Genomic DNA, 53,736 nt, shown 5'->3' with positions numbered 1-53,736 from the left:
CTGATGATCTGGAAACAGGTCATCCGCGGGCTGAGCGAGCCGAAGGGGTCCTGAAAGACGATCTGCATGTCGGCGCGCAGCCGGCGCAGCTTCTTGGTAGACCATTTGCGCAGGTCCTCGCCGCGGAAGGTCACCTCCCCTTCCGAGCCGATGAGCCGCATGATTGCCAGCGCCGCCGTGGTCTTGCCCGAGCCGCTTTCGCCGACGATGCCCAGGGTCTCGCCCGCGCGGATCGACAGGCTGGTGTCGTTGACGGCTTTCACATGGCCCACGGTGCGGCGCAGCAGGCCTTTCTGGATCGGAAACCAGACCTTGAGATTATCGGTGCGCAGCACCTCGGGCGCATCCTCGGCCACCGGGGCGGGCGCGCCCGTGGGCTCTGCGCCGAGCAGTTTGCGCGTGTAGGGGTGCTGCGGGTTGTCGAAAATCTCCGCCGTCGGGCCTTCCTCGGCGACCAGCCCCTTTTGCATGACGAAGACCCGGTCCGCGATGCGCCGCACGATGCCGAGGTCATGCGTGATGAACAAAAGCCCCATCCCCATCTCGTCCTTCAAATCCTTCAACAGGTCGAGGATCTGGGCCTGAATGGTCACGTCGAGCGCCGTCGTCGGCTCGTCCGCGATCAGGATGTCGGGCTTGTTGGCCAGCGCCATGGCGATCATCACGCGCTGCCGCTGCCCGCCCGAAAGCTGGTGCGGATAGGCGCCCATGCGGCTTTCCGCGTCGTTGATGCCGACCTGCTGAAGCAGCTCCAGCACCCGCGCCCGCGCCGCCTCTCCCTGCAGCCCCTGATGCAACGCCAGCGATTCCGCCAACTGCTTCTCGATCGTGTGCAGCGGGTTGAGCGAGGTCATCGGCTCTTGGAAGATGAAGGAGATGTCGTTGCCGCGCACGTCGCGCAACAGCTTGTCGTCGGCGCCGATCATCTGCTGGCCGTTGTAGGTGACCGACCCGCTCACCTCGGCACTTTCGCCCAGCAGCGACACGGTCGACAGCGCCGAGACCGACTTGCCCGAGCCGCTTTCGCCCACCAGCGCCACCGTCTCGCCGCGGTTGACGGCAAAGCTCACCCCGCGCACCGCCGGGATCAGCTGCCCGTCCTGCCGAAAGGAGACTTGCAGGTCTTTGACGTCCAACAATGCAGTCACGAGAAGGTCTTTCTGGGGTCGAATGCGTCGCGGATGCCCTCGAAGATGAAGACCAGAAGCGACAGCATGATGGCAAAGGTGAAGAAGGCCGAGAAGGCAAGCCATGGCGCTTGCAGGTTCTGCTTGGCCTGCAACGTCAATTCGCCCAGCGACGGCGCCGAGGACGGCAGGCCGAAGCCGAGGAAGTCGAGCGTCGCCAGCGTCGAGATCGTACCGGTGATGATAAACGGCAGCATGGTGAGCGTCGCCACCATGGCATTGGGCAGCATGTGCCGCAGCATGATGGTGCCATTGCGGACCCCAAGGGCGCGGGCGGCGCGGACATATTCAAGGTTACGGGCGCGCAGGAACTCGGCCCGCACCACGCCCACCAGCGCGGTCCATGAGAACAGCACCAGCAGGACCACCAGAAGCCAGAAGCTGCGCCCCAGAATGGCGAACATGATGATGATGACGTAAAGCGACGGGGTCGAGGACCAGATCTCGATGATGCGCTGGAAAATGAGATCGAGCCAGCCGCCAAAGAAGCCTTGCACAGCGCCCGCGAGGATACCGATGATCGAGGCCGCACCGGTGACGATCAGCGTGAACACCACCGAGAGCCGGAAGCCATGGATCACCCGTGCCATCACGTCGCGTTTGGTGCCGTCGGTCCCGAGCCAGTTCTGCCCGTTGGGCGGCAGGGGTGCGGCGCCGGGACGGTCCACGGCGGTGTCGAAGGAATAGGGGATGACCGGCCAAAGCGCCCAGCCCTTCTCAATCGCCTCGCCCTCAACCTCGCCATCCTCGGCGTCGATGATATAGCCCTCGGGGTCGTCGAAACAGTCCTCCAGCCCGCCGGTGGCGATGAGGCATTGCACCTCGGGATCGCGGTAGGCGGCCTCGGTCTGGAAATCGCCGCCGAAGGCGGTCTCGGGGTAGAAGTTGAAGATCGGCGTGTAATATTCGCCCCGGTAGCTGACAAGGATCGGCTTGTCGTTCGCCACGAACTCGGCCAGCAGCGAAATCCCGAACAAGATCGCGAAGATCCACAGCGACCAATAGGCGCGCCGGTTCGCGGTGAAATTGCGCCAGCGGCGCTGGTTCAGCGGAGAGAGTGCCATCAGCCTTCCCTCTTCTCGAAGTCGATGCGCGGGTCGACGAGCACATACATCAGGTCCGACAGGATGCCGACGACAAGGCCGATGAGGCCAAAGATGAAGAGCGTGCCGAAGACGATCGGATAGTCACGCGCCACCGCCGCCTCGAAGCCCAAACGCCCAAGGCCGTCGAGGCTAAAGATCGTTTCGATGATGATCGACCCGCCAAAGAAGACCGAAATGAAGACCGCCGGGAAACTGGCGATCACGATGAGCATCGCATTGCGGAAGACATGGCCATAGAGCACCTTGCGCTCGGACAGCCCCTTGGCACGGGCAGTGATGACATATTGCTTTTTGATCTCGTCCAGAAAGCTGTTCTTCGTGAGCAGCGTCAGCGTGGCAAAGGCCGAGATCGTGGAGGCCAGCACCGGCAGGGTGATGTGCCAGAAGTAATCGGCCACCTTGCCCAAGGGGCTGAGACTGTCGAAATTATCCGAGGTCAGGCCCCGCAACGGGAAGATCTGCCAGTAAGAGCCGCCGGCGAAGAGCACCAAGAGCAGGATGGCGAAAAGAAAGCCAGGGATCGCATAGGCCGCGATGATCGCGCCCGAGGTCCACGTGTCGAACCGCGACCCGTCGCGCACCGCCTTGCGGATGCCCAAGGGGATCGAGACCAAGTGTGCGATCAGCGTCGACCAGAGACCTAGCGTGATCGAGACCGGCAGCTTTTCCTTGATCAGGTCGATCACGCTGATGGCGCGGAAATAGCTCTCGCCAAAATCGAGCCGCATGTAGTTCCACAGCATGTGAAAGAACCGCTCCACCGGGGGTTTGTCGAAGCCGAATTCCTTCTCCAATTCCTCGATCAACTCGGGCGGCAAGCCGCGTGCGCCGACATAGGTGCTGTCGGACCCGCGGGCCATGGTATCGACACCGGCATCGTTGTTGCCCCCGGCGAAACCGCCAAAGACGTCACCGCCGCCCTGAATCCGGGCGATGGCCTGTTCCACCGGGCCACCGGGCACGAATTGCACCAGTGCGAAGTTGACCAGCATGATGCCGAACAACGTCGGGATCACCAGCAAAAGCCGTCTGAGGATATAGGCTCCCATTTGGTCGCCTTACCGCAAGGCGCCCGAGGCGCGCAACTGCTGGGCGGCCTCTTCGTCGTACCACCAGAAATCAAGGTACCCCAAAGCGTAGGGCGGGATCTCGGGGTGGTCATACTGGTCGTAATAGGCCACCCAGTAGCTGTCGTTGTACCACGTCGGGATCATGAAGAACTCGTGCCGCAGCGCGCGGTCGAGCGCCATAAGTGCTGCGTCTTCTTCCTCGGCTGTCTCCGCATTCAGAGAGGCGTCGATGATCGCGTCCACCAGCGGGCTGGCGAGGCCTGCCGGGTTGAAGAGCGAGAACTCAGCCGCCTCGGAGCCGTAGCGCTGTGCCAGACCGGTGCCGGTGCCGAGGAACGCCGCATAGGCGTCATAGATCATGTCGTAGTCGCGGTCGCGCTCGCGGGCGGTGTATTGCGAACTGTCGACCTTCTCGAGCCGGGCGTCGATGCCGATGGACGTGAGGTTACCAACGAAGTTCTCGATCACTGCCGAAATCGTCGGCGACCCGGCGGAGTTCATCAGGAAGTTCAGCCGCAGGGGCTCGCCTGTCTCGTTCACGCGCATCCCGTTCTGCACGGTCCAGCCGGCCTCTTCCAGCAGCTTGGAGGCGCGGCGCGCGTTGCGACGGTCCAACAGGCGCGCGGGGTCGGAGCTATGCGGCACCACGGCGGGCTCGGTCAGCAACGCGTCCGGCACCAGATCGCCGAAGCTCTCCAAAAGCGCCAGCTCGGCCCCCTCGGGCGCGCCCTGCGCCATCAGCGGCGTGTCCTGCGTGAAGGAGGCGCGGTGGTTGAACAGCCCGTATTGCAGCGACTCGTTGGTCCACTCGAAGTTGAACATCAGCGCCACGGCCTCGCGTACGCGGCGGTCCTGCAGCGTCTCGCGGCCCAAGTTGAAGATGATGCCCGAAGGCGTGGGCGGCGAGCCGTCGGGCAGTTCGGCCTTCACGATGGCACCCTCACTCACCTTGGAGAAGTCATAGCCCGTGGCCCATTTCTTGGAATCCCCCTCGGCGCGGAAGGTGTATTCGCCGGCCTTGAAGGCCTCGAAGGCCGAGGTGTCGTCGCTGAAGATCTCCAGCCGGATGCGGTCGAAGTTCATGCGGCCGCGGTTGATCGGGAGGTCCTTCCCCCAGTAATCCGGGTTGCGCTTCAGCACGATGCGCTTGGTCAGATCGACGCTCTCGACCATATAGGCGCCCGATCCGGGGGGCGGGTCCATCCAACTGTCCTTGAGGGTATTGCCGGTCTCCTCGAACCAATGTTTCGGCCATGCGGGCACGCCGCCCACGGTCTCGATCAGGCTGCGGCGCGAGATGCCGTCGGCGAAGTAGAACTTCACCGTGTGGTCATCCAACGCCTCGACCTTGGGAATGCGCTTGCGCACCGCGTCGGCGTAAGATTTCAACCCCTCGTCCAGCAGCAGGTTGTGCGAAAATACGATGTCATGCGCCGTCACCGGCGTGCTGTCCGAGAAACGCGCCTCGGGGCGCATGTGGAAGGTGACCCAGGATTTATCCTCGGGGTATTCGAGGCTCTCGCAGAGCAGGCAGTAGCTCTCGCCATAGACATCCGCCGGCAGCGGCTCGCCCGAGGGGGCCTCTCCCAACAAGCTCTCGAAACCGAAGATCGAGAACAGATGCGCGCGGCCCTTGCCGGAATAGGGGTTCATCGAATCCAGCGTGCCGACGAAGGGGATCGAGATCTCCCCGCCCTTGGGCGCATCCGGGTTCACATAGTCGAAATGCTCGAAATCCGCCGGATAGGTCAGGTCGCCGTAAAAGGAATAGCCGTGGCTTTTGATGATCTTCTGCTCCTGTGCCACGGCGGCACCGGCCAGCAAGGCCGCCACCATCAGCGTCAGCGTCGCGAGCCAGAGCGGCAGGTCATCAAAGACCGAAGGACGGGTCGCGGCGCGGGTCTGGGCACGGGGCATAGGTCACTCCTTAGCGTGGCGTAGTCCGGATAGGCGTCATCTAGGCTAACGCTGTGCGACGCCAAGATACAAGTTGCGAATATGTAAGGTTGCCCCGCACGGGCGGTCCACCGCAAAGCATGCCCCGCGGATTGGCGGTTTCCCCCGCCCCAGCTCGCGACAAAGTGTAGCCCGCTGCCCCTGTATCTTCGCGGCCCAGCCCGTTTCTCGCCCCAAAGTTAACAGATTCTTCACTCAGATTAACGATGCGTAAACTGGAGCTGAGCATGAGAACCTACCCGATTCCCTTTAACGAAGAAGCCCGTCTGCGCGCCGTTTTCGATGTGCCCGGCCTCACCGCCGAGAACGAAGCTCTGTTCGACACCATTTGCGAGGCCACCCGCCGCCTGCTTGACTGTCCGATCGCACATATCAGTGTCGTGGAGGCAGATACCCAATGGTACAAATCCGTGGTCGGCTACCCGCTGGAGCCGATGCCGAAAGATACCGGGTTTTGCAGCCATACAATCATGTCGGACGCGCCGCTGGTGGTTCCCGACCTCAGCAAAGACCCCCGGTTCGCGCGTCACCCCATGGTCGCCGAGGGCGGCCCCGAGGCGCGCTATTACTGCGGTGTGCCGCTGATCCTGTCGTCGGGCCACCGCTTCGGCAGCCTGTGCGCGCTGGACCTGCAATCGCATGAGGCTCCTTCTGAGAAGCAGATTGCCCTGTTGGAAGATATGGGCCGCATGGTGGTCGCGGCCCTTGAACGCTCCCAGCCAGACGCGTCCGAGCAAAAGGCCGACAACAGCGCCGAAGCCACTTTCCTGACGCTGGTGGGCCATGAACTCCGCACCCCGCTGACGGTTCTTTTCGGCAGTCTGCGCATGTTGGAGGCCAAGGCCGAACAGGGGGTCAATCCGCTCCTGATCCGCTCGGCCCGCCGGTCTGTCGACCATCTGAGCGCCCTGATCGAGACGATCATTTCCTACAGCAATGTCAGCACCGGCGAGCTGCGCCTGAACGAGCGGAAATGCAACCTGAGCGACCTTCTGCAATCGGTCTCCGCCCTGCATTTCGCCACCACGGATGCGACGCCCAAGACCATCACGCTCCGCGACAGTCTCCCGCTTGAGGAGATGCATATCGACGGCGACCAGATCGAATTGGCGGTGACGGCACTTGTGCTGAACTCCGTCCTGCATGGCGGCAGTGAGATCGCCTTGGAGACGTTCAAAGACGCCGAGGGCAATATCGAGATTTCGATCATCGACAACGGCTCATTCGATGAGCACGTCGATCTGGCCGAGCTTTACAAACCCTTCGTCGTCGGCGGCATGATGGAGCACCGCAGCACGAAGGGCGGGCTCGGCCTTGGCCTGCCGCTGACCCGCAAGCTGATCGAAATGCACGGTGGGGATTTCGAGGTGCATGTGGAAGCAGGCCAAAGCCGCGCCGTGATCCGCCTGCCCGCTTGGCGCTGCGACATCGGCGGGATTGCCGCCGCGAATGCCACCGCCCCGGTGATCGCCGCTCAGTAAAGTCGAAACGGGGCGCGTACTATGCCGCGCCCCGCATCCGATCACTGCCCGTCGACCATGCGGATCAGCGCGTTGATCTCATCCGCCAGCACCTCGGGGTGATCCTCCGGCGTGAAGTGTTTGCCCCCTTCGATCCGACGCAGGGGTGCATTAAGGTCTTTCGCCAACCGCTCGCCATATTCGATCTTTTGGAAGTCATCCGCAGCGCCCCAGACGATCCGCGCGGGGATGTTGAGGGTGGGCAGCTTGTCCGCGATGGCTTTCGTGTCTTCCACGTCCAGCGACTGCGCCTGCCGGACAAAGGCTTCGGCCTCTCCGTGCTGCGCGTAATGCGGGGCGTGGGCGTCAAAGGCAGCCTCGGCGGCGGCGTCGGTCTCATGCCCCTTCGAGAACATCATCTTCAGCAACTGGTGGAATGAGCCATCGGGCGCATGTTTCGCCACGCCGCCGGTCTTGGCCACCGCGCTGACCAGCGGAACGGGCCACGAATCATAGCTGATCGCATTGGTCAAAAGCAGCCCGCTGACCATCTCAGGGTGACGCACCGCCGCAATCTGCGCGACCCCGCCGCCGAGGTCATGCGCCGCGAGGATCGCGCGCGTGATGCCCAGATCGCGCATCCAAGCGACCAGATAGTCCGCCTGTTTGGCGACCGAGATATCGCGGCCCTCGCCCTGCGGGATCGAGGCCCCATAGCCCGGCATCTCCCAAGCGAGCACCCGACGGCCCGTAATCTTGGGCGCGACATCCCGCCAAAGCGCGGGACAGGTGGGAATGCCGTGAAGCAGGATGACAGGATCCCCCGCCCCCGTCTCTTCCCAACGCATTTCGATTCCATCGACCGTGGTTTTGTGGCTTTGCATGGCGCGTCTCCTTTCGGTGTGGACGTTTCATGGCCCAACACCTCCAGGGATAAGACGTTCCGCCCCGCCCAAACGCAGAAGCCGCCCCGGAGGGCGGCTTTCTCTCACGCGATGGCGCGGGATATCAGTTGGAAACGCTTTGCAGGTAAGCGATCACGTCGGCGCGGTCTTCGACCTTACGCAGACCGGCGAAGCCCATGGTGGTGCCGGGCGCGTAGCCTTTGGGGCTTTGCAGGAAGGCGCTCAGCTCTTCCGGGGTCCAATCGCCTTCGAGCGAGGTCAGAGCGCCGGAATAGCCGAAATCGCCAACCGAGGCGATATCGCGGCCAACGACACCGTCGAGGTGCGGACCAACAGCGTTGGACCCGTCGACCTTGTGGCAGGCGGCGCATTTGCGGAACACTTTCGACCCGCTGTCGGCATCGGCTTCGGCCATCACGGCAGCAAAATCGATCTCTTCGCCGCCATCGTCACCACCGGCGTCGGCCACTTCGATGACATAGGACGCTTCCCCATGTGCATCGGCGTGGTAAATCTCTTCACCCGCCCATTTGCCCAGCAGAAGTACCAACCAGGCGCCGAATACGCCGGCTGCGATTTTGGTCAGGGTCATTGTATCGAACATGCGTCAGGGTCCATCACTTGGTATTGGCACCATGGGCGGGCCATGGTTCTTGGCATCGTTGCCCGCGTATCTATTGCTTTCCCTTGGCGCAGGCAAGGTGTAGTTACCGCGACCAATTGCCCTTCTCCGCGCCTTTTGCAGCAGGATACGATCCATGACCGCCCAGACCACGCCGCGCATCGCCTTCCAAGGGGCCCTTGGCGCCTATAGTCACGAGGCCTGCCTTCAGGCCTGCCCCGACATGGAACCGGTGCCTTGCCAGTCGTTCGAAGGCGTTATCCGGGCCGTAAACGAGGGCCGCGCCGAGCTGGCCATGCTGCCGGTCGAGAATACGACCTATGGCCGGGTGGCCGACATTCACCGCCTGCTGCCGGAAAGCGGGCTGCATATCATCGGCGAAGCCTTCGTGCGGGTGCGCATCGCGCTGATGGCCCGCCCCGGCGTGGCACTGGACGACATCAAACATGTCCGCGCACATCTGGTGCTTTTGCCTCAGGCACGCAGCTTTTTGCAGCAACATGGCATCACCTCTGAACCCGCCGCCGATTCCGCCGGGGCCGCCGCCGAACTCGCCGCGACCGAGGGCAGCACCGATGGCGTTCTCGCAGGCGAGGTCGCGGCAGAGATCAACGGCCTCACCGTGCTGGCCCGCGATATTGAGGATATGGACCATAACACCACTCGCTTTTTGCTGATGGCGCCCAAGATTGACCTCTCGCGCCGGGCCGAGCGGATGCTGACCACCTTCGTCTTTGAGGTGCGCAACATTCCCGCCGCGCTTTACAAGGCGATGGGGGGCTTTGCGACCAATGGCGTCAACATGACCAAACTGGAAAGCTATATGGTCGGCGGCTCCTTCACCGCAACGCAGTTCTACGCCGATATCGAAGGCCATCCCGAAGACCCGGCGGTGAAACGCGCGCTGGATGAACTGGGGTATTTCACCAACAAGCTGGAAATTCTCGGCGCCTACCCCGCCCATCCCGGCCGGGGCGCGCCGACCGGGATGTGAGGTGAGGCGAGGCGCGCAGGCTCAGACCTTGACGCCGCTGGCGTAGCGTTCTTCCATCCCGCGGGCATATTCCGCCACGCGGTCTTTGTATTTCTGGGTCAGCGTGGTCTTGGCCAGTTTGAGCGATTGCACCCAAAGCCGCGCTGACAGGGTCAGCGGCTTGACCTCAAGCGCCACCAAGACACGCGTGCTGTTGCGCGACAAGGGCATCAATTCAAAGGACATCTGCCCCGCCAACCCCTGCGACATGCTGTCGATCACCATCTCGTTGGGCCGGTCGAAGGTCACCATCTCTAGCGTCAACTCGCGCCGCTTGCCGCGCAGGGGGAAGACCGCCTTCCATGTCATCCCGACGCCGGGCTGATGCAGGGCATCGGCGCGCTGCACCTCGGCCCCGCGCCGCATCGCCGCCCGCTCAAAGCTCTCAAAATCGCACAACATGTCAAAGACCGCCTCAATCGGCGCTTCGACGTCTTCTTTGGTGGAGAATTTCATTCGGTCCGTTCCAATTCTTCTGCTCGCATTTGCCACCCGCGCCGCTTTGTCCGGGCCCGTCAGCGCGGTGTGTCAGGTCAGTCTATCCGCAAGCCAGTTTTCCAGCAAGAAATGCGCGATGGCACCACGACGAGCGGGCAGAAGCCGCGGGTGGCTTGCGGCAAAGACCTCCATCATCTCTTCGCGGGTGACCCAAAGCGCGTCTTCGATCTCAACCGGGTCGATGGTCAACTCCCGGCTCAGCGCCTGCCCCGCACAGCCCAGCATGAGGGACGCCGGAAAGGGCCATGGCTGGCTGGAGAGGTAGCGCACCGCGCCGACCTGCACGCCCGCCTCCTCAAAGACCTCCCGCCGCACAGCGGCCTCTACCGTCTCTCCCGGTTCGACAAAGCCCGCCAACAGGGAATACATCCCCTCGGGCCAACCGGGGGAGCGCCCCATGAGGACCGAGTTGCCGTGGGTGATCAGCATGATGACCACCGGATCGGTGCGCGGGAAATGCGCGCCGCCACAGTCAGGGCAGACCCGTTGCCAGCCACCCTGTGCCAGATCGGTGGCGCTGCCGCAGCGCGCGCAATGGCGGTGGGTCTCGTGCCAGCCGAGGATCGCCTTGCCGCTGGCCGCCAGTTCGGCATCGCGCGGATCGAGCCATGTCATCACCCGCCGCAATTCGGCAAAGGCCATGTCATCGCCCAAAAGCGGATGGCGCTGTTCGGTGGGGTCAAGGAACGCGCCCAGTTGCGATTGATCCAGATCGGGGGGTTCCCAGCCGGAGATATCGACCGCAAAGCGCGGCGCCCCATCCTCGCGCCCCAGCAAGATCGCCGTGCCTTCGGCCTCTTGCAAGACGGGGTGATCCATCGCCAATCGCGCCAAAGCGGCGGGGCGTTCGGGCGCGATCAGCGGCTTGCCGCGCCAAAAGACCACCGCCCGCGCCGCCGGGTCGGCGCGCAATTGCGCCAAGGCTTCCGGATTGCCGCGTATCTCCCCCGCCCGATCAAGGGCCGAGCCTCCAAAGGTTACCGTCTCCGCGTGACGCATGGCGCTCTCCCGATACAGGCCCGATACAGGCTTTTGGCGTTTCGCCCAGCCATGCCACGGCGCATGAGAGATTGGCAATCCCAAGCCCCCTTGCCAGATCGGTTGAAATCTGGTCATATCAAAACATCTTTAAGTTGCAAAATTTGACGAGTACTTACCTTTTCGGTGAACAGGCGCAGCACATATGCCTCGACCGGTGTCGTTCCCCCTGAGGGTGGCATCCCGGCCGAGGCACGTCTGCGCATTCTGGCGACGACCGATCTGCATATGCAGATCCTGGGGCATGACTATGTGGGTGACCGTTCGGTCGGGCATCACGGGCTGGCCGGAATCGCCACCTTGATCCGCACCGCCCGGGCGGAGGCGGCGGAACAGGGGGCCGCCTGTATCTTGCTCGACAATGGCGATCTGTTGCAGGGCAATGCCCTGGGCGATCAACTGGCGCAGAAGCCGGTCACCCATACGCATCCGCTTGTCGCCTGTGTGAACCATCTGCATTATGACGGTCTGGGCCTTGGCAATCACGACCTCGACCATGGGCTGCCCTATCTGCGCGCCGTGGCCGGGGCGCTGGACATGCCGCTGATCTCGACCAATCTGCATCTGACCGACCCCGGCCCGCTGCGCCGTTGGGCCGTCGTCTCGTGTCTGCTGCCTGCCGTTGCGGGGCATCCCTCTTCTCGGCTGCGGGTGGGCCTGCTTTCCGTCCTGCCGGGCCGAACCGCGATCTGGAACCGCGAGGTTTTGGAGAATGAGGCCGAGATCATTTGCCCGCTCGAAAGCCTGCGCAGCGCCGCACTAACGCTGCGGGCAGAGGGGGCCGATCTGACCGTGCTGCTGGCCCATATGGGTATCGCCCATGAAGGTGAAATCACCACCGAGGAAGACATCTGCACTTTGGCCCAGATCGACGGGATCGACGCGGTGATCACCGGCCACACCCATCTTCGTTTTCCCGGAGAGGACCACGGCCCGCGCGAGGGGGTTGATACGCAGGCCGGCACGCTGTCCGACCGTCCGGCGGCGATGCCGGGCTTTGGGGGGTCCGATTTGGCGGTGCTGGATCTGGCCCTTGTACGGGATGCGCAGGGGCGTTGGACGGTGTCGGGCCATCAAAGCCACCTGCGCGACAACAGCACACAAACGCTGGCCGACCCCACGGTGCTGAGCGCGGCCCGGGTCAGCCACATTGGCGTGCGCAGACATCTGGAGGAGGTGGTCGGCCATACCGACACCGCGCTGCACAACTACTTTGCCCTCGCCATGCCCACACCCATCGATGCACTCAGCGCCCGCGCGCAAGCCGAGGTGATCCGCCAAGGGGTCGCGGGCACGGCGGATAGCGAGCTCCCGATCCTCGCCGCCACGGCGGCACATACGGCAGGCGGGCGCGGCGGGCCGGGGCATTTCCTGCATATCCCGCCGGGCGCGGTGCAACGCCGCCATATCGCCGGGCTGCTTCCCTATCGAAACGCGGTCTGGGCGTTGCGCCTTACCGGTGCCGACCTGCGGCGCCGTTTGGAAAAAGCGGCAGAGGTGTTTGCCCCGCTCGGCAGCACCCCCGGCCCGCTACTCGACCCCTGCCGCCCACCGTTTCACTGCGACACGATTTTTGGCATTACCTATGCCATTGACCCCTGCCGCCCCCGCGGCAGACGGATCACTGCGCTGTCATGGCAAGGGGCACCGGTGAGGCCAGACCAAAAGTTTCTACTCGCGACCAACCAGTTCCGCGCGGCAGGCGGCGGCGGGTTTGACCGCGCGGCGGGGGATGACGTCGCCCTGCGCAGCCCGCTTCCGCTGTCCGACGCGCTAATTGCCGCTCTCGCTACGCCGCAGGAGTGCCCATGGTCGGATACGCCGCCATGGCGCTTCGATGCGGCGGGGGCGCAGGCGGTTCTCTATACCTCGCCCGAGGCCCTGCCCTTCTTACAAGACATCGCCCATCTGTCGCCCACCCCGCGCGGCATGACCGCCTCGGGCTTCGCCCAAATCGCGATCCGCTTGTGAGGCTTGCACTTCGCTCCATGCCCTCCTATATGGGCCTTGAGAGGTTGGTGCGGGCAAGCGCCTCGCCAACCCGGTCAGATCCGGAAGGAAGCAGCCGTAACGAGCCCCGCTTGGGTCGTTATCAACCTCTCACCACCGTCGCATTGCGCAGCAATGCGACGCCCCGGCAGTCGCTTCGCAGAAGCGATGAGAGGGGTAGCAGACGTTTCTGAATCATTCTGACATTCTGGGATGCCCCGCCCATGGGCACCACGAGCACCGCCTCACAACCGATCCGCCTCAAACGTATCGCAAGCCACAATCTGGCCACTCTCAAACCCGCGCTCAAACCAACGCGCGCGCTGTTCAGACGTGCCGTGGGTGAAAGTATGCGGCTGCGGCACCTGACCGGCCTGTCGCTGCAAATGATCATCCCCGATCATCCGCGCAGCATTCAGCGCCTCTTCAAGGTCACCCTTCTCCATCAAGCCTTCGACGTTCGAGGCCCAGATGCCAGAAAAACAATCGGCCATCAGTTCAAGACGCACGGTCAGGGCATTCGCCTCAACCTCGGAAGACTGCTGCCGCATCCGGGCCACCTGCGGCAGAACGCCGATCTCATTCTGCACATGGTGCGCGACCTCATGGGCGATCACGTAGGCCGCCGCGAAATCGCCCCCGGCACCAAGACGCTGGTCCAACGTGCGGAAAAACGCGGTGTCGAGATAGGCCATATTGTCCGCCGGGCAGTAAAACGGTCCCGTCGCGCCCGAAGCCCCGCCGCAGGCGCTTTGGGTCACATTCTCAAAGACCACAAGCTTGGGCGGCGTATAGGTTTCACCCAATTGGTCTTGGAAAATCCGGCCCCACACCTGTTCGGTCGTGGTCAGCACGCGGGCGGCGAAATCGACCTGCGGGTCTTCGCTGTCGCTCAATGGGCGGGACTGCTGGACCTGACCGCCGCCTTGGCCGGTCAACAGCGGCGTCACATCGATGCCGGTGAAATAGCCGATGGCCATTACTGCCAAGACGCCGACCAATCCAAGACCCCCGGCCTTGCCGGCCTTTCCACTGCGTCGGATGACATTCTTGCTCCGCCCAATTCCACCCAACCGCATGAACCGTCCCTCGTCTTGTTAAAGCCTATTGCCACATGAACGCGCAAGGCGCAGTTTGGTTCAATGAGTGATAAGAATGACCTAGCCGAAGACCGCACCGACTGGGCCGAGGATCGCACGATCCTTGCCAATGAACGCACCTTTGCGGGCTGGATGCGCACCGGCATGGCCGCCGTCGCCGTGGCGATCGGTCTGCGCGCCGTGTTCGGAGAGTTCGAGCCGACTTGGGTGGCGAAAGCCGTGGCCTCGGTCTTCATCTTAGCCGCACTTTACGTCTACTGGGCCGCGCAGGCGTCGGCGGCGAAAACCCAAAGGCGGCTGAGCGACCATCACGCCAATGCCCAGCCCAACAGCCGCATGAAGGTTCTGGCGGCGATCCTCGCCTTTGCCTCAGCCGGGGTCGGCGCGATCCTCTGGATGCTCTGAGCTTTCCGCAAGCACGGTAGACGCCACGGCGCGGAGCGCATAGTTTACGGCCTTGACCGAATCCGATCTGGGGCACCATGACAGATACATCCGCCTACCGCGTTCTGGCCCGCAAATACCGGCCCGAAACCTTTGCCGATCTCGTTGGCCAAGACGCCATGGTGCGCACGCTGAAGAACGCCTTCGCCGCCGACCGGATCGCGCAGGCTTTTGTGATGACGGGCATTCGCGGCACCGGCAAGACGACCACGGCGCGGATCATCGCCAAGGGGATGAACTGCATCGGGCCGGACGGCAACGGTGGGCCGACGACCGACCCCTGCGGCGTTTGCGAACATTGCACCGCCATCATGGAAGGCCGCCATGTCGACGTGATGGAGATGGACGCAGCCTCAAACACCGGCGTCGCCAACATCCGCGAGATCATCGACTCGGTGCATTATCGCGCCGCCTCGGCCCGGTACAAAGTCTATATCATCGACGAAGTGCACATGCTCTCGACCGGAGCGTTCAACGCGCTTCTCAAGACGCTGGAAGAGCCGCCGGAACACGTCAAATTCATCTTCGCCACCACCGAGATCCGCAAGGTGCCGGTGACGGTGCTTTCGCGCTGCCAGCGTTTCGACCTGCGCCGGATTGAGCCCGAGGTGATGATCGCCCTGCTGCGCAAGATCGCCACCGCCGAGAGTGCCGAGATCACCGATGACGCCCTCGCGCTGATCACCCGCGCCGCCGAAGGCTCGGCCCGCGACGCCACCTCGCTGCTGGACCAAGCGATCAGCCACGGCGCGGGCGAGACCGGGGCCGAACAGGTGCGCGCCATGCTGGGGCTGGCCGACCGGGGCCGGGTGCTGGACCTTTTTGACATGGTGCTGCGCGGCGATGCAGGCGCCGCGCTGACCGAGCTTTCGGCGCAATATGCCGATGGGGCCGACCCGATGGCGGTGCTGCGCGATCTGGCCGAGATCACCCATTGGGTCTCGGTCGTGAAGATCACGCCCGATGCCGCCGAAGATCCCACCATCGCCCCTGAGGAACGTGCCCGCGGCCAGCAGATGGCCGAGACCCTGCCGATGCGGGTGCTGACGCGGCTCTGGCAGATGCTGCTGAAGGCGCTGGACGAGGTCGCAGCCGCGCCCAACGCGATGATGGCCGCCGAAATGGCCGTGATCCGCCTCACCCATGTGGCCGATCTGCCCTCGCCCGAGGAACTGGTCCGCAAGCTGCAAAACAGCAGCCCGCCCCCGCCCCCCGGCCCCGTTGGCGGCGGGGGCGGCGGTGGCAATGGTGCCGCGCAGGGCAACACCGGCGCGCAGGCCGTGCAACAGGCGCAGCAGCGCATGGCCTCCAACCCCGGCCCGCAAGGGCAGACCACGGCACTGGCGCAAGACCTCAACGCTGCGCTGGCCCGCTTTCCGACATTCGAACATGTCGTCGAGTTGATCCGCGTGAACCGCGACGTGAAGCTGCTGGTTGAGGTGGAAACCTGCGTGCAACTTGCCGCCTACCAGCCGGGCCGCATCGAGTTTGTCCCCACCGACGACGCGCCGCGCGATATGGCGCAGCGGCTGGGGCAGAAACTGCAACTCTGGACCGGCAACCGCTGGGCCGTCTCGCTGGTCAACGAGGGCGGGGCCGAGACCATCGCGCAGGTCCGCGATGCGCGTGAACTGGCGCTGAAAAAACAGGCCGAGGACCACCCGATGATGCAGGCGGTGCTGGCGCAGTTTCCCAAGGCCCGGATCACCGCGATCCGCACCCCAGAAGACATCGCCGCCGCCGCCACGGCAGAGGCGCTGCCCGAAGTCGAAGACGAATGGGATCCGTTCGAGGACGGTTGATCCCCCGGCCCCCGCGCCACATATAAACGACAACGCAACAAGGAGACCCAGATGCTCAAGGGATTAGGCGGCCTCGGCGATATGGCCGGGATGATGAAAAAAGCGCAGGAAATGCAGGGCAAGATGGCCGAACTGCAAGAGGAGATGCACAACATCACCGTCGAAGGTGAATCCGGTGCGGGCCTCGTTAAAGCGACCTGTAGCGCCAAGGGTGAATTGAAGGGCCTCGATATCGACCCGTCGATCTTCAACAAAGACGAGAAGGAAGTGGTCGAAGACCTGATCCTCGCCGCCATCAAGGATGCGCAGAGCAAAGCCTCGGAACGTGCACAGGCCGAGATGAGCAAGCTGACCGAAGGCATGGGCCTTCCCGCGGGCATGAAACTGCCCTTCTGATCCCGGTGGGGCGGGCCGGTCCCGCCCCTCTTTCAACGCCCATAGGTGCCATTCTTGAGCTCTACCCGCGATATTGACGCCCTGATCGAGCTGGTGGCGAAACTGCCCGGCCTTGGCCCCCGCTCGGCCCGGCGGGCGGTGCTGCACCTGATCCGCAAACGCGCGCTTTTGCTGACGCCCCTGTCCGACCTGATGCAGACCGTCGCCGCCACGGCACGCGAATGTCTGAACTGCGGCAACGTCGGCACCGCCGACATCTGCGACATCTGCACCTCGGAAAAACGCGCGAACGGAGAGCTTTGCGTGGTCGAAGACGTGGCCGACCTCTGGGCGATGGAACGCTCCGGCGTGTTCAAAGGGCGCTATCATGTGCTGGGCGGCACGCTCTCGGCGCTTGACGCCATTGGCCCGCAGGAATTGCGCATCCCGCGCCTTGTGGATCGGATCGATACCGAAGGGGTGACCGAGGTGATCCTCGCGCTCAACGCCACGATCGACGGGCAGACCACGGCACATTACATCGCGGATCAATTGGAGGGCCGCGTGCGGCTGACGTCGCTCGCCCAAGGTGTGCCGATCGGCGGGGAGTTGGATTACCTCGACGACGGGACGATCACCGCCGCGATGCGGGCGCGCAAGTCGCTTTAAACACCCCCAGAATCAAAGCGGGCCGCCCGCTCCTCCCAAAGCAGACGGCCCTTTTCCGGGGCGACGCAGATCGTGCTGTCAGAGCACGATCACATCAAGCGGCGGAAATCCATTGAACCCAACCGAACTGTAAGAGCTTGTGTAGGCTCCGCAAGCACGAATCATCACTTTATCGCCATCGCGCAGGGCCAAAGGCAGGTGGATCGGGCGTTTTTCGTAGAGAATATCCGCCGAATCGCAGGACGGGCCGGCCAGAACGCAGGGTCCGGTCTCTTCCCCGTCATGCGGTGTGACGATCTGATAGCGAATCGCTTCGCCCTCGGTTTCGGCCAGACCCGAGAAACGACCGATATCCAGATAGACCCAGCGGTGCAGATCGTCCGCGGATTTACGGCTGACCAGCATGACTTCGGCGGCGATATGCCCGGCTTCGGCCACCAGACCACGGCCCGGCTCTGCCATGACCTGCGGCACGTCGCCAAAGCGGGCTTTGACAGCGCGCATCACGGCCGCGGCATAGGCGCGCGGCGCTTCGATGTTTTCGCCGTAGAACGCGGGGAAACCGCCGCCGAGGTTCAGCAGTTGCAGGTCATGGCCATCCGCGCGGGCGGCGTGCCACAGGGGGGCCACCTGATCCAGCACCGGGTTCCAGAACTCCGCTTTGCGGGTCTGAGAGCCGACGTGAAAGGACAGGCCGAAGGGCACAAGACCCACGGCAACCGCATGGTTCAGAAGCGCGGGCAGCGCCGAACCGGCACAGCCGAACTTCCGGCTGAGCGGCCAGTCGGCCATGGAGTTTTCAACGATCAAGCGCAGGTAGACCCGCGCGCCGGGCGCATGGGCGGCGATCTTATCGAGCTCCGCTTCGCTGTCGGCTGCGAACAGGGTCACCCCCGCCGAATGGGCGAAGGCGATGTCCGAAGCGCGTTTGATGGTGTTGCCGAAAGAGATGTTTTCGGGCTTCGCCCCTTGGCTCAGGCACAGTTCGATCTCGGCCCGCGAAGCCGCGTCGAAGCCGGAGCCTTTCTTGACCAGCAGACGAATGATCTCCGGCGCCGGGTTCGCCTTGACCGCGTAGTGGATATGCGCGTCGCCCAAGCCCTTGTGCAGCGCGTCATATTGCGCGGCCACACGGTCACGGCTGATCACCAGCGTGGGCTTGTCAAAGCTGTTGGCGGCGATATATGCCGCAGCCGGGTCGGCGTGAAAGGACGGTGCGGCGCGCAGGGCGCCGGTGACTGTAGCATTCATGGTCATCTCCAAAGAGCAGGTGGGGCTGGTTCCCCGCGTGTCGTTTCAAGAGACGTTACCGTCGCTACATAAACGCGGGTCAGTCAGAGTGGGAACTGACCGGCCAGAGGCGCGTGCGTTGGCGTCTGTAACGCGCCACATACGCCGTTTTTGGATTCGTACAAGGGGTAAAATTGCCCCCATGGCAATTTGTTAGTTTTCCTCGTCTTCCCAATCGCTGCCGATTGGTTCGCGGTCTCTTTTACGTTCTTCTTTGATCATTTCTTTGGTCTGTTGTTCCTCTTCGGGATCGGTCACCTCAGGGTCACTCTCGGCGGCTTCGGTCTCGGCCAAGGCGAGCACGAACCACATGGGGAAGTGATCCGATCCGATCTTATCCAAGCGGTCCATCTCAAGCAGACGGAACTGCGGGTCATGGAAAAGGTGATCCAAGGGCCAGCGCATCCACGGCATCGTCGCGCTGAAGGTGTTGTACATGCCGCGCCCGACGCGCGGGTCCAACAGGCCAGAGAGCCGCTGGAAGCGTCGGGTCGTGGTGGACCAAGCCACATCGTTGAGATCACCCGAGACAACGGCAGGCAGCGGATCTTTCTCGGCCTCGATGCCGACCAAAGCGATCTCACTGTCGCGCCCCTTTGTATCATGTTCGATCACGGGCGGTTCGGGGTGCACGACATAGAGGCGAAAATCCTCCCCTATAGGCAAATGCACCCGTGCGCGGATCGACGGCACCTCCTCGGTGACCAGCTCACGCACCTCGACCTCCGAGAGTGGTAGTTTCGACATGACGCAAAGCCCGTAGCCATTGTCGAGCGGCACGTCGACGCGGTGTTCGTAGTTCTTGCCCAGTCCATCATCCAGCGCGTCGATCCACGCCTGATCGACCTCGATCGCCATGAAGATATCCGGCACCCGCGCCTCTGCCACAGCGATCAGCTTGCCATAATCGCGGTTGGACTTTTTGACATTGGCCGCCAGCAGGCTGAAATGGCGGTCCGTTGCGCGGCGCAACTCGGGCGAGGCAGCCAAGGATTGTTTGCGCCAAAGCGGCGTGAATTTGGTGATATAGAGCGCATGAAGCGCGGCCACGCCCAGCATCAGCGCGATCCCGGCCATGCCAGAGGGTGTCGTCACCCCTTCCGAGACAGCGAACGCAATTGCGAGCAACAGCGCCAAAGCAAGAAACTGCTCCCGAGGGAAGGCCAGCCCGCGGATCGCCCCGAAGGGCAGCTTGCTCAGCGGCAGCAGGCTGCACAGTATCAGCAGCCCCGCCAGTCCCCAGATCATCCAGTCCAATGCCGTTTCCAATTCCATCCCCCGGCGCGATGCGCCTTTTTTACAAAACAAAACAGGGCGCCGGAGAAACCGACGCCCTGTCATTCTAACACATCTTTACGGCGAAAGTTCCTTTCGCCACACCGCCCCTAGGGGGCTTAGCCCTTGGCCTTGTCTTCGTCCTCGTCGTCTTCATCGGTGCTGTCGGGCAGCGAGAAGAAGCTGTCGGCGTCGGAGTAATCGCCCTTGGAGTGATCTTCTTCCTCTTCGTCATCCGCGCTGTTGCCGGAGAGGGTGAAGGTTTCCAGCCCTTCGATGGCCGTAGGGATTTTCGGCTCGCTGTCCATGCCGAGGCTCTGCTCGGTCGAGACCAGCTTGCGGCGCTCGTCGTCGTTCATCACCTCGCCCGCGGCGGCCTTTTTCGCGGCAGCCTTTTGCACGGCGGCATCAAGCTCGGACTGTTTGCACAGGCCCAGCGCGACCGGGTCGATCGGTTGGATGTTGGCGATGTTCCAATGCGTCCGCTCGCGAATCGCTTGGATCGTCGGCTTGGTGGTGCCCACCAGCTTGCTGACCTGACCGTCGGACAGTTCGGGGTGGAACTTGACCAGCCACAGGATCGACGCCGGGCGGTCCTGACGTTTGCTGAGCGGGGTGTAGCGCGGGCCGCGGCGTTTCTCTTCGCCTTCGGCGGCGGCGTTGAACTTGAGCTTCAGCTTGTGCAGCGGATTGTCCTGCGCCGCGTCGATCTCTTCTTGGGTCAGCTGGTTGTTGGCAACCGGATCAAAACCCTTCACCCCCTGCGCCACGTCGCCATCGGCGATGCCCTGCACTTCGAGTTCATGCATGCCGACGAAATCGGCGATCTGCTTGAAGCTGATGGTGGTGTTGTCCACGAGCCAAACGGCGGTGGCTTTGGCCATAATCGGTTTTGCCATGTCACTCTCCTAAAAACGCAATTTTCCCGTCGCCTGAAAGGCTGTCCTGCTGAGCAGAACGGTCTCCATTGTCGGGGAAGTTGGCGGCTGTATACTGGCTCAAACGTCATAAGGGAAGACCCAATGCGGCCACTGCGCGCCTGTCTGCTGATCCTCGGGCTGATCGCCCCCACCGCCACGCTGGCCGAAGGGGCGCGTTCGGGCGAATTCTATTACTACGTCATGTCCCTGTCATGGTCGCCCAATTGGTGCGAATTGACCGGCGATGCGCGGCAATCTCCGCAATGCGACGCCGCGAAAGACCACGGCTGGACCCTGCATGGCCTCTGGCCCCAGTTTACACGGGGATACCCGTCCTATTGCCAAAGCGGCCGCCGCCCGCCCAGCCGTGCCCAGACCGGGGCGATGGCCGATATCATGGGCACCGGTGGCTTGGCATGGCACCAGTGGAAGAAACACGGATCTTGCAGCGGGTTGGACCCGGCGGATTACTTCGCCCTCTCGCGGGAGGCCTACGCCCGCATCAAGCGCCCCGAGGTCTTTCGCAAGCTCGACCGTACCGTGTCCCTCCCCGCCGCGGTGGTGGAAGAGGCCTTCCTCAAAGCGAACCCGGACCTGACCGCGCGGGGGATCACCATCACCTGCAAGCAAGGGCACATCCAAGAGGCGCGCATCTGCCTGTCCCGCGAGCTTGAGTTCATCCCCTGCGGGCCGGACGTTCGGCGGGACTGCACGCTTGATAACGCGCTGTTCACCCCTCTGCGCTAGACCCATCCGGGCCTATAGTCTGGCGAAAGCGGGAGAGGCGTAATTTCCTCCCCCGCATTCAATGCCTTTCGGCTCTCTCTCCAACACGGGTGGTCAGCGTCCCGGCCACCCGTGCCTCCAGTAAACGAATTACTGGTTAACAATCCGTTACTGTCTCAAGTTTTACTGATCTTCTCCGCCTTGCAGTTCACCGCCCACCTTCAGGACGATCTTGCCGATATGGCCGCTGGCTTCCATCCGGCGGTGCGCGTCATTCGCCTCGGACAGGTCATAGGTGCTGTCCATCACCGGCGCGACGCGGCCCTGCTCCAACAGGGGCCAGACATTCTGCAAAAGCTCCTCTGCAATCCGCGCCTTGGCCAAATCGCTCTGTGGGCGCAGGGTCGATCCGGTCATGGTCAGGCGGCGGGTCATCAGCGTGACGAAGTTCACCTCTTGCTTGGCCCCTTGCAGAAACGCGATTTGCACCAGCCTGCCGTCCTCGGCCAAAGCCTTGAGGTTGCGGTTAATATAGCTGCCGCCCACCATGTCGAGGATCACATCCGCGCCGCCCTCGGCCTGCACGACATCGACGAAATCCGTATCCCGGTAGTTGATCGCCACCTCGGCCCCCAGCTTCATACAGGCCGCGCATTTGCTATCGGTGCCCGCGGTCACGAAAACCCGCCCGCCCAAGATGCGCGCCAGTTGGATCGCCGTGGTGCCGATCCCGGAAGAGCCGCCGTGGATCAGCACTTTCTCCCCGGCCTTCAGCCCACCGCGCATAAAAAGGTTCGACCAGACGGTAAAGAAGGTCTCAGGCAGGCAGGCGGCCTCTTTCAGCCCCATGCCTTCGGGAATGGGCAGGCAATGCGCCGCGGGGGTGGCGACATATTCGGCATAGCCGCCGCCGGGCAGCAGGGCGCAGACCAAATCGCCCGGGGCCAGCGTCGTCACCCCCGGCCCGACTTCGACCACCTCGCCCGAGGCCTCCAACCCCGGCAGATCGCTGGCGGTGGCGGGCGGCGCGTAGCGGCCCGCGCGTTGCAGCGCATCGGGGCGGTTCACCCCGGCATAGGCGACCTTGATGATGACCTGACCGTGTTTCGGCTGGGGCCGCGGGCGGGTGGTGCCTTGCAGAACGTCCGGACCGCCGGGTTCGGTGATTTCGATTGCACGCATGGTCTCTGTCATGTCTGAAGTATCCTCGGGTCTGGTTTCGCCGCAGCCTAACGGGCGGCCCCGGGGCGTGCACCCGGAATTTGAGACCCGACGGAGGAGGGAGAGGCGGATGCGCGGGCAAGGCAGGTTCAAATGGCATGAGGCCGCACGGCTTTATGCAGGGGAACAGGAACTGCCCCGCGCACCCGAAGGCCAGCACGACAGCTTCCGCACCCTGCCCGCCACTCCGGCCTTCGACGCGCTGGCCGCCCTAACCACAGCGATCACCCAGCAGGCCCCCTTTTGCCTCAGCGACTGGCCCCTGCCCGATGACATCTCCTGCCCGCCCGCGGCCTTTCTCACCCTGACCGGCGGCGCGTCGGGGCGGCCCAAGGCGGTCCGACGCAGCCAAGCCTCTTGGATCGCCAGTTTTGAGGTCAATGCTGACCGTTTCGCCCTTACCCCCCGCGACAGCGTCGCCGTGTTGGGGCAGCTCAGCCATTCCCTATCGCTCTATGCGGTGCTGGAAGCGCTGCATCTTGGCCTCGACGCGCATGTGCTGGCGGATCACGCCCCCCGGCGGCAGGCAGAGCGGATCGCCGAGGCTGAAGCGACGATCCTCTACGCCACGCCGACCCAGCTGCGCCTGCTTGCCCGCGCTGCCGCCGCCCCGCTGCCATCGCTGCGCTTGGTCCTTTGCGGCGGTGGCGCGCTCGATCCGGCGACCCGGGCGGCGGTGGGGCGGCTCTGCCCCCGAGCGGCGGTGCATGTTTTCTACGGCGCGGCAGAGACGAGCTTTATCACGCTGGCCGATGCCAATACGCCCGAAGGCGCGGTGGGCCGCCCCTACCCCAGTGTCGAGCTGCGTCTGATGAATGCTGAGGGTGAACCCACAACTGATGTTGGTGAGATCTGGGTGCGCAGCCCCTACCTCTTCGATGGCTACGCCCTCGGCCACAGCGAAGAGACCCGCTGGCAGGAGGGCTTCGTGACCGTGGGGGAGATGGGGGCGCTGGATGCCAAGGGCAACCTCTGGATCAAGGGGCGGCGGCAGCGCATGGTGCAGATCGCCGACCAGATGGTTTTCCCCGAAACGGTGGAGGCCGTGATCAGCGTCCAAACCGGTCTGCCCTGCGCGGTTCTGCCCCGAAACGATGCGCTGCGAGGGCAGCATCTGGTCGCGGTGGTCGAAGCCCCGGCAGGAGAGCCGCCCGCCGAAGAGATCATTGCCCATTGCCGCGCGACGCTCGGGCCCCTCACCTCCCCCCGGCGCGTCTACTTCTGCCCCGACCTGCCCCTGCTGCCCTCGGGCAAGCCCGACCTGCGCGGCCTCTCGGATTGGGTGGAGGGCCAAAGGTGACCCGCGCCTATATCGTCTCGGCCTGCCGCAGCCCGGTCGCCCCGCGCGGCGGGGCGCTGGCGCATCTTTCCCTGCCCGAGCTTGCCGCGCCGGTCCTTTCTGCTGCCCTTAGCCGCGCGGGGCTGGACCCTGCGCAGGTCGACGAGGTGATTTGCAGCACCGCCCTCGGCCCCGGCGGCAACCCCGCGCGCAGCATCGCTTTGGCCGCGGGGCTGCCCGAACAGGTGGCGGGGCTTAGCATCGACCGGCAATGCGCGGGGGGATTGGATGCGCTGGCGCTGGCGCGGCAGATGGTCCTTTCCGGGGCCGCCGATATCGTCGTGGCGGGCGGGGCCGAAAGCTACTCTCGCCAGCCGCTGCGCTACCGCACTTTCGCCGATGGCCGCCCGGCTGAGGCCTATGCCCAAGCGCCCTTCACCCCATGGCCCGACCGCGACCCCGACATGGCGGAGGCCGCCGCGGCGCTTGGTCGGTCCCAAGGCATTTCCCGCGCAGAACAGGATGACTGGGCCGTGGAAAGCCATGCGAAGGCCCGCGCACAGCCCCCAACCGAAGCGGAACTGGTGCCGCTCGCAGGCGTCTCAACCGAGGCCTTCACCCGCCGCCTCACCCCCGCGCTATGCAGCCGGGCCAAGGTGCTTTCCGGCGACATCACCGCTGCCAATGCCGCCGTCGCCGCCGATGCCGCCGCCTTTTGCGTCGTCGTGTCAGAACGGGTGGCGGCGGACCTCGCCGCGCCGAAAGTAGAACTTATCTCAGCGGCGACGAAGGGCAGCCGCCCCGAAGAGCCAGGACTGGCCCCATTGGTGGCCATCGGAGAAGTCTTTCGTCAAAGCGGATTGAAAGCCAACGACCTGCACCGCGCCGAGATCATGGAGGCCTATGCCGTGCAGGCCATCGCCTGCGTCACCGGCGCGGGGATCGCGCCGCGGATCGTCAACAGGGGCGGCGGCGCTTTGGCGCGCGGGCATCCGATTGGCGCATCAGGCGCGATCAATGCGGTGCGGCTTTGGCATGAATTGGTGGCGCGGGGATCGGGCACCGGCTTGGCGGCGATTGCCGCCGCCGGGGGGATCGGCTCTGCCGCGCTGATGCGGCTGTAGCGGCCCGCCCCTTGAGGAGCGGGCCAATCGTTTAGCTGCGCGACAGCAGGCTTGCCGGGCGCGCTTTGGCCAGACCGGAGGTGATGAACCCCGCCAGCACGGCTTTGATCAGGTCACCGGGGATGAAGGCTTGGACCAGCAGGGTCGCCTCGACCAGCGTTTTGTTCAGCGTCATCATCATGCCGAAGATGCCGAAGGCATAGACCACGAGGATGCCGCCCGGGACCGCCGACACCCCAGCCGCGAGACCCACCGGGGCACTGCGCCACTGGTCCATGATAAAGCCGGTCACGAAAGCCCCGATCGGGAAGCCGACGAGGAAACCCACAGTCGGCGAAGCAAAGACGCCCAGACCGCCACGGCCCCCGGCCAGAAGCGGCAGACCCAGCGCCACCAGCGCCACGAACAAAAGCGCCGCAAGGCCACCGCGCCATGCGCCCAGCACCGTGCCGCAGAGCATGACACCCAGCGACTGCGCCGTGATCGGCACGCCGAAGCCAAGCGTGAATTTCGGAATCAGGCCCAGCGCCGCGATCAACGCGGCAAAGAGGGCGATCATGGTCAGATTGCGTTCCATTGGAAGGATCCTTGGGTTGAATTTTCCATTGCCTAGGCCACCCCCCTGCCCCGGTCAAGCATTACAGACCGCCCCGCGCGCGCAGCGCCTCGGCCACATGTTCGGCGTCATCGATGGCCAGAACCGTGAAGGGTATCACCACGCGCCAGCCCGCCCGCCTGCGCGACCGCGCCCGCCACGCCAGCGACAGCATCTGCCCCTTGGCCGCCAGTACGGGGGTGAAACGCACCACCAGCGCCACGGCCAACTCAAGGCTGCGCGTACGCAGCCCGAAACGGCGCAGCGGGGCGGCGAGCCAATGCACCACCCCCATCATATCGCTGAGCTTCGTGGTCATGGTGACGAGGTTCGCAAGCCCCACGGCGGTGACCATCCGCAGCGCGATCACAAGCCCCGCCTCCGCATCGTCGGTCAAGACATGCCACAGCAGGATCAGCCCGACAAAAGGCCAAAGCATCCACAGACGCCCCAAGCCGGCCCGCAGGAAGGCCCGCCCCGGCAGGGCATAGAGCAGCAGCATCCCGGCACAGAAGAGGATTTGCCAAACCGGCTCCTCCACCCCGAAGAGCAGCAGCGTGGCCAGGCAGAGCACCCCCAGCTTGGCCCCGGCGGGCCAGCCATGGGCGCGGGTCTCAACCGGCGAGGTCAGAGAGATCATCGCTCGCCCCCAATTCCTTCATCCGCGTCTCAAAGGCGCGCAGCACCGGGCGGGCGCTGCCTTGCTGGACGACCTCGCCGCGCTCTAGCCAGAGAACGTGATCGTATGCCGCCACCGCCGCCGGATCGTGGGTGATATGGACCAGCGTCAGCTCCAGTCCCGCCAAAACCCGTTCGAGGTGCAACCGCGTGGGGATGTCGAGCCCGGCAAAGGGTTCGTCCAACACCACCACCCGTGGCTGCATCGCCAAGACCGCCATCAGGCAAACCAACTGCCGCTGCCCTTGGGAGAGTTGGTGAATCGACGCCTGCGCCCAATGGCGCTTGTCGAATTGACCAAGGATCGCCGCCACGCCCCGCGCGGCCTCGGCCTTGGATTGGCCCATCTGCCGCAGGCCAAAGGCGATTTCCTCTTCCACGGTGGGAAAGATGATCTGATGGTCCGGGTTCTGAAACAGGATGCCCACCGCCCCGATCGCGCGGCGGCGGTCGTGGGCCACATCGACCCCGGCAATCCGCACCTGCCCCTCATCGGCGGCCACCAGCCCCGACAGAACCCGCGCGAAAGAGGTCTTGCCCGAGCCGTTGCGGCCCACGACGCCGATCCGCGCGGCATCGGAGCTCAGGCTCACGCCCCGCAGCACCGGCGTGCCCCCGGGGGTGTATCTGATGCTGTCAATAACGATGAGCGGAAGGGTCGGATTGGTCATCGGGCGCCTGTGGTAAAACCGGGTGCCCCGCCCTACCACCTGCCGCGCGGGCGGGGAAGCCCGCAGCGCGCCTCAGCTTGGCGGCGTCCAACGGCCCGGCAGATCGGGGTCACCTTGCCCGCGCGGGGCCTTGATATGGCTCAACAGCCAGTTCGGCCCAGCCATCAGACGGCTCAGCGTCGGGCTTTCGCGCACATGTGATTTCAGCTTTTCGATCTGCATCACATCGTCAATGCGCCGGTCGAGGAACGACCATGTCGCCTGATGCCCCTCACTGGCATCCCCCAGCCAATAAAGCAGCGTGGCCGAATAGACCCCCGACAGCGTGGCCCGTTTGCTATACCAATTCACATCCTCCGAGGTATCGCCAAGCGCGGTCCAAATCTTATCGCTGGTCTCCCAGATCAGCCCGGCCCCTTCGGGGGCGTGATGCGGCAGGGCGAAAAGCGTGCTGCCCCGGCGGATCGCCTCACGATCCCCGGCTTCCAGCCGCAGGCGCACCGCCTTGGCGATACGGTCCCTGAACCGCAGCGCTGACAGATCGGCCTGCGCCAAGCCTTCGACCATCTTGGCATCGCCGCGCCGGTGATAGGCGACCGCCAGATCGACGGCCCCGCGCGGGCAGACCGCACGGGCCAGCGCCGGGTCCAGACCGCTGTCCTTGATCGCGGCGTTGAAGGTCGCGGGCGACCAGCCGTCAAACGGCACATGCATCAATGCGGCATCCAGCAATTGGTCCTTTGGGTCGGCCTTGGGCGGTGTCATGGCGGGCTCCTATCGGGGCGTGATGGGGTGGACAAACGTGATATAGGCTGTTATAGGCCCATTTCCTGCAATTCCTTGCAACTTTATCCTAGAAAGGTGGTGACAACCACATGCAGGTTAGTGTTCGCGACAACAACGTCGATCAGGCCCTCCGGGCTCTGAAGAAAAAGCTCCAGCGCGAAGGCGTTTTCCGTGAAATGAAGCTCAAGCAACATTTCGAGAAACCGTCCGAGAAAAAAGCGCGCGAGAAAGCTGAAGCGATCCGCCGTGCCCGTAAACTGGCACGCAAAAAAGCGCAACGCGAAGGTATGATGTAAATCATCCCCGCGACACGCGACAGATATAGAACCCCCGGTGCCCATGGCAGCGGGGGTTTTGTTTTGTGGGGGAGCGCAGCGGAGCCGGGCAGCGCCAGACCGCGGAATGGCGCTCGAAATCCCTTCAATTAGGCAGTTTATGGTAGCTGCGCTTGAGAAATACCTCAGGACGGCACGACCTCAGCAAAAGCGCCAGCCCGTCCGGGCGGTCTGGCGCTGCCCGGCCGCCTTCGGCTTTGATTCCGGGCTATCCAACTACACCGGCAGCGCGGTGGTCTTGCACACCGTCCTGAGCGCAAAACTCGACTGCATCTGTGCCACCCCCGGCAGCCGCGCCAAATGCTGGCGGTGAATACGGGCGAAATCTTCCGTATTCTCGGCCACGATCTTCAACAGGTAATCCGCCGTCCCGGCCATCAGGTGACACTCCAACACGTCGGGAATGCGCGAGACCGACTTCTCGAAGGCCTCCAACACCTCTTCGGCCTGCGCCTGCAAAGTGATCTCCACAAAGACCGTCGTCGGCATATCCAACTTCCGCGGGTCCAAGAGGGCCACATAGTCGCGGATATACCCTTCCTTCTCCAACCGCTGTACACGGCGATGACAGGCCGAAGGCGACAGATGCACCACCTCTGACAGTTCGGCATTGGACATCCGCCCATTGCGCTGCAAAGCCCGCAGAACACGCCGATCAATCTCATCCAAGGCCATATGCGCAATACTTTCGCGTGAGGAAGCAATCCAGCGCGATTATATTCGAAGGATGCGCCCCTTGGCGACCCCAATTTCGCAGCGATATGCACAGCGGATATGATAATCCTGTCCCACTACGGAGGAGGAGGAACCCCCATGAAAATCGGATGCCCGACAGAAATCAAACCGCAGGAATTCCGCGTCGGCCTGACGCCCAATGCCGCACAAGAAGCCATCGCCCATGGGCATGAGGTTATCGTGCAGGCGGGGGCCGGGGTCGGCGCGGGCTTCGAAGACGCGGACTACTCCGCCGCAGGCGCCACCATCATCGACACGGCCGAGGAGATCTTTGCCACAGCCGACATGATCGTCAAGGTGAAGGAGCCGCAGGCGGGCGAACGCAAGATGCTGCGCGAAGGGCAATTGCTCTTTACCTATCTGCACCTCGCGCCCGACCCGGATCAAACCCACGAACTGCTGGCCTCGGGCTGTACGGCGATTGCCTATGAAACCGTGACCGACCGCAATGGCGGCCTGCCCCTTCTGGCCCCAATGTCCGAGGTCGCGGGCCGTTTGGCCCCGCAGGTCGGAGCATGGACGCTGCAAAAGGCCAATGGCGGGCGCGGCGTGTTGATGGGCGGCGTGCCCGGTGTCGGCCCAGCTAAGGTTATGGTCATCGGCGGCGGCGTCGTCGGCACCCATGCGGCCCGCATCGCCGCGGGCATGGGCGCGGATGTGACCGTGCTCGACCGGTCCCTGCCCCGGATGCGCTATCTCGATGACATCTATGGCGGCACCTTCAAAACCGCCTATGCCAGCGCGGGCAACACCATCGAACTGGCGCGTGAGGCCGATATGATCATCGGCGCGGTGCTGATACCCGGGGCCGCGGCCCCCAAGCTGATCAGCCGCGCGCAACTGTCCGAACTCAAACCCGGTGCGGCGCTGGTCGACGTGGCCATCGACCAAGGCGGCTGCTTCGAGACTTCCAAGGCGACGACTCACCAAGACCCGGTTTATGAGGTCGACGGCATCATGCATTACTGTGTGGCCAATATGCCCGGCGCGGTGGCGCGCACCTCGACCATCGCGCTTGGCAACGCCACCATGCCCTTCATGCTGGCACTGGCCGACAAGGGCTGGAAACAGGCCTGCGCGGATGACCCGCACCTCAAGGCCGGGCTGAACGTCCACGCGGGCAAGCTGACCTATGCCGCCGTGGGCGAAGCGCTTGGGCTCGACAGCATCACCGCGGATCAGGCCATCGCGGGCTGAACGTCAGCGGCCAAACAAAAGGCCCGCCAGATTGGCGGGCCTTTCCTTTTCGAAAGCAGCGCTCAGCGCGTCTTCAAAGCGTCTCGAATTTCCAGCAATACATCGAGCTGCGATGGGCCGGTCTTGACCTCTGGTGCCACCTCATCCGGCTTTTCCGCAGCCGCCTTCACCCGGTTCACCATCTTCACCAGGATGAAGACCACGAAGGCGATGATGAAAAAGTTGATCACGGCCATCAGGAACGAGCCATAGGCAAAGACCGACGCCCCCGCCTCCCGCGCCTGCTCTAGCGAAGCGGTCGCGGGCACATCGCCCGACAGCACGGCATAGTTATTGGTAAAATCCACCCCGCCGGTGAAAAGCCCGATGATCGGGTTGATCAGGTCCGCTACCAGTGACGACACGATCGCCGTGAAGGCCGCGCCGATGATGATACCAACGGCCATGTCCATGACATTGCCCTTGGCGATGAAATCCTTGAATTCTTGAATCACAGTTCTGTCCCTATTCTAAGGCGCGCCGATAACCCCGCCATCACGGTCGATAGTGCGGACTGGCACATAGAACGGTCAATACAGTTTTACGGTAAATCGCGCGTTTTACGGCCCGCGCCCGTTCAATCCCGAAAACAGACCCGCAAAAGCGCGCCCTCTGAGCTGAAATCGGTCGTCAGACGCCCGTTCAACTGCTCGGCTGCCGTGGCCATTAACATCCGCCCCAGCCCCGTGCTATCGGCCCCCGAGACGGCACCGGCATGGCCGCAGCCATTGTCACGGCATTCCAAAAGCCAGTCCTCGGCCCCCTCCTGCCGCCGTAGGGAAATTTTGATCTCCCCTGCCCGGTCCCCGGCGAAGGCGTGTTTGATCGAATTGGCCACGAATTCGCTCACGATCATGCCGAGGGCTGAGGCCTGCACGGCCTGCAACTCGCCCGGCTCAGCCGCACAAAAGATGGTGACATGATCCGGCGCACTGGCGGCGAGAAGCTTGTTCAGCTGTTCGAGGTAGGAGGTGGTTTGCACCTTGCTTCGGCCACCCTGCCCCATCAATTCGCTGTGCAGCGATGCCACCGCGCCGAAACGACGCTCGACAAGGGCCAGCACATCCTTGGCGTCTGGGTCTTGCACCTTGCGTGTCGCCATGCGCAGCAATGAGGCGATGGTCTGGAACGAGTTCTTCACCCGGTGGTCCATCTCGGCGCGCAGCGCCGCTTCGATGCGGATTTTCTTGCGCAATTCCAACTGCATCATCACATGGCGCGACAGGGTTTGCAGCGCTTGGCGCTGGAAATCGTTCAAGGTCCGCGGCTTGGTATCCAGCACGCAAAGCGTGCCAATCGGCTGGCCGTTCGGCGCGACAAGATTGGCACCGGCATAGAATTTCACCCGAGGGTCGCCAACATAAAGCGGATTGTCCGAGGTGCGCGGATCCGCCCCCATATCCGCAATCTCGGTATAGCCTTCGTCAAGAATGGCATGAGAGCAGACCGATTGATCAAGGGCCGTCTCATGCGGCTCGAACCCGACGCGCGCCTTGAACCATTGGCGCTTTTCATCAACCAGACTGATCAGAGAGACGGGCGTTTCGCAGATATTGGACGCAAGCTCGACGATATCGTCGAAATCCGCTTCGGCTTCGGTATCAAGAATATCATAGGAATAGAGCGTCTCTAGACGCTCGTCCTGCTCTGCGGGCGTGTCGGCTAAAATGGACCTTCTCCTTCCAAAGTTAACCCGCCGCGCAGCTATGGCACGACAGCGGGGGTCGGATATGGCCTGCCTTTCGGGGGGCAGATCTGGGCTGCTGAACCTCCAGCTTAGTGAAGGTTTAGCCCGCAAAGCAGCGGCGTCCACCTCGCTGCCGAATCGTTTTGCGTATAAACCCTTGATAGATGTTCAATTTTAACGCGGCTAGCCCCGCTGCCGCGTCACCCCGGCAGCGTACCGGTCAAGACATAGCGCAGAATCTCGACCACCTGCGCAGGCTCGGAGGCCACCGCCAGCGCCGCCGCGTCGACCTCTTTCAGCGCATGGGCGTGGTCGGGGCCGTGCAGGATGATCAGCGATTTGCCAAGGGCGGCGGCATAGCCCGCGTCGAAGGCCGCGTTCCATTGCTTGTACTGGTCGCCGAAACGCACCACGACGACATCCGCCTCGGCAATCGCCTTGCGGGTGCGGATCGCGTTGATCTGCGCGCCCTTACGGTCGTGCCAGAACTTGTCGTCCTCCGCGCCGAGGATCGCCACGCCGCAGTCATCAGAGGCGGCGTGGTCGGTGACGGGTGCGGTAAAGGTCACGTCGAGACCCTTGGCCCCTTCGGTGATCTGTTCGCGCCAGTCGGTGTGGATTTCACCGGAGAGATAGACTTTCATCGCTTCCGTCCTTCCTTGGTTCAGCCGCGCAGCACGCCGCCGGTGGCCTTGGTCACCTTTTCGACCACCTTAGCACCCACGGCTTCGATGTCTGCGTCTTTCAGCGTCTTGTCGCTGGGTTGCAGGCGCACGGTGATGGCGAGGGATTTCTTGCCTTCGCCGAGGCTGCCGCCGATGAACTCGTCGAAAACGCGGACATCTTCGATCAGGGCCTTGTCGGCGCCCTTAGCGGCATTGACCAGCGCCAGCGCCTCGACATCGGCATCGACGACAAAAGCGAAGTCACGCTCGACCGCCTGCAGGTCGCTGATCTGCAATGCTGGGCGCGTGGCGCCGGATTTGCGCGGCAGCGGCACCTCGGCGGGGTAGAGGGTGAAGGCCATCGCAGGGCCTTTCACGTCCATCGCCGCCAGAACGCGCGGATGCACCTCGCCGAAGACACCGAGCACCTTCTTGGGGCCGAGGCAGATCTTGCCGTGGCGACCCGGGTGCCACCATTCATCAGCGCCGCGCAGGATCTGCACCTTGGCGGGCGCGCCGATGGCGGCCAGCACTGCTTCGGCATCGGCTTTCACGTCATAGACATCCACGGCGCGCGCCGCGCCATGCACATCCCGCGGACCGGTGCGGCCCACCAGAAGACCGGAGACAATGACCTGCTCCTCGCCCGGCTCGCCGCCGGAGAAGGCGGGGCCAACCTCAAAAAGCGCCATGTCGGCAAAGCCGCGCGCCTGATTGCGGGCAGCAGCTTGCAGCAGGCCGGGCAGCAGGTCGGGGCGCATGTGGCTCATGTCCGAGGAGATCGGGTTCTCCAACCGCGTCGCATCGGTGCCGCCCCCGAAGAGCGCCGCCGAGGCTTGGTCGATGAAGCTGTAGCTCACGCATTCGTTGTAGCCGAGCGCCGCCGCCGTGCGCCGGGCGGTCACCACGCGGCGCTGCATGGGCGAAAGCACCGGGCGCGGCACGCCTGTTGTCAGACGTGGCAGGGGCTTGCCTTCGAGCTGCGTCAGCGAGGCGATGCGCGCGACCTCTTCGACCAGATCGGCCTCGCCCTGCACATCGGGGCGCCAGCTCGGCACCTGTGCCATATCGCCGTCGAGCTGGAAGCCGAGCGCGGTCAGCGTCTCACGCTGGTCACTCTCAGGGATCGTCATGCCGACCAGCGACTGCACCCGCGCGGTATCGAGCTTGTAGGCGCGCGACGTGTCCGGCACCTGCCCCGCGACCACGACCTCGGAGGCCTCGCCGCCCGCGTGATCAAGGATCATCCGCGTGGCATGCTCAAGCCCCTCGGGGGTGAAGGCCGGGTCGACACCGCGCTCGAACCGGTAGCGCGCGTCCGAGTTGATCTTCAGCGCGCGGCCCGTATAGGCGATCTGCACCGGGTCCCAATAGGCGCTCTCGACAAAGACGTTCACCGTCTCCTCGGTCACGCCGGTCGCCTCGCCGCCCATGATGCCCGCGATGCTTTCCACGCCGCTGTCGTCGGAGATGGCCATCTGGCCCTCCTGCAGGGTGTAGCTCTTCTCATCGAGCGCGGCGATCTCCTCGCCGCCCTTGGCGCGGTGCACGCGCAGGTTGCCCGCGACCTTGTCGGCGTCGAAGACATGCAGCGGGCGGTTGCGGTCGAAGGTGAAGAAGTTGGTCACGTCCACGAGGAACGAGATCGGGCGCAGCCCGATGGCGCGGAGCCGGTCCTGCAGCCACTGCGGGCTGGGGCCGTTCTTCACGCCTTTAATCAAGCGGCCATAGAACACCGGGCAGCCGTCCAGCGTGTCGTCATCAATGCTGACGCTGATCGGCGAGGCAAAGCTGCCCTCGACCGCATCGCAATCGCGCGGCTTCAGCTTGCCCAGACCCCGCGCGGCGAGGTCGCGTGCGATGCCGCGCACGCCGAGCGCGTCAGGCCGGTTCGGAGTGATGGCAATCTCGATCACCGGGTCGACCTTCGCCGGGTCATTCTCGGCCAGCCAGTCAATGAAACGGTCACCGGGCTTGCCCGAGGGCAGCTCAATGATGCCGTCATGCTCTTCGCTTAGCTCCATCTCGCGCTCAGAGGCCATCATGCCGAAGCTCTCCACGCCGCGGATCTTGCCGACGCCGATGGTCGTGTCGATCCCCGGCACATAGACGCCCGGCTTGGCCACGACGACGGTGATCCCCGCCCGCGCGTTCGGCGCGCCGCAGATGATCTGCATGACGCCTTCGTCAGTTTCGACCTGACAGACGTTCAGCCGGTCGGCATCGGGGTGTTTCTCGGCGGATTGCACATAGCCGAGGGTAAAGTCGGCCAGCTTCGCCGCCGGATTCTCGACGCCTTCGACTTCGAGGCCGAGGTCGGTCAGGGCATAGGTGATCTCATCAATCGACGCCGTGGTGTCGAGATGGTCCTTGAGCCAGGAGAGGGTGAATTTCATGATCGTTCCCTAATTCTCGTAACGTTTGGCCAGATCGGCCATGTCGCCCATCCGATAAAGTTTGATTTCGCGGACCACCCGCAGACAAGGCTTGGCCGCAAAGAAGATCGACCCGATCAAAAAGAGCCATGTCGCGCTGGTCTGCGTGCTTTCGAAGAAAAACAGCACGGAGCCGACAACGAAACAGACAGCCGCGCAGAAATCGATAAGCGTGTAGGCAATCTCGAACTTCGCATAAAGCGCGCGAGATCGGGCGTTGTTCTCGCGGTTCTCGTGTCGAAAGAGTTTCATATCAGACATGCCTCACGCGGTGCGTTTTGATGTTTTTACGGCGGTCGTCGCAGGCTCCATGCGCAGTTTAGCGCGACAACCCACCATGCAAATTCGGCTGATCCAAGCTCGCGAACCCGTAGTGCCGCAGCCAGCGCAGGTCTGAATCAAAGAACGCCCGCAAATCCGGAATACCGTATTTCAGCATCGCGATCCGGTCGATCCCCATGCCAAAGGCAAAGCCCTGCCATTCGTTCGGATCGATCCCGCCCGCCTGCAACACCTTGGGGTGCACCATGCCGGAGCCGAGCACCTCCAACCAACCGTCCCCCTCGCCGATGCGCAACTGGCCGTCGACCCAAGAACACTGGATGTCGACCTCGGCCGAAGGCTCGGTGAACGGAAAGTGCGAGGCGCGGAAGCGGGTCTTGATGCCGTCGATCTCGAAGAACGCGGCGAAGAATTCCTCAAGCGTCCACTTGAGGTTCGCCATCGAGATATCCTTGTCGATCGCCAGACCTTCGACCTGATGGAACATCGGCGTGTGGGTCTGGTCGTAATCGGCACGGTAGACGCCGCCGGGGCAGATGATGCGCAGCGGCGCGCCTTCGGCCTCCATCGTGCGGATCTGCACCGGGGAAGTATGGGTGCGCAGCACATGGGGGGCGCGTTCGTCCCCCTCAGCCCGGTGCATATAGAAGGTGTCCATCTCGGCCCGCGCGGGGTGGTGGCCGGGGATGTTCAGCGCGTCGAAGTTGTACCAATCGGTGTCGATGCGCGGGCCTTCGGCGACCGAGAAACCCATCTCGGCAAAGATCGCGGTCAGCTCCTCGGTGACCTGGCTCACCGGGTGGATGCTGCCTTGACGCTGGTGCCGCACGGGCAGGGTCACGTCGAGCCATTCGCTGCGCAGGCGCTCGTCCAGCGCGGCATCGGCAAGGCCGGCCTTCTTGGCGGCGAGGGCCGAGTTGATCTCATCCTTCAGCGCGTTCAGCGCGGGGCCAGCGACCTGCCGCTCTTCGGGGGTCATCTTGCCAAGCTCGCGCATTTTCAGCGCGACTTCGCCCTTTTTGCCCACGGCGGCCAGCCGGATGTCTTCCAGCGCGGATTCGTCGCCAGCATTGGCGATTTGGCTCAGGTACTTTTGCTTCAGATCGTCCATGACAGGCCCTTGGAATAATACCCCGTCCTGCTAGCCCTCTCGCCCCTCGAATGCAAGCCGTAGGGGTTGTGGCGTCATGGCGGAACCACCACCTCTGCAAAGCGTTAGGCCGCATCCCCTTGACGCGCCCTGTCCCCAGCGGCGCGCCCAACCTCCCCCGAAAGGAGAGACCTATGAAAATCCTGATGGTTCTGACATCGCATGACGAATTGGGCGACACCGGCAACAAGACCGGTTTCTGGCTCGAAGAATTCGCCGCGCCCTATTACGTTTTCAAGGACGCGGGCGCGGATGTGACCCTCGCCTCGCCCAAAGGCGGGCAGCCGCCGCTTGACCCCAACAGCGACAGCGAAGACGCGCAGACCGACGCCACCCGCCGCTTCAAGGACGACGATGCCGCGCAACAAGCGCTCGCCTCGACCAAAGTGCTGGGCGGTGTGGATGCGGACGGTTTCGATGCGATCTTCTACCCCGGCGGCCACGGCCCACTGTGGGATCTCGCGAATGACGCCGACAGCAAACGCCTGATCGAAACCTTCTGGTCCACGGGCCGCCCCGTTGGCGCCGTCTGCCACGCGCCTGCCGTGTTCAAGAACACCCAAGCCGACGGCAAGCCGCTGGTCTCGGGCAAGCGCGTCACCGGTTTCACCAATACCGAGGAAGAGGGTGTTGGCCTGACCGATGTGGTGCCTTTCCTGGTCGAAGACATGCTGAAGAAAAACGGCGGCGGCTACAGCAAGGGCGACGATTGGGCGTCCTATGTGCTGGTCGACGGCAAGCTGGTCACCGGCCAGAACCCCGCCTCTTCCGAGGAAGCGGCGAAAGAGATTTTGGCGCTTTTGAAGTGACGGCAGGTGGGTACGCAAGACCGCGCCCCCTCTCCCCATGGGAGGAACCGCCGCTGGTCGCGCCGTGTTTTGCCCGTGAAAGGAGCCTCCGACATGGCAGATTATGACCGCAGCACCGGCGCCCCATGGAGCGCCGAAGACCTCGAACAGCTTCGCATCCTTGCGGCAGAGGGCACGGCGACCAGCGTGATCGCGGTGCAACTGAACCGCAGCGAAGAGGCGATTGCGCATCGCGCGGCACAGGATGGGATCAATCTATCCGCCGCCAGCCACAATCCCTATGACCCCGACACCCTAAACCGATAGCAGAGCGCGGCCATTTTTCTTGTGCTTCGCGATCAACCGCTTTTGCACGGGCCCCGCGGGGATCTGATGCGCGGGGGTGCCGAAGCCGTTGCCCTCAACCAAAGCGGGGAAGAGCGTCGCGAACTCCTCGCGCTGCGCCTGACCGAGGGTTTTCACCGTGTCGGCATTCAGCAAAAAACTCTCGCTCGGCGCGCCTTCGGCATAAACGATCTGGTGCTTTTCAAAGACCAAGTGGAAATACTCCACTTGTGAGACGCCCTCATCCACATGCACCCCCGGCAGTTCGGTCAACCGGATCGCGGCGACGAGCACGGCCATCGCGCCGCAGATCCGCTTGACGATGCCCGAACGCGCGACCATGCGATGCTGTCTTGAGACCATGAGATCACGCTTCGGCAGCCCTGCGCCCAAGGCCCCGGCACTGATCCGAATGGGGTAGAGCTTGGGGTTCTTCGCCAACTCCCCTGCCCCGACCGAACGGCGCAGCGCCGCGACGAGTTCCTGATAGCCGTGGCCTTGGGTCAGCACACGCACGCCGGGGGCCAAAGCCTCGACCGGGAGATCGCCCGCCTCGGTGGTGATCAGCGTGCCGCGCGCGAAACAGGCCACACCGGTCGAGACCAGATCGCCCTCTTCGTGCATCGTGTCGATGTCGGACTTCCACGCCAGATTCCCCAATAACCCGCCCTCGGGCAGGTCTGAGAAATCGACGGTCATGGTCGTGAAAAGGTCGCCCGCAGCCGGGCTGCCCGCCAGATTGACGATGCCGGAGTAGGTCACCTCTATATCGCCAGCCAAATCCCGCGAGCCGGAATCCACGCGGAAGGGATACCCCTCAAGCGAGGTGGGGGTCGAGCCGCCGTTTGGATCGTCGTCCGCCGTGGTGGTGGTGTCGAAAACGGAACTGGCGGGCTGAAGGTCAATCTCCATCGTGGCGAGCGGCTTGGTCGTCTCAAGATGGTGCCAGTCATAGCCGAAGGACATCTGCGTATCCTCGCCCACCGCCGCGCCATTCGTATAGGGATCCGTCGCATGCCAAGTGAGTGTCTCGACCGAGCCATCGGCATAGGTCAGCGTGATCCGCGCGCCCTCAAGATCGACGCCGCGCGAACTGGTATCGTCGCGAATACCATAGACCGTCTCATGGGGGTCTTCGTCCAACCTATTGATCACAATTCCGGGCATAAACGTCCCCACCATTTATAAATAACTTGCCGACGAACAGCGCCAATTGCTGCGGCACCGGTGCAGATAGGCTGCACAGTGACCTGTCGTTGGGGCAGATTGTCCATGGAGGTGAGGAGCAGGCAAGGCCGTGGCAAGGGATTATCGGGGCAAGATTATGGCAAGCCCCGCACGACGGCCCGAAACGCAGATCCCCCAAACGCAAAAAGCCCCACCATCCGGCAGGGCTTTCGCAAATTCAAAGCAATCTCGGCTTAGGCCGCCAGCGCGTCCTGCGCTTGCTTGACGATCGCACCGAAGGCTTCGGGCTCGTGCACGGCCAGATCGGCCAGAACCTTGCGGTCCACTTCGATGCCGGCCAGCGTCAGACCGTTGATGAAGCGGCTGTATGTCAGCGCCTCGTCGTGGCTGCGCACGGCGGCGTTGATCCGCTGGATCCACAGGGCGCGGAAGTTGCGCTTGCGATTCTTGCGGTCACGCGTTGCATATTGGTTGGCCTTGTCGACCGCCTGCGTGGCGACCTTGAATACGTTCTTGCGCCGACCATAGTAGCCTTTTGCGGCTTTGATGATCTTCTTGTGACGCGCGTGGGTGACTGTACCACCTTTAACTCGGGACATCTCGGCTCTCCTTAATCAGCGGGCGTAGGGCATGAAGCCCTTGACGATCTTTGCATCGGCTTCCGACAGGGTTGTCGTGCCGCGTGCGTTACGGATGAACTTGTTGGTCCGCTTGATCATGCCGTGCTGTTTGCCGGCTTGGCTGGCGATGACCTTGCCGGTCGCCGAGACCTTGAAGCGCTTCTTGGCGCTCGATTTCGTCTTCATCTTGGGCATTTCCGTCTCCGTCTTTTGAGTTCGGTATAAACACGACTCGGCATGCCACTTGAGGCCGGTCGTGCAGGCTAAGATGCGCCGTATAGGCGCGGTCGGTCAGGGATGCAAGAGGTTTCGCGCAGCCCCTCAGGGCAAGAAGTCCGCCGCGAACGAGACGAAGACCTCCGGCAGGTTCTCAAAGGAATAGCGCCCCGGATTTTCGCGCAGCGCAAAGACGATCAACCCGCCCGCGATCAAGATCGTGATGGCCGAGGCGCGCGGCGACCGACGGTCGGTCACCGCAGACAGGATCGAGGGGATCGACAGCACCGCCAGAACGATGCCCACCACCATTGCCAAGTCAGAGTCCACGCAACATCCCCCTATCTGGGGAAAGGCTACTCCGGATCGGAGGCGTAAATCAAACGTTCGTCACAGGGCGCGACGCGCAGAATATTGGTGCTGCCCGGCACGTTAAAGGGCACACCGGCGGTGACGACGATATGATCCTCCGGCCCGGCATACCCCTCTGACAAGGCGGCCCGCGCGGCGCTCAGCACGGCCAGTTTAAACCGGTCATGCCCATCGGTGATGATGCAATTCGTGCCCCAACTCAGCGCCAGACGGCGCGCGGTGTTGACCAGCGGCGACAGGGCGATGATCGGCACGCGGGGCCGTTCACGGGCGGTCAGCAGGGCGGTGGTGCCCGATTGGGTAAAGCAGCAGATCGCCTTGATGTCCGTCGTCTCGGCAATCTCACGCGCGGCGGCAACGATGCCATCGGCCACGGTGGTGCGATCCGCCGTGCGCGAGGATTCGATGATCTGCGTATAGGTCGCATCGGCTTCGACCTCTTGGGCCACGTTGTCCATCGTCGCCACGGCCTGCAGCGGGTAATCCCCGGCGGCGGATTCGGCGCTCAGCATCACGGCGTCGGCGCCTTCGTAAATCGCGGTGGCCACGTCCGAGACTTCGGCGCGGGTCGGCATCGGGCTTTCGATCATCGATTCGAGCATCTGTGTCGCCACGATCACCGGCTTGGCCGCCGCGCGGCATTTGCGCACCAGACGTTTCTGGATCGGCGGCACATTCTGCACCGGCAGCTCCACGCCCAGATCGCCCCGCGCCACCATGATGCCGTCGCTGACATCCAAGATCGCTTCGAACCGCTCCACCGCCGCGGGCTTCTCGATCTTCGACAGCACCGCCGCCCGGCCTCTGACCAGATCGCGCGCCTCGGTCACATCCTCGGGCCGCTGGACAAAGCTGAGGGCGAGCCAGTCGACCCCCAATTCACAGACGAACTCCAGATCGGCGCGGTCTTTCTCGGAAAGCGCGGCCAGCGGCAGCAGCACGTCAGGCACGTTCACGCCCTTGCGGTTTGAGATGACACCGCCCGTCACCACTTCGCAATCGGCGAAATCCGGGCCGCAGTCGCGCACCTTGAGGCGGATTTTGCCGTCATTGACCAACAGGCTCGCGCCCGGCTCAAGCGCCGCGAAAATCTCAGGATGGGGCAGGCAGACGCGGGTCGCATCGCCCGGCGTTTCATCAAGGTCGAGCCGGAAAGACGCACCTTCTTCCAAGGTTGGCCCATCGCCCTCGAACACACCAACGCGCAGTTTCGGCCCCTGAAGGTCCGCCAGAATGCCGATCGCGCCGCCGGTCTCTTTCTCGATATCGCGGATGATCCGGTGCTTTTCCCGGATCTCTTCGTGGCCTCCGTGGCTCATGTTCAGGCGGAAAACATCCGCCCCGGCGTTGTGCAATGCCGCGATCACCTCTCGGGTTTCGGAGGCTGGCCCAAGCGTGGCCACGATCTTTACATTGCGCAAACGTCTCATATCTGTTCCTTCGTGTCCTATGTCCCCAGAGCGAATGTTAACGATAACATCGCCTGTCCGGTGGCCTAGCGCCCCCATGAGTGCCTGTCAAAGGTTTCATCAGAATGACGGTCCATCGCGGTCCCGTCCAGTGATATGAAAAGGAAGCTGTCATGCCCAGCCAACAAGAGATCGAACTGCAAGCCGCCGCCTTTCGCCGGTTGCAGAAACACCTGATGGAAGATCGGACGGATGTGCAGAACATCGACATGATGAACCTCGCCGGTTTTTGCCGCAACTGCCTGTCGCGCTGGTATCAAGAGGCCGCCAACGAACGCGGGATCGAGATGGGCAAGGACGAGGCGCGCGAGTTGTTCTACGGGATGACGATGGACGAATGGAAAGCCAACTATCAGACCGATGCGAACGACAGCCAGAAAGAGGCGTTTAAAACCGCTTTTGAAGAGAATGTCGGAAAGGGTTGAGCAACCCGCTTGAATGAACCCACAAAGCGGGCGTGCATCCCTGTGCGCCCGCCTTTGCCTTGGCCAAGCGTGCTCAAAGGCTTCGCCTAGAACTGATAGAGCACAAGCCAATCCGCCTTGAGCGCAGGCCGCGCGGCGCCTTCGATCTCTACCGTTGCGGCAAAGCGGGTCATCAGGTCACCCCGCCCGCGCCTCTGTGCCTCGGCCAGCGTGAACCGCCCCCGAATCCGCTTGCCGGAATGCACAGGTGCGATGAAGCGCACGCTGTCGAACCCGTAGTTGATCGACGCCTTCGTGCCCGCCACCACCGGCAGCGCGCCGTAAGCCATGCCCGACATCATCGACAGGGTGAGCATCCCATGGGCCACGGTGCCGCCGAAATCCGTCTTGGCCGCGCGGAGCGGGTCGACATGGATGAACTGGTGGTCCTCGGTCACATCGGCAAAGGCGTCGATCCGCGCCTGATCCATCATGAACCACGGCGAGACGCCCAACTCACGGCCCACGGCGGCTTCCATCTCTGCCCGGTCAATCTCTCTGCGCATCGCGGCCTCCTCTTTGCGCCAGTCTAGCCGCGCGGGCGCTCGCTGCGAAAGCCCTTGCACCCGGCGGGACATCTCTCATGCTGGGGCCAAACAGAGCGGAGCCGCCATGAACACCCCCATCCTCGCCCTTATCACCGTCGCCATCGCCGGGGTCGCCGTGGCCCTGCAAACCCCGATCAACGCTGCCTTAGGCCGCAACATCGGCAGCGGCGTCGCTGCGGCGGCGGTGTCCTTTGGCGTCGGCTTTGCGATCCTGTTGGGGGTCTTGCTGCTGCGCGGCGAGTTGAGCGCCCTGCCCCGCGCGGCCTCGGCCTCTCCCGTTTTGCTGCTGGGCGGGGTGTTGGGGGCCTTCTACGTCTGGTCGGTGCTTTGGGCGATCCCGACGCTGGGGGCGCTGACAGTGATCTCGGCGCTGATCCTCGGCCAGTTGAGCGCGGCTCTGGTGATCGATGCCACGGGGCTTTTGGGGTTGTCGGTGCAGGCCATCACCCCCACCCGCATCGCCGCCGCCGCGCTGGTGGCGGCGGGGCTGGTTTTATCGCGGTTCTGAAACTCAGATCGCGGTTTTGCGCATCTCTTCGAGGTAGATTTCACGCAAACGGGGCGCAAGCTTGCCCGGCGTGCCGCTGCCGATCTTGGCACTGTCGATCTCAACCACCGGCGTCACGAAAGCGCTGGCCGAGGTGACGAAAGCCTCATCCGCCTGCTGCGCCTCTTCGATGGTGAAATTGCGCTCTTCCACCTGCATCTGCGCTTCGCGGGCCAGTTCCAGCACCGCCTTGCGGGTGATGCCATGCAGGATGTTGTTCGAGGTCTCGCGCGTCACGATCTTACCGTCCTTGACGATATAAGCGTTGTTCGACGTGCCTTCGGTCACGAAACCGTCTTCGACCATCCAAGCGTCTTCGACACCGGCTTTCTTGGCCATCATCTTGCCCATCGACGGGTAGAGCAGCTGCACCGTTTTGATATCGCGGCGGCCCCAACGGATGTCTTCGATGCTGATCACGCGGATGCCGTCACGGGCGGCGGGGTTGTCGGCCAACCCCGGCTTGGATTGCGTGAACAGCACCAGCGAGGGCGCGGTGGTCTCGGGGTCGGGGAAGGCGAAATCACGGTCGCCATCCGACCCGCGCGTGACCTGAAGATAGATCAACCCGTCTTTGATATCGTTGAGACGCACCAACTCGCGGTGGATTTCCAGCAGTTCTTCGGTCGTCGCAGGCGCGCGCATGTCAAGCTCGTTCATCGAGCGGGTCAGACGCTCGGCATGGCCGTCAAAGGCGATGAGCTTGCCATCCAGCACGCTCGTCACCTCATAGACCCCATCGGCCATCAGGAATCCCCGGTCAAAGATCGAGATCTTGGCCTCATCCTCGGGCAGGTATTCGCCGTTTACATAGACAGTTCGCATGGTCACCCCCAGAGCGCTGCGGCGGGGGGATGCACGCCCGCGCCGTCGAATTTCAAAGCATTGTCGCGGTCTTCGGCCAGAAGCAGCGGGCCGTCAAGGTCCACTACCTTTGCGCCTTGGGCGACCAGCGTCGCGGGGGCCATCGCGAGCGACGAGCCAACCATGCAGCCCACCATGACCTCGAACCCCTCGGCCCGCGCTGCATCGCGCAGTGCCAGCGCTTCGGTCAGCCCGCCGGTCTTGTCGAGTTTGATGTTCACCACATCGTATTTGCCCTTGAGGCCGGGCAGGCTGGCGCGGTCATGGCAGCTTTCATCCGCGCAGACCGGCACAGGGCGATCCATCCCCAGAAGCGCATCATCTTCGCCAGCGGGCAGGGGCTGTTCGACCAGCGCCACGCCCAGACGGAGCAGATGCGGGGCGAGGTCGGCATAGACCTCAGCCGACCAGCCCTCATTGGCATCGATGATGATCGTGGCATCGGGCGCTCCGGCGCGCACCGCTTCGAGCCGCGGCATGTCGTCAGGCGTGCCGAGCTTGATCTTCAACAGTGGCCGATAGCTGTGTTTCGCCGCCTGCGCGCGCATTGCCTCGGGTTCGTCCAGCGAGAGGGTATAGGCCGTGATCTCTGGCCCCGGCGCGGTCAGCCCGGCCAGTTCCCACACCCGCTTGCCTGCGCGTTTGGCCTCTAGATCCCACAGCGCGCAGTCGACCGCGTTGCGTGCGGCCCCGGCAGGCAGCAGATCATAGAGCGCTTGGCGGGTGATATCACCCGGCAGGCCGTTGATCTCAGCCGTGACCGATTCGAGGGTCTCGTCATAGCGCGCGTAGGGCACGCATTCGCCCCAGCCGGTCACGCCGCCTTCGGTCACGCGGACGGTCAGCACCTTGGCCTCGGTCCGCGAACCGCGACTGATGGTAAAGACCTGCGCGAGCTTAAAGGTATCTGCGGTAACGTCGATCTGCATGGTCACAGCGCCGCCAGCGCATCGGCCAGTCGCGCTGCCCCTTGGCGGAAGGGATCAACCGCAGGCAGGCCAAGACGCTCCTCAACCTCAGCCAGATAGGCATCCGCCTCGGCCTCGGACATGTGGTAGGTGTTGACCGAGATACCGACGACCTTGCAGTCGGGGTTCGGCACCTGCGCCAGCGTCAGCGCCATGTCGCGCACCGCTTCGAGGCTGGGCAGGCTGTATTCCGGCAGGCCGCGCATATGGGTCCGGGTCGGTTCATGGCACAGGATCAGCGCATCGGGCTGGCCGCCGTGGATCAGCGCCATGGTCACCCCGGAATAAGAGACGTGGAACAGACTGCCCTGCCCTTCGATGATGTCCCAATGGTCATCGTCATTGGCGGGGGTGAGATATTCCACCGACCCGGCCATGAAATCGGCGATCACGGCATCCAGCGGCACGCCTTCGCCGGTGATCAGGATGCCGGTCTGGCCGGTGGCGCGGAAGGTGCTTTTCATGCCCTTTTCGCGCATCGCCTCGTCCAGCGCGAGGGCGGTGTACATCTTCCCGACCGAGCAATCGGTGCCCACGGCCAGAACCCGCTTGCCGCTGCGCTTCTTGCCGTCGGCGATGGGGTATTCGACGCTGGGCACGCGCACGTCATGCAATGTGGTGCCGTTCGCCTCGGCAGCCGCCACCAGATCGGCTTCGTTGCGTAGCAGGTTGTGCAGGCCCGAGGCGATGTCGAAGCCCATGTTCAGCGCCTCAATCAGCACCTCTTTCCAAGCCGCGCTGATTTTACCGCCACGGTTGGCGACACCGATGACCAATGTCTCGGCCCCCGCCTCACGCGCTTCGGCCAGCGTCATGTCTTGCAGACCGAGATCGGCCTTGCAGCCCTCCATGCGGAACTGGCCGACCGCATTGTCGGGCCGCCAATCCTTGATGCCTTGTGCGACCTTGGCGGACAGAGAGTCAGGCGCGTCGCCCAGAAAGAGCAGATAGGGGGTTTTGATCATGGCAAGCCTCCGGCATTGAATTTGTCCGCATATTGCGCGCGAGAATACGCAAGTGCGTGGCGTTGTCGACGCATCTGCATGCAAATGCGCAGCATTTCCCGCGAATTACCGTTGGCTGCGCAAAATTCGTGCGCGGCTTTCGTCGAAGGGTGGGCCTTTCGAAATGCTGCGGCTGCGAAAACCTCCTTGCGATTGGCGACGCAATTTCATACCAGAATGAAGACACACGATGAAACAATATTACCCATAGGTGCCCCATGAGCTTCCGCATTCAGCCTGCCGCCCCTGCCCGCCCGAACCGCTGCCAATTGTTCGGCCCCGGCTCCCGCCCGGCGATCTTTGAAAAGATGGCAGCGTCGAATGCCGATGTGATCAACCTCGACCTTGAAGACAGCGTGGCACCTTCGGACAAGGACAGCGCGCGCGCCAATATCATCAAGGCGATTTCCGAGATCGACTGGGGCAACAAGACGCTTTCGGTGCGGATCAACGGGCTCGACACACCCTATTGGTATCGCGACGTGGTGGAACTGCTGGAGCAGGCCGGGCCGCGGCTTGATCAGATCATGATCCCCAAGGTGGGCTGCGCGGCGGATGTCTATGCCGTCGATGCGCTGGTGACGGCGGTTGAGACCGCCAAGGGCCGCGAGAAGAAAATCAGCTTTGAGGTCATCATCGAATCCGCTGCCGGTATCGCCCATGTGGAAGAGATCGCCGCGTCTTCTCCGCGTTTGCAGGCGATGTCGCTGGGGGCCGCCGACTTCGCCGCCTCCATGGGCATGCAGACCACCGGCATCGGCGGCACGCAGGAGAACTACTATATGCAGCGCGGCGAGCAGAAGCATTGGTCGGACCCGTGGCACTGGGCGCAGGCCGCCATCGTCGCCGCCTGCCGTACCCATGGCGTGCTCCCCGTCGACGGGCCTTTTGGCGATTTCTCGGACGACGAGGGTTTCCGCGCACAGGCGCGCCGCTCGGCCACGCTGGGAATGGTCGGCAAATGGGCGATCCACCCCAAGCAGGTGGCGCTGAGCAACGAGGTGTTCACCCCGTCGGAAGAGGCTGTGGCCGAAGCGCGCGAGATCCTCGCGGCGATGGAAGAGGCCAAGGCCAAGGGCGAAGGGGCCACCGTTTATAAGGGGCGTTTGGTGGATATCGCCAGCATCAAACAGGCCGAGGTGATTGTGCGCCAGTCCGAGATGATCGCCGGGGGCTGAGCGCTTTTGGCAAGCCGCCGGGGGCCCTGCCCCCGGACCCCCGAGGGTATTTGAAAAAGGATGAAGAGGGAGGGGCGTGGGCTTGCCTGCCTTGCAAACCCGCGTTGCAAACCGGCGCGCGGCGCTCCATATACACAGGCAACAAGCCGGAGCATGCTATGACCCAATATCTGGATTTCGAAAAACCCCTGGCCGAGATCGAAGGCAAGGCGGAAGAGCTGCGGGCGTTGGCCCGGTCCAATGAAGAGATGGACATCACCGATGAGGCCCGCGCGCTGGATAAGAAAGCCGCCGGGATGCTCGAAGACCTTTATGGTTCTCTGACGCCTTGGCGGAAATGTCAGGTGGCGCGCCATCCGGAGCGGCCCCATTGCAAGGATTATATCGAAGCGCTTTTCACCGAGTTTACGCCTTTGGCGGGGGATCGAAACTTTGCCGATGATCTGGCCGTCATGGGCGGGTTGGCCCGGTTCAATGATACGCCGGTGGTGGTGATTGGCCATGAGAAGGGCAATGACACCAAGAGCCGGATTGAGCGTAATTTCGGCATGGCGCGGCCTGAGGGCTATCGCAAGGCGGTGCGGTTGATGGAACTGGCGGATAAGTTCAACCTGCCGGTGGTTACCATCGTCGACACGCCCGGCGCCTATCCCGGCAAGGGCGCCGAAGAGCGCGGCCAGTCCGAGGCGATTGCCCGTTCGACCGAGAAATGTCTGCAAATCGGCGTGCCTCTGGTCAGCGTGATCGTGGGCGAAGGCGGCTCTGGCGGGGCGGTGGCATTCGCCACGGCGAACCGTGTCGCGATGTTGGAGCATTCGGTTTATTCGGTGATCACGCCCGAAGGCTGTGCGTCGATCCTGTGGAAGGACAGCGAGAAGATGCGCGAGGCCGCCGAGCAGATGCGTCTGACGGCCGATGAGCTGAAAACGCTTGGCGTGATCGACCAGATCATCCCTGAGCCGATGGGGGGGGCGCATCGCCATGCCGAAGAATCGATCAAGGCCGTGGGCAAGTCGATTGAAGCGATGCTCAAGGAGCTTGACGGCAAGGACGGCAAGACGCTGGTTCAGGAACGCCGGACCAAGTTCCTTGAGATGGGGCGCAAGGGGCTGGCGGCCTAAGCCAGCCGCCGCCGAAAACGTGGATCAGGCGTGATTTGATCGAAACCGGCGGCGCGGTAGAAGCCCTGCGCGCGCCGGTTTTTTGTATCCGTGCCCACGGTCACATAGCTGCATCCTTGGCTCTGGGCGTGGTCCAGCGCCGCCTTGACCAGCGCGCGGCCAATGCCGCGACCGCGGACCGTGTCGCAGACGAAGAGATGGTGCAGGTCCATCCCCCTTGCACCGAATTGCAACTGCATCTGCGGGCAGAGCGCGGCATAGCCATGCAGGCCGGTGGCGCCTTCGGCCACCAGAAGGGTGACCCAAGGGGTTGGGCCGAAACAGTCGCGCTCTAACGCGGCAAGTGTCACGGTGGCGGTGTCGCCGTGGTAAGCGGCCAATGCGTGGGCCAGATCGAGTACCATCGGCAGGTCGGATTTCACGGCGGGTCGAATGGGGGGCATGTCGTCTCTTTCTGTGATCACCACAGGGAGACAAGCAGAGCCGCGCTGTGGCGGCTTGTGGATATGGGAATGGGTGCCGCGCCGATCAGGAGCGGGGGTAATAGACAGATGTGAAGCTGGTCTTTTCCATATGCCTTTGATGCGCCGCTGCTCCCCTACTGTCAAGCCATGGGCGGGATCAGCTGGCCAGCATGCGCAGCCCTTGGGTCACATCCGAACGCACCGCCAGCCGCAGCCCCGGCTCATCGCCCGCGCGCAGGGCGGCGATGATCAGACGGTGGAAATGCGGCGGCTCGGTCCGGCGCAGGCGGCCATAGAGCGCGCGCATGGTGGGGCCGAGTTGCAACCAGACCGTTTCTGCCATGGCGAGCATGGCGGGCGCTTGGGCGCGCAGGTAGAGCGTGCGGTGGAATTCGAGATTGGTGCGGATGTAGCTGACCGCATCGCGGTGGGCCACGGCCTCGGCAATATTGGTGTTGATCGTCTGCATCCGCTCGATCAGCGCCATATGGGCGCGTGGCAGGGCGCGAGAGGCAAGCTCGACCTCCAAGAGCGCGCGGAGGGCGGCCAATTCCTCGATCCGCTCATTGCTGAGCTCGGGGGTGGAGATGCGTCCGGAGGTCGACATGGTCAGCGCCCCCTCTGCCGCCAGCCGCCGCACCGCTTCGCGGGCCGGGGTCATCGAGACCTCATATTCCTTGCCGATGCCGCGCAGGGTCAGCGCGTGGCCGGGCGGCAGATCGCCATGCATGATCCGCGCGCGCAGGCGGCGGTAGACACGATCATGGGCCAGCGGCGTGGCCTCGACAGGGCGTGGGGTCAGGTTCATGATGCGGTTGTGATCACAAACCAGCCACCCGTCAAGCGCGGCATTTTGCAGCCAAGGCGCGATCACCCGTTGTCGCGAGCCTTGCGGCGATTTATCGGAGGTCAAACTGCCTTAAGGAGACGCGCCGTGACCAAACGAAACTTCATCCGTCATGTGGTCTTTTTCTCGGCCAAGGACCCCAAGGACATTCCGACGATCGTGGCGGGGCTTTGGAAATTGGCCGACATTCCGCATTCGACGACTTTCGAGATCTGTGAGAACACCCGTGTTGATGCGCTGTCGGGGGATGTGGATGTGGTCGTCTATGCCGAATTCCCCGATGCCGAGGCGCTGGCCGCCTATAAGGCGCATCCGATCTACCAGGAATCCATCGATATCGTGCGGCCTCTGCGCGATATGCGCGTGCCTGCGGACTTTTAAGGCGCGCCATGGCTGGCCCGCGCGTTCTTTTCGACACTGGCCCGCTGGGGCACGGCACGGCCTTTACCGCGCCGCGGCGGATCATCAGTGCCGATGCCCCGGCTGAGGTGTCTGCGGCCTTTGCAGCACTTGAAGCGGCGCAGGAAAGCGGCGCGTGGTTGGCGGGCTATGCGAGTTATGAGTTGGGCTATCTCGGCTCGCACAAGCTGCGTGCGTTGATGCCCGCGGCGCGCGGGCTGCCCCTGCTGCGTTTCGGCGTTTTTGATGCGCCCGAGGCCTATGGTTTTGCCGAAGATGCGGGTGATGCCAGCCTGTCGGCGCTCACGCCGGATTGGGATTTCGCGCAGTATCAGGCCGCCTTTGCTGAAGTGCAGGACTTCATCAGCGCGGGGGACATCTATCAGGCCAATCTGACCTTCGGGATGGAGGGGCGCTATACCGGGACGCCAGCGGCGCTTTACGCCCGGCTGCGCCAGCGGCAAAGCGTGGCCCATGGGGCTTTCGTCGATCTTGGCGGCCCTGTGCTTTTGTCGCGCTCGCCGGAGCTGTTCTTTGCGCTCACCGCCGAGGGGCAGCTTACCGCCCGCCCGATGAAGGGCACGGCGCGGCGCGGGCGGGATGCTGCGGAGGACGCGAAGCTGTGCGCCAACCTTGCGGCTTCGGAAAAGAACATGGCCGAGAACCTGATGATCGTGGACCTTTTGCGCAACGACATCAGCCGGATCGCCGAGGTGGGCAGTGTCGAGGTGCCGAAACTGTTCGAGATCGAGACCTATGAGACCCTGCACCAGATGACCTCGCGCATCACGGCGCAGGTCTTGCCGGGAAAGCGGTTGACCGACCTTTTTCACGCGCTTTTTCCCTGCGGCTCGATCACCGGCGCCCCCAAGATCCGCGCGATGCAGATCCTGCGCGCCTTGGAGCCGGCCCCGCGCGATGCCTATTGCGGCGCGGTGGGGTGGATCGCCCCCACGGGTGCGATGCAGTTCAATGTGGCGATCCGCACGGCGACCTGTCACCCAGAGGGGCGGCTGCGGCTGAACGTGGGCGGCGGCGTGGTGCATGACAGCACGGCCGAGGATGAATATGCCGAAGCGCTGCTGAAGGCGCGTTTCGCAACGCTGGCCTAGAATCGATAGCGGTGCAGCCCGCCGCCATGGTCGCGCAGCCATTGGCGCGGCGCCTGATAATCGCCGTAGATCCGCGTGACCTCGGCCCAGAAGGCGGGGGAGTGGTTCATCTGTGCCAGATGCGCGACCTCATGGGCGGCGACATAGTCCAGCACCTCGGGCGGGGTCATGATCAGCCGCCAAGAGAACATCAGCGCCCCGTCGCTTGAACAAGACCCCCAGCGGGAGCGCGTATCGCGCAGGGTGATGCGGGCATAGGGTTTGCCCAGCAGCGCGGCATAATCGTCACAAGCCCCGGCAAGGCGGTCGCGCGCGACCTCGCGCAGATGCGCGGCCAGACGTTTGCCCAGGCTCTCCTCTGGGCCGGGCACGAGGATCTCTTCGGGGCCGATCCGCACGCCCCTCCCCTGCCCGCCGCGCACCCGCAGCAGCTTGCCGCCCACCGGAAGCTCTGCCCCCGGGGCCACGATCACATCTTCGCCCCGCGCGGCGAGGTGTTGGCGAATCCAGTCTTGCTTGCTTTCGGCAAAGGCCAGCGCCTCACGCTCTGCCAGCCGTTTCGGCATGGTCAGGGTCACCCGTCCGTCCAGTTGCGAGATGCGCAGCGAGATGCGTCGCGCGCGCGCCGAACGGCGCAAGATCAGCGGAATCGGCGGGTTGCCGGGCAGCACAGGGTCTTTCATTACCGGAGCAACGTCCCTAGATAGAGGCCAAAGCCTTTGACAGTGCCCCCCTCATATGGCACTTGGCCGGAATCATCTACACGCAACAGCAATATTATAAAGGGGTGTTTCATGCCCAACGAAGAATGGGGAACCAAGCGCCTGTGCCCCACTACGGGCAAGCGCTTCTATGACCTCAACAAGAATCCGATCATCAGCCCCTACACGGGCGAAGAGGTCGAGGTCGACAATTCCAAGTCGCGCATGATCGCGGCGGACGCCGAGGATGCGGTCACAGCCAAAGCCAAGAAGGGCGACAAGGCTGATGAAGAATCCTTGGTGGATGACGATGACGCGGTCGATGTGGATCTGGACGACGACATCCTCGACGATGACGACGATGATGACGATACAGTACCGCTCGACGACCTCGCCGATGTGGCGTCGGACGACGAAGATTAATTAATCGGCGGCGGGGTCTATTTTCCGCTTGATCCCGCCTCCGCCAGCGCCTAGACAGCGCCACAGAACGACCCGGATCACACGATCACGATCCACGATGGGGCCTTAGCTCAGCTGGGAGAGCGCCTGCATGGCATGCAGGAGGTCAGCGGTTCGATCCCGCTAGGCTCCACCATCATCCTCCGCTTCGATTTTTGCTATGCTTCGCCCGATAGATGGGCTGACTGACGCAAACCCGCTGCGCGGCTACTCTGAGTCAGCGGTTCGATCCCGCTAGGCTCCACCAAGCCTTTTGCAAAGCAAAAGGCGTCGCGCGGCAGTCGCTTCGCAGAAGCGATGAGAGCGTAAACCCACCCTACTCAAAATCGGACAATGCTAGCGCCTAGCTGCATACGATGCGTCGCGATCAATTCCCGGGGGTCATCGCCTTCCCGCGTGCAAGCGATGGCCCGGCGCCTGCGACTTGTTTCCGGGCCGGTGGCAATCCCGAAGCCATTAAAAAATCGCCCGCCGGATCAGGTTCAACCCCGCCACCATTAAGACCACCAAAGTCATCTTGCGAAACAGCACCGGATCGACCCGGTCCATCACCTTGCTGCCAAGCCAAACGCCCAGCATCACCGGTAGAATCAACAGTGCCGAGAAGGGCCAGGTCTGCGCGTTCAGAACGCCCGAGCCGATATGCGCGACAAGCAGCGCCACCGCGCCCAGCCCGTAAATCACCCCTTGGATCCGCATCTGATCATGTTTCGCGGTCCCGAGCGCAGTGAGATAGGCCACCGTGGGCGGCCCCCAGATGCCGGAAATCCCCCCAACGGCCCCGGCAAATCCGCCTACCAGCGCCTCGACCTTCGTCGACCGCTGCGCCAGATGGAACTGATGTTTCGACAGTTGCAGCAACGCGAACAGCACCACCGGCACGCCGATCAACAGCAGCATCACCGTCGCCGGCACCAGCCGCACCATCTGGGCGGAGAGCACCAGCATCACGCCACCGCAGAGCAGGAACACCCAAAACAGCTTGATCGACCGCAGCGCGGCCTGCGGCCCCTGCCGCAGCGCTTGGAAAGCGTTGGCCAGCACCGTGGGCAGAATCAGCCCCGCCAAGGCCAGATCGGGCGCCATGAAGGTCGTGAGACCGGAAATCAGCACCAGCGGCAGGGCAAAGCCCACCACGCCTTTGACGAAGCCACCGCAAAGACCGATTGCAAGTGCAGCATAAAATTCGAACGGGGTGAGAAAGGGGAAAATACTGTTCATACCGTTACATAGCACCCTCCTCTGGGGCCGCACGTCAAAAATGACCGCGCAAGATTAGAACAAAATGCCGCAGCGAAACGTATCTTTGTTGTGCTGCGACTGCGAAAGGGCTATGCCTATCCCAAGCAAGAAAGGACAGCCCATGGCACATGACGGTCAGGACATGACGATGCATCGCGTAATTCTCGACGATCTGATCGGGCAGACCGGCGCGGCCCTGCCGCCGCTCGACCAGTTGCTCGAAACCGCTACCGTCGCCGTCCGTGCGCAGGTGAGCGATGGCGACCGGGTTTCGGCCAAGCTGATCGAGGCCAATCAGACCGCCGCCCACGGGCTTGCTTGGCTCGCCACCTATGTTCAAGCCTTGCGGCAGATGCAGCTTTGGGCCGAACGCCTGCAAGGCGAAGGCCGCTTTGGCGAGGTTGAGCAACTGCTGCACCAGATCGCCTTTGGCGAATACCTTTGCCAGATCAGCGGCGGCATCCAGATGAATC

Annotated in this window: 59 protein-coding genes, 1 tRNA gene and 1 other RNA gene (2 of these 61 only partly in view); 24 read left to right on the top strand and 37 right to left on the bottom strand. The window is 63.5% G+C overall.

Annotated features, from left to right (window positions below; genetic code table 11):
- The 4 genes in view from ACGYLX_RS08375 to ACGYLX_RS08360 are tightly spaced (at most 9 nt apart) and all read right to left on the bottom strand, a layout consistent with a single transcriptional unit that may run on beyond the window.
- On the bottom strand, positions 1-1,148 hold the 5' portion of the coding sequence (locus tag ACGYLX_RS08375; RefSeq protein WP_394448571.1) for an ABC transporter ATP-binding protein. The gene continues 433 nt to the left of window position 1, outside the view; the window shows 1,148 of its 1,581 coding nt (coding positions 1-1,148); the start codon lies at positions 1,146-1,148; its stop codon lies beyond the left edge, outside the window.
- Positions 1,145-2,251, bottom strand: coding sequence for an ABC transporter permease (locus tag ACGYLX_RS08370; protein ID WP_394448569.1), 1,107 nt, complete (start codon positions 2,249-2,251; stop codon positions 1,145-1,147). The genes ACGYLX_RS08375 and ACGYLX_RS08370 overlap by 4 nt, the downstream gene beginning before the upstream one ends.
- Positions 2,251-3,342: a microcin C ABC transporter permease YejB gene (locus ACGYLX_RS08365; RefSeq protein ID WP_394411255.1), complete on the bottom strand. Its 1,092-nt coding sequence runs from the start codon at positions 3,340-3,342 to the stop codon at positions 2,251-2,253. The genes ACGYLX_RS08370 and ACGYLX_RS08365 overlap by 1 nt, the downstream gene beginning before the upstream one ends.
- A 9-nt stretch (positions 3,343-3,351) precedes the next feature.
- Positions 3,352-5,280 carry an extracellular solute-binding protein gene (locus ACGYLX_RS08360; protein WP_394448567.1) on the bottom strand — a complete coding sequence of 643 codons (1,929 nt, stop codon included), beginning with the start codon at positions 5,278-5,280 and terminating at the stop codon, positions 3,352-3,354.
- A gap of 266 nt (positions 5,281-5,546) precedes the next feature.
- Between ACGYLX_RS08360 and ACGYLX_RS08355 the strand changes: the two genes are divergently transcribed.
- Positions 5,547-6,800 carry a GAF domain-containing protein gene (locus ACGYLX_RS08355; RefSeq protein ID WP_394448563.1) on the top strand — a complete coding sequence of 418 codons (1,254 nt, stop codon included), beginning with the start codon at positions 5,547-5,549 and terminating at the stop codon, positions 6,798-6,800.
- Between the two features lie 41 nt (positions 6,801-6,841).
- On the opposite strand, the gene ACGYLX_RS08350 is transcribed toward ACGYLX_RS08355, so the two are convergent.
- Together ACGYLX_RS08350 and ACGYLX_RS08345 are read right to left on the bottom strand one after the other, a co-directional pair.
- On the bottom strand, positions 6,842-7,663 hold the full coding sequence (locus ACGYLX_RS08350; RefSeq protein ID WP_394448560.1) for an alpha/beta fold hydrolase: 822 nt from the start codon (positions 7,661-7,663) through the stop codon (positions 6,842-6,844).
- A gap of 124 nt (positions 7,664-7,787) precedes the next feature.
- Complete coding sequence (locus ACGYLX_RS08345; protein ID WP_394448557.1) at positions 7,788-8,288, bottom strand: c-type cytochrome; 501 nt, start codon at positions 8,286-8,288, stop codon at positions 7,788-7,790.
- Between the two features lie 154 nt (positions 8,289-8,442).
- Here ACGYLX_RS08345 and ACGYLX_RS08340 point away from each other — a divergent pair, with 154 nt between their 5' ends.
- Positions 8,443-9,300: a prephenate dehydratase gene (locus tag ACGYLX_RS08340; RefSeq protein WP_394448555.1), complete on the top strand. Its 858-nt coding sequence runs from the start codon at positions 8,443-8,445 to the stop codon at positions 9,298-9,300.
- Between the two features lie 21 nt (positions 9,301-9,321).
- Here ACGYLX_RS08340 and ACGYLX_RS08335 read toward each other — a convergent pair whose 3' ends face one another.
- Both ACGYLX_RS08335 and nudC read right to left on the bottom strand, forming a co-directional pair.
- Positions 9,322-9,795, bottom strand: a complete 474-nt coding sequence (locus tag ACGYLX_RS08335; RefSeq protein ID WP_067268594.1) for an SRPBCC family protein — start codon at positions 9,793-9,795, stop codon at positions 9,322-9,324.
- Between the two features lie 72 nt (positions 9,796-9,867).
- Positions 9,868-10,836, bottom strand: coding sequence for an NAD(+) diphosphatase (nudC, locus tag ACGYLX_RS08330; RefSeq protein ID WP_394448661.1), 969 nt, complete (start codon positions 10,834-10,836; stop codon positions 9,868-9,870).
- 165 nt (positions 10,837-11,001) lie between these two features.
- Here nudC and ACGYLX_RS08325 point away from each other — a divergent pair, with 165 nt between their 5' ends.
- Both ACGYLX_RS08325 and ffs read left to right on the top strand, forming a co-directional pair.
- Positions 11,002-12,846, top strand: a complete 1,845-nt coding sequence (locus tag ACGYLX_RS08325) for a 5'-nucleotidase C-terminal domain-containing protein (RefSeq protein ID WP_394448553.1) — start codon at positions 11,002-11,004, stop codon at positions 12,844-12,846.
- 37 nt (positions 12,847-12,883) lie between these two features.
- Positions 12,884-12,981: signal recognition particle sRNA small type (gene ffs / locus ACGYLX_RS08320), an RNA gene on the top strand.
- Between the two features lie 128 nt (positions 12,982-13,109).
- On the opposite strand, the gene ACGYLX_RS08315 is transcribed toward ffs, so the two are convergent.
- Positions 13,110-13,943 carry a neutral zinc metallopeptidase gene (locus ACGYLX_RS08315; protein ID WP_394448550.1) on the bottom strand — a complete coding sequence of 278 codons (834 nt, stop codon included), beginning with the start codon at positions 13,941-13,943 and terminating at the stop codon, positions 13,110-13,112.
- Positions 13,944-14,006: 63 nt separating this feature from the next.
- Here ACGYLX_RS08315 and ACGYLX_RS08310 point away from each other — a divergent pair, with 63 nt between their 5' ends.
- From ACGYLX_RS08310 to recR, 4 genes are all read left to right on the top strand, one after another.
- Positions 14,007-14,369, top strand: coding sequence for a YidH family protein (locus tag ACGYLX_RS08310; protein ID WP_394411230.1), 363 nt, complete (start codon positions 14,007-14,009; stop codon positions 14,367-14,369).
- Between the two features lie 77 nt (positions 14,370-14,446).
- A complete protein-coding gene (locus ACGYLX_RS08305) occupies positions 14,447-16,210 on the top strand; it encodes a DNA polymerase III subunit gamma/tau (protein WP_394448548.1) in 1,764 nt (587 codons plus the stop codon).
- Between the two features lie 51 nt (positions 16,211-16,261).
- Positions 16,262-16,606 (top strand): YbaB/EbfC family nucleoid-associated protein, encoded by a 345-nt coding sequence (locus ACGYLX_RS08300; RefSeq protein WP_007118099.1) that lies wholly within the window; start codon positions 16,262-16,264, stop codon positions 16,604-16,606.
- Between the two features lie 54 nt (positions 16,607-16,660).
- The gene (recR, locus tag ACGYLX_RS08295) at positions 16,661-17,254 is read left to right on the top strand and encodes a recombination mediator RecR (protein WP_394448545.1); all 594 of its coding nucleotides are present in this window, start codon (positions 16,661-16,663) and stop codon (positions 17,252-17,254) included.
- Between the two features lie 78 nt (positions 17,255-17,332).
- Here the strand turns inward: recR and ACGYLX_RS08290 are convergent, their stop codons facing one another.
- From ACGYLX_RS08290 to ACGYLX_RS08280, 3 genes are all read right to left on the bottom strand, one after another.
- Complete coding sequence (locus ACGYLX_RS08290) at positions 17,333-18,511, bottom strand: type III PLP-dependent enzyme (RefSeq protein WP_394448543.1); 1,179 nt, start codon at positions 18,509-18,511, stop codon at positions 17,333-17,335.
- Between the two features lie 186 nt (positions 18,512-18,697).
- Positions 18,698-19,819 carry an endonuclease/exonuclease/phosphatase family protein gene (locus ACGYLX_RS08285; protein ID WP_394448540.1) on the bottom strand — a complete coding sequence of 374 codons (1,122 nt, stop codon included), beginning with the start codon at positions 19,817-19,819 and terminating at the stop codon, positions 18,698-18,700.
- A 119-nt stretch (positions 19,820-19,938) separates the two neighbouring features.
- Positions 19,939-20,718, bottom strand: coding sequence for a DUF1013 domain-containing protein (locus tag ACGYLX_RS08280; protein ID WP_394448537.1), 780 nt, complete (start codon positions 20,716-20,718; stop codon positions 19,939-19,941).
- 123 nt (positions 20,719-20,841) lie between these two features.
- On the opposite strand from ACGYLX_RS08280, the gene ACGYLX_RS08275 reads away from it, so the two are divergent.
- A complete protein-coding gene (locus tag ACGYLX_RS08275; RefSeq protein ID WP_394448534.1) occupies positions 20,842-21,486 on the top strand; it encodes a ribonuclease T in 645 nt (214 codons plus the stop codon).
- 162 nt (positions 21,487-21,648) lie between these two features.
- Here ACGYLX_RS08275 and ACGYLX_RS08270 read toward each other — a convergent pair whose 3' ends face one another.
- Positions 21,649-22,659 carry an NAD(P)H-quinone oxidoreductase gene (locus tag ACGYLX_RS08270; protein WP_394429433.1) on the bottom strand — a complete coding sequence of 337 codons (1,011 nt, stop codon included), beginning with the start codon at positions 22,657-22,659 and terminating at the stop codon, positions 21,649-21,651.
- Between the two features lie 97 nt (positions 22,660-22,756).
- Between ACGYLX_RS08270 and ACGYLX_RS08265 the strand changes: the two genes are divergently transcribed.
- A complete protein-coding gene (locus ACGYLX_RS08265) occupies positions 22,757-23,986 on the top strand; it encodes a fatty acid--CoA ligase family protein (RefSeq protein WP_394448530.1) in 1,230 nt (409 codons plus the stop codon).
- Positions 23,983-25,089 (top strand): acetyl-CoA C-acyltransferase, encoded by a 1,107-nt coding sequence (locus tag ACGYLX_RS08260; protein ID WP_394448527.1) that lies wholly within the window; start codon positions 23,983-23,985, stop codon positions 25,087-25,089. Before ACGYLX_RS08265 ends, ACGYLX_RS08260 begins: the two co-directional genes overlap by 4 nt.
- Before the next feature lie 31 nt (positions 25,090-25,120).
- Here the strand turns inward: ACGYLX_RS08260 and ACGYLX_RS08255 are convergent, their stop codons facing one another.
- From ACGYLX_RS08255 to ACGYLX_RS08240, 4 genes are all read right to left on the bottom strand, one after another.
- A complete protein-coding gene (locus tag ACGYLX_RS08255; protein WP_394448524.1) occupies positions 25,121-25,666 on the bottom strand; it encodes a biotin transporter BioY in 546 nt (181 codons plus the stop codon).
- Between the two features lie 61 nt (positions 25,667-25,727).
- On the bottom strand, positions 25,728-26,324 hold the full coding sequence (locus ACGYLX_RS08250; protein WP_394448521.1) for a CbiQ family ECF transporter T component: 597 nt from the start codon (positions 26,322-26,324) through the stop codon (positions 25,728-25,730).
- Entirely contained in the window at positions 26,299-27,033 is a 735-nt protein-coding gene (locus ACGYLX_RS08245) for an energy-coupling factor ABC transporter ATP-binding protein (protein ID WP_394448518.1), read from the bottom strand. The genes ACGYLX_RS08250 and ACGYLX_RS08245 overlap by 26 nt, the downstream gene beginning before the upstream one ends.
- A gap of 72 nt (positions 27,034-27,105) precedes the next feature.
- Positions 27,106-27,798 (bottom strand): COQ9 family protein, encoded by a 693-nt coding sequence (locus ACGYLX_RS08240; protein ID WP_209216567.1) that lies wholly within the window; start codon positions 27,796-27,798, stop codon positions 27,106-27,108.
- Positions 27,799-27,908: 110 nt separating this feature from the next.
- On the opposite strand from ACGYLX_RS08240, the gene rpsU reads away from it, so the two are divergent.
- Entirely contained in the window at positions 27,909-28,115 is a 207-nt protein-coding gene (gene rpsU, locus ACGYLX_RS08235) for a 30S ribosomal protein S21 (protein ID WP_007118112.1), read from the top strand.
- Between the two features lie 255 nt (positions 28,116-28,370).
- Here rpsU and ACGYLX_RS08230 read toward each other — a convergent pair whose 3' ends face one another.
- Positions 28,371-28,829 carry an Lrp/AsnC family transcriptional regulator gene (locus ACGYLX_RS08230; protein ID WP_120351940.1) on the bottom strand — a complete coding sequence of 153 codons (459 nt, stop codon included), beginning with the start codon at positions 28,827-28,829 and terminating at the stop codon, positions 28,371-28,373.
- Positions 28,830-28,967: 138 nt separating this feature from the next.
- Between ACGYLX_RS08230 and ald the strand changes: the two genes are divergently transcribed.
- Positions 28,968-30,086, top strand: a complete 1,119-nt coding sequence (ald, locus tag ACGYLX_RS08225) for an alanine dehydrogenase (protein ID WP_394448515.1) — start codon at positions 28,968-28,970, stop codon at positions 30,084-30,086.
- A 62-nt stretch (positions 30,087-30,148) separates the two neighbouring features.
- Here the strand turns inward: ald and mscL are convergent, their stop codons facing one another.
- The 6 genes from mscL to pheS all read right to left on the bottom strand — a co-directional run bounded on the left by mscL (position 30,149) and on the right by pheS (position 36,305).
- Positions 30,149-30,580 (bottom strand): large conductance mechanosensitive channel protein MscL, encoded by a 432-nt coding sequence (gene mscL, locus ACGYLX_RS08220; protein ID WP_209216569.1) that lies wholly within the window; start codon positions 30,578-30,580, stop codon positions 30,149-30,151.
- A gap of 122 nt (positions 30,581-30,702) precedes the next feature.
- Positions 30,703-31,923 carry a histidine kinase dimerization/phosphoacceptor domain -containing protein gene (locus ACGYLX_RS08215; protein WP_394448512.1) on the bottom strand — a complete coding sequence of 407 codons (1,221 nt, stop codon included), beginning with the start codon at positions 31,921-31,923 and terminating at the stop codon, positions 30,703-30,705.
- A gap of 89 nt (positions 31,924-32,012) precedes the next feature.
- On the bottom strand, positions 32,013-32,456 hold the full coding sequence (locus ACGYLX_RS08210) for a YtoQ family protein (RefSeq protein WP_209216571.1): 444 nt from the start codon (positions 32,454-32,456) through the stop codon (positions 32,013-32,015).
- Between the two features lie 20 nt (positions 32,457-32,476).
- Complete coding sequence (gene pheT, locus ACGYLX_RS08205; RefSeq protein WP_394448510.1) at positions 32,477-34,873, bottom strand: phenylalanine--tRNA ligase subunit beta; 2,397 nt, start codon at positions 34,871-34,873, stop codon at positions 32,477-32,479.
- Between the two features lie 9 nt (positions 34,874-34,882).
- Positions 34,883-35,164, bottom strand: coding sequence for a YrhK family protein (locus ACGYLX_RS08200; protein ID WP_271693862.1), 282 nt, complete (start codon positions 35,162-35,164; stop codon positions 34,883-34,885).
- A 67-nt stretch (positions 35,165-35,231) separates the two neighbouring features.
- A complete protein-coding gene (gene pheS / locus ACGYLX_RS08195; protein WP_394448507.1) occupies positions 35,232-36,305 on the bottom strand; it encodes a phenylalanine--tRNA ligase subunit alpha in 1,074 nt (357 codons plus the stop codon).
- Between the two features lie 173 nt (positions 36,306-36,478).
- On the opposite strand from pheS, the gene ACGYLX_RS08190 reads away from it, so the two are divergent.
- Both ACGYLX_RS08190 and ACGYLX_RS08185 read left to right on the top strand, forming a co-directional pair.
- Positions 36,479-37,153, top strand: a complete 675-nt coding sequence (locus tag ACGYLX_RS08190; RefSeq protein WP_394448504.1) for a type 1 glutamine amidotransferase domain-containing protein — start codon at positions 36,479-36,481, stop codon at positions 37,151-37,153.
- Positions 37,154-37,246: 93 nt separating this feature from the next.
- Complete coding sequence (locus ACGYLX_RS08185; RefSeq protein WP_209216576.1) at positions 37,247-37,459, top strand: hypothetical protein; 213 nt, start codon at positions 37,247-37,249, stop codon at positions 37,457-37,459.
- On the opposite strand, the gene ACGYLX_RS08180 is transcribed toward ACGYLX_RS08185, so the two are convergent.
- The 5 genes from ACGYLX_RS08180 to pyk form a co-directional block, all read right to left on the bottom strand.
- On the bottom strand, positions 37,448-38,644 hold the full coding sequence (locus ACGYLX_RS08180; protein ID WP_394448500.1) for a Hint domain-containing protein: 1,197 nt from the start codon (positions 38,642-38,644) through the stop codon (positions 37,448-37,450). The genes ACGYLX_RS08185 and ACGYLX_RS08180 overlap by 12 nt on opposite strands.
- Before the next feature lie 254 nt (positions 38,645-38,898).
- A complete protein-coding gene (rplT, locus tag ACGYLX_RS08175) occupies positions 38,899-39,264 on the bottom strand; it encodes a 50S ribosomal protein L20 (RefSeq protein ID WP_067264504.1) in 366 nt (121 codons plus the stop codon).
- A gap of 15 nt (positions 39,265-39,279) precedes the next feature.
- Positions 39,280-39,480 carry a 50S ribosomal protein L35 gene (rpmI, locus tag ACGYLX_RS08170; RefSeq protein WP_067264506.1) on the bottom strand — a complete coding sequence of 67 codons (201 nt, stop codon included), beginning with the start codon at positions 39,478-39,480 and terminating at the stop codon, positions 39,280-39,282.
- A 126-nt stretch (positions 39,481-39,606) separates the two neighbouring features.
- On the bottom strand, positions 39,607-39,831 hold the full coding sequence (locus tag ACGYLX_RS08165; protein WP_394448497.1) for a hypothetical protein: 225 nt from the start codon (positions 39,829-39,831) through the stop codon (positions 39,607-39,609).
- A 26-nt stretch (positions 39,832-39,857) separates the two neighbouring features.
- On the bottom strand, positions 39,858-41,303 hold the full coding sequence (pyk, locus tag ACGYLX_RS08160; protein WP_394448494.1) for a pyruvate kinase: 1,446 nt from the start codon (positions 41,301-41,303) through the stop codon (positions 39,858-39,860).
- Between the two features lie 152 nt (positions 41,304-41,455).
- On the opposite strand from pyk, the gene ACGYLX_RS08155 reads away from it, so the two are divergent.
- Complete coding sequence (locus tag ACGYLX_RS08155; RefSeq protein ID WP_067264526.1) at positions 41,456-41,767, top strand: DUF1244 domain-containing protein; 312 nt, start codon at positions 41,456-41,458, stop codon at positions 41,765-41,767.
- An 86-nt stretch (positions 41,768-41,853) separates the two neighbouring features.
- Here the strand turns inward: ACGYLX_RS08155 and ACGYLX_RS08150 are convergent, their stop codons facing one another.
- Complete coding sequence (locus ACGYLX_RS08150; protein ID WP_394411175.1) at positions 41,854-42,312, bottom strand: MaoC family dehydratase; 459 nt, start codon at positions 42,310-42,312, stop codon at positions 41,854-41,856.
- A 106-nt stretch (positions 42,313-42,418) separates the two neighbouring features.
- On the opposite strand from ACGYLX_RS08150, the gene ACGYLX_RS08145 reads away from it, so the two are divergent.
- Positions 42,419-42,862 carry a DMT family transporter gene (locus ACGYLX_RS08145; RefSeq protein WP_394448491.1) on the top strand — a complete coding sequence of 148 codons (444 nt, stop codon included), beginning with the start codon at positions 42,419-42,421 and terminating at the stop codon, positions 42,860-42,862.
- A gap of 3 nt (positions 42,863-42,865) precedes the next feature.
- Here ACGYLX_RS08145 and ACGYLX_RS08140 read toward each other — a convergent pair whose 3' ends face one another.
- From ACGYLX_RS08140 to dgcN, 3 genes are read right to left on the bottom strand one after another with little or no spacing between them, the layout of a single operon-like run.
- Positions 42,866-43,726, bottom strand: a complete 861-nt coding sequence (locus ACGYLX_RS08140; protein ID WP_394448489.1) for a D-amino-acid transaminase — start codon at positions 43,724-43,726, stop codon at positions 42,866-42,868.
- Positions 43,727-43,728: 2 nt separating this feature from the next.
- A complete protein-coding gene (dgcA, locus tag ACGYLX_RS08135) occupies positions 43,729-44,694 on the bottom strand; it encodes an N-acetyl-D-Glu racemase DgcA (protein WP_394429471.1) in 966 nt (321 codons plus the stop codon).
- A gap of 2 nt (positions 44,695-44,696) precedes the next feature.
- Positions 44,697-45,698 (bottom strand): N-acetyltransferase DgcN, encoded by a 1,002-nt coding sequence (gene dgcN, locus ACGYLX_RS08130; protein WP_067264538.1) that lies wholly within the window; start codon positions 45,696-45,698, stop codon positions 44,697-44,699.
- Positions 45,699-45,955: 257 nt separating this feature from the next.
- Here dgcN and ACGYLX_RS08125 point away from each other — a divergent pair, with 257 nt between their 5' ends.
- Entirely contained in the window at positions 45,956-46,915 is a 960-nt protein-coding gene (locus ACGYLX_RS08125; RefSeq protein WP_394448487.1) for an L-malyl-CoA/beta-methylmalyl-CoA lyase, read from the top strand.
- Between the two features lie 158 nt (positions 46,916-47,073).
- On the top strand, positions 47,074-48,036 hold the full coding sequence (locus ACGYLX_RS08120; protein ID WP_394411162.1) for an acetyl-CoA carboxylase carboxyltransferase subunit alpha: 963 nt from the start codon (positions 47,074-47,076) through the stop codon (positions 48,034-48,036).
- On the opposite strand, the gene ACGYLX_RS08115 is transcribed toward ACGYLX_RS08120, so the two are convergent.
- Together ACGYLX_RS08115 and ACGYLX_RS08110 are read right to left on the bottom strand one after the other, a co-directional pair.
- On the bottom strand, positions 48,033-48,479 hold the full coding sequence (locus tag ACGYLX_RS08115) for a GNAT family N-acetyltransferase (protein ID WP_394448484.1): 447 nt from the start codon (positions 48,477-48,479) through the stop codon (positions 48,033-48,035). The genes ACGYLX_RS08120 and ACGYLX_RS08115 overlap by 4 nt on opposite strands.
- Before the next feature lie 178 nt (positions 48,480-48,657).
- A complete protein-coding gene (locus ACGYLX_RS08110) occupies positions 48,658-49,308 on the bottom strand; it encodes a GntR family transcriptional regulator (RefSeq protein WP_067264652.1) in 651 nt (216 codons plus the stop codon).
- A 126-nt stretch (positions 49,309-49,434) separates the two neighbouring features.
- Here ACGYLX_RS08110 and ACGYLX_RS08105 point away from each other — a divergent pair, with 126 nt between their 5' ends.
- On the top strand, positions 49,435-49,728 hold the full coding sequence (locus ACGYLX_RS08105; protein ID WP_007118141.1) for a Dabb family protein: 294 nt from the start codon (positions 49,435-49,437) through the stop codon (positions 49,726-49,728).
- 8 nt (positions 49,729-49,736) lie between these two features.
- Complete coding sequence (locus tag ACGYLX_RS08100) at positions 49,737-50,858, top strand: aminodeoxychorismate synthase component I (RefSeq protein ID WP_168613574.1); 1,122 nt, start codon at positions 49,737-49,739, stop codon at positions 50,856-50,858.
- Here the strand turns inward: ACGYLX_RS08100 and ACGYLX_RS08095 are convergent.
- Entirely contained in the window at positions 50,855-51,541 is a 687-nt protein-coding gene (locus ACGYLX_RS08095; RefSeq protein ID WP_067264558.1) for a M48 family metallopeptidase, read from the bottom strand. The two genes, ACGYLX_RS08100 and ACGYLX_RS08095, sit on opposite strands and share 4 nt — an antisense overlap.
- A 111-nt stretch (positions 51,542-51,652) precedes the next feature.
- On the opposite strand from ACGYLX_RS08095, the gene ACGYLX_RS08090 reads away from it, so the two are divergent.
- Together ACGYLX_RS08090 and ACGYLX_RS08085 are read left to right on the top strand one after the other, a co-directional pair.
- Positions 51,653-51,982 carry a TIGR02300 family protein gene (locus ACGYLX_RS08090; RefSeq protein ID WP_168613575.1) on the top strand — a complete coding sequence of 110 codons (330 nt, stop codon included), beginning with the start codon at positions 51,653-51,655 and terminating at the stop codon, positions 51,980-51,982.
- Positions 51,983-52,081: 99 nt separating this feature from the next.
- A tRNA-Ala gene (locus ACGYLX_RS08085) sits at positions 52,082-52,157 on the top strand.
- A gap of 320 nt (positions 52,158-52,477) precedes the next feature.
- Here ACGYLX_RS08085 and ACGYLX_RS08080 read toward each other — a convergent pair.
- Positions 52,478-53,242 (bottom strand): sulfite exporter TauE/SafE family protein, encoded by a 765-nt coding sequence (locus ACGYLX_RS08080; RefSeq protein ID WP_168612641.1) that lies wholly within the window; start codon positions 53,240-53,242, stop codon positions 52,478-52,480.
- Between the two features lie 142 nt (positions 53,243-53,384).
- Between ACGYLX_RS08080 and ACGYLX_RS08075 the strand changes: the two genes are divergently transcribed.
- On the top strand, positions 53,385-53,736 hold the 5' end (the start) of the coding sequence (locus ACGYLX_RS08075; RefSeq protein WP_168612642.1) for an acyl-CoA dehydrogenase family protein. 1,331 nt of this gene lie beyond the right edge of the window; only the first 352 of its 1,683 coding nucleotides appear in the window; it begins with the start codon at positions 53,385-53,387; its stop codon lies beyond the right edge, outside the window.

Source organism: Sulfitobacter sp. 1A13496, from assembly GCF_043557225.1.
In the GTDB taxonomy this organism is placed as follows: domain Bacteria; phylum Pseudomonadota; class Alphaproteobacteria; order Rhodobacterales; family Rhodobacteraceae; genus Sulfitobacter; species Sulfitobacter faviae.
The sequence above is the reverse complement of the archived record's forward strand: the minus strand, read 5'-3'. Positions and strand labels throughout refer to the sequence as shown.

Excerpts from the sequence above, each read along its gene's own strand:
- ACGYLX_RS08370 (WP_394448569.1), bottom strand. The coding sequence starts at position 2,251 with ATGGCACTCTCTCCGCTGAACCAGCGCCGCTGGCGCAATTTCACCGCG.
- ACGYLX_RS08365 (WP_394411255.1), bottom strand. The coding sequence starts at position 3,342 with ATGGGAGCCTATATCCTCAGACGGCTTTTGCTGGTGATCCCGACGTTG.
- ACGYLX_RS08360 (WP_394448567.1), bottom strand. The coding sequence starts at position 5,280 with ATGCCCCGTGCCCAGACCCGCGCCGCGACCCGTCCTTCGGTCTTTGAT.
- ACGYLX_RS08355 (WP_394448563.1), top strand. The coding sequence starts at position 5,547 with ATGAGAACCTACCCGATTCCCTTTAACGAAGAAGCCCGTCTGCGCGCC.
- ACGYLX_RS08350 (WP_394448560.1), bottom strand. The coding sequence starts at position 7,663 with ATGCAAAGCCACAAAACCACGGTCGATGGAATCGAAATGCGTTGGGAA.
- ACGYLX_RS08345 (WP_394448557.1), bottom strand. The coding sequence starts at position 8,288 with ATGTTCGATACAATGACCCTGACCAAAATCGCAGCCGGCGTATTCGGC.
- ACGYLX_RS08340 (WP_394448555.1), top strand. The coding sequence starts at position 8,443 with ATGACCGCCCAGACCACGCCGCGCATCGCCTTCCAAGGGGCCCTTGGC.
- ACGYLX_RS08335 (WP_067268594.1), bottom strand. The coding sequence starts at position 9,795 with ATGAAATTCTCCACCAAAGAAGACGTCGAAGCGCCGATTGAGGCGGTC.
- nudC (WP_394448661.1), bottom strand. The coding sequence starts at position 10,836 with ATGCGTCACGCGGAGACGGTAACCTTTGGAGGCTCGGCCCTTGATCGG.
- ACGYLX_RS08315 (WP_394448550.1), bottom strand. The coding sequence starts at position 13,943 with ATGCGGTTGGGTGGAATTGGGCGGAGCAAGAATGTCATCCGACGCAGT.
- ACGYLX_RS08310 (WP_394411230.1), top strand. The coding sequence starts at position 14,007 with ATGAGTGATAAGAATGACCTAGCCGAAGACCGCACCGACTGGGCCGAG.
- ACGYLX_RS08305 (WP_394448548.1), top strand. The coding sequence starts at position 14,447 with ATGACAGATACATCCGCCTACCGCGTTCTGGCCCGCAAATACCGGCCC.
- ACGYLX_RS08300 (WP_007118099.1), top strand. The coding sequence starts at position 16,262 with ATGCTCAAGGGATTAGGCGGCCTCGGCGATATGGCCGGGATGATGAAA.
- ACGYLX_RS08290 (WP_394448543.1), bottom strand. The coding sequence starts at position 18,511 with ATGACCATGAATGCTACAGTCACCGGCGCCCTGCGCGCCGCACCGTCC.
- ACGYLX_RS08285 (WP_394448540.1), bottom strand. The coding sequence starts at position 19,819 with ATGGAATTGGAAACGGCATTGGACTGGATGATCTGGGGACTGGCGGGG.
- ACGYLX_RS08280 (WP_394448537.1), bottom strand. The coding sequence starts at position 20,718 with ATGGCAAAACCGATTATGGCCAAAGCCACCGCCGTTTGGCTCGTGGAC.
- ACGYLX_RS08275 (WP_394448534.1), top strand. The coding sequence starts at position 20,842 with ATGCGGCCACTGCGCGCCTGTCTGCTGATCCTCGGGCTGATCGCCCCC.
- ACGYLX_RS08270 (WP_394429433.1), bottom strand. The coding sequence starts at position 22,659 with ATGACAGAGACCATGCGTGCAATCGAAATCACCGAACCCGGCGGTCCG.
- ACGYLX_RS08265 (WP_394448530.1), top strand. The coding sequence starts at position 22,757 with ATGCGCGGGCAAGGCAGGTTCAAATGGCATGAGGCCGCACGGCTTTAT.
- ACGYLX_RS08255 (WP_394448524.1), bottom strand. The coding sequence starts at position 25,666 with ATGGAACGCAATCTGACCATGATCGCCCTCTTTGCCGCGTTGATCGCG.
- ACGYLX_RS08250 (WP_394448521.1), bottom strand. The coding sequence starts at position 26,324 with ATGATCTCTCTGACCTCGCCGGTTGAGACCCGCGCCCATGGCTGGCCC.
- ACGYLX_RS08245 (WP_394448518.1), bottom strand. The coding sequence starts at position 27,033 with ATGACCAATCCGACCCTTCCGCTCATCGTTATTGACAGCATCAGATAC.
- ACGYLX_RS08240 (WP_209216567.1), bottom strand. The coding sequence starts at position 27,798 with ATGACACCGCCCAAGGCCGACCCAAAGGACCAATTGCTGGATGCCGCA.
- rpsU (WP_007118112.1), top strand. The coding sequence starts at position 27,909 with ATGCAGGTTAGTGTTCGCGACAACAACGTCGATCAGGCCCTCCGGGCT.
- ACGYLX_RS08230 (WP_120351940.1), bottom strand. The coding sequence starts at position 28,829 with ATGGCCTTGGATGAGATTGATCGGCGTGTTCTGCGGGCTTTGCAGCGC.
- ald (WP_394448515.1), top strand. The coding sequence starts at position 28,968 with ATGAAAATCGGATGCCCGACAGAAATCAAACCGCAGGAATTCCGCGTC.
- ACGYLX_RS08210 (WP_209216571.1), bottom strand. The coding sequence starts at position 32,456 with ATGAAAGTCTATCTCTCCGGTGAAATCCACACCGACTGGCGCGAACAG.
- pheT (WP_394448510.1), bottom strand. The coding sequence starts at position 34,873 with ATGAAATTCACCCTCTCCTGGCTCAAGGACCATCTCGACACCACGGCG.
- ACGYLX_RS08200 (WP_271693862.1), bottom strand. The coding sequence starts at position 35,164 with ATGAAACTCTTTCGACACGAGAACCGCGAGAACAACGCCCGATCTCGC.
- pheS (WP_394448507.1), bottom strand. The coding sequence starts at position 36,305 with ATGGACGATCTGAAGCAAAAGTACCTGAGCCAAATCGCCAATGCTGGC.
- ACGYLX_RS08190 (WP_394448504.1), top strand. The coding sequence starts at position 36,479 with ATGAAAATCCTGATGGTTCTGACATCGCATGACGAATTGGGCGACACC.
- ACGYLX_RS08185 (WP_209216576.1), top strand. The coding sequence starts at position 37,247 with ATGGCAGATTATGACCGCAGCACCGGCGCCCCATGGAGCGCCGAAGAC.
- ACGYLX_RS08180 (WP_394448500.1), bottom strand. The coding sequence starts at position 38,644 with ATGCCCGGAATTGTGATCAATAGGTTGGACGAAGACCCCCATGAGACG.
- rplT (WP_067264504.1), bottom strand. The coding sequence starts at position 39,264 with ATGTCCCGAGTTAAAGGTGGTACAGTCACCCACGCGCGTCACAAGAAG.
- rpmI (WP_067264506.1), bottom strand. The coding sequence starts at position 39,480 with ATGCCCAAGATGAAGACGAAATCGAGCGCCAAGAAGCGCTTCAAGGTC.
- pyk (WP_394448494.1), bottom strand. The coding sequence starts at position 41,303 with ATGAGACGTTTGCGCAATGTAAAGATCGTGGCCACGCTTGGGCCAGCC.
- ACGYLX_RS08155 (WP_067264526.1), top strand. The coding sequence starts at position 41,456 with ATGCCCAGCCAACAAGAGATCGAACTGCAAGCCGCCGCCTTTCGCCGG.
- ACGYLX_RS08150 (WP_394411175.1), bottom strand. The coding sequence starts at position 42,312 with ATGCGCAGAGAGATTGACCGGGCAGAGATGGAAGCCGCCGTGGGCCGT.
- ACGYLX_RS08145 (WP_394448491.1), top strand. The coding sequence starts at position 42,419 with ATGAACACCCCCATCCTCGCCCTTATCACCGTCGCCATCGCCGGGGTC.
- ACGYLX_RS08140 (WP_394448489.1), bottom strand. The coding sequence starts at position 43,726 with ATGCGAACTGTCTATGTAAACGGCGAATACCTGCCCGAGGATGAGGCC.
- dgcA (WP_394429471.1), bottom strand. The coding sequence starts at position 44,694 with ATGCAGATCGACGTTACCGCAGATACCTTTAAGCTCGCGCAGGTCTTT.
- dgcN (WP_067264538.1), bottom strand. The coding sequence starts at position 45,698 with ATGATCAAAACCCCCTATCTGCTCTTTCTGGGCGACGCGCCTGACTCT.
- ACGYLX_RS08125 (WP_394448487.1), top strand. The coding sequence starts at position 45,956 with ATGAGCTTCCGCATTCAGCCTGCCGCCCCTGCCCGCCCGAACCGCTGC.
- ACGYLX_RS08120 (WP_394411162.1), top strand. The coding sequence starts at position 47,074 with ATGACCCAATATCTGGATTTCGAAAAACCCCTGGCCGAGATCGAAGGC.
- ACGYLX_RS08115 (WP_394448484.1), bottom strand. The coding sequence starts at position 48,479 with ATGCCCCCCATTCGACCCGCCGTGAAATCCGACCTGCCGATGGTACTC.
- ACGYLX_RS08110 (WP_067264652.1), bottom strand. The coding sequence starts at position 49,308 with ATGAACCTGACCCCACGCCCTGTCGAGGCCACGCCGCTGGCCCATGAT.
- ACGYLX_RS08100 (WP_168613574.1), top strand. The coding sequence starts at position 49,737 with ATGGCTGGCCCGCGCGTTCTTTTCGACACTGGCCCGCTGGGGCACGGC.
- ACGYLX_RS08095 (WP_067264558.1), bottom strand. The coding sequence starts at position 51,541 with ATGAAAGACCCTGTGCTGCCCGGCAACCCGCCGATTCCGCTGATCTTG.
- ACGYLX_RS08090 (WP_168613575.1), top strand. The coding sequence starts at position 51,653 with ATGCCCAACGAAGAATGGGGAACCAAGCGCCTGTGCCCCACTACGGGC.
- ACGYLX_RS08080 (WP_168612641.1), bottom strand. The coding sequence starts at position 53,242 with ATGAACAGTATTTTCCCCTTTCTCACCCCGTTCGAATTTTATGCTGCA.